This window comes from Dyella solisilvae, assembly GCF_003351225.1.
GTDB classification, from domain to species: domain Bacteria; phylum Pseudomonadota; class Gammaproteobacteria; order Xanthomonadales; family Rhodanobacteraceae; genus Dyella; species Dyella solisilvae.
Map to the genome: position 1 here is coordinate 477,824 of NZ_QQSY01000003.1, position 56,070 is coordinate 533,893.

Genomic DNA, 56,070 nt, shown 5'->3' on the forward strand with positions numbered 1-56,070 from the left:
CGGCGGCCGACTTTTTCCAGCTGCACGGGCGCGAACTGCTGTGGATGGGTTTCGTGGCGCTGATCGCACGCCCGGTGCTGATCGGCCTGCACGACCTGCTGGTCAACCAGGCCATCGTGCCCAATCTGACCAACCGCATCCGCTGGCAGAATCATCGCTATGTGATCCGCCAGAGCCTGGGCTTCTTCCAGAACGACTACGCCGGGCGCATCGCCAACCGCATCATGCAGACCTCCGGCGCCTTGCGGGAGTCCGCCGTGCAGATCGTGGACGCCATCTGGTACGTGGCGATCTACACCGGCAGCGCCATCGTGATGTTCGCCAAGGCCGACTACTGGCTGGCGTTGCCGCTGGTGCTGTGGCTGGTCGCCTATGTGCTGACGCTGCGCTACTTCGTGCCGCGCACCAAGGAGCGCTCCTGGAAGCAGTCGGAGGCGCGTTCGCGGCTGATGGGGCGCATCGTCGACGGCTACAGCAACATCCTCACCCTCAAGCTGTTCGCGCATACCCATCGCGAGGAGACCTACGTCGCTGACGCGATGGGCGAGCAGATCAGCCGCATGCGTGCGATGACCCGCCTCACCACTGCGATGGACGCCACCATCACCATCCTGAATGGCTTCCTGATCGTCGGAACGTCGGCGCTCGCCGTGTGGCTGTGGAGCCAGGGCAAGGTGACCGTGGGCGCCATCGCGCTGAGCACCGGTCTGGTGATCCGCATCAACAACATGTCCGGCTGGATCATGTGGGTGATCAACGGCATCTTCGAGAACGTGGGCACCGTGCAGGATGGCATCAGCACCATCTCCCAGCCGCGTACCGTGCAGGACCACGACGGCGCCATGCCGCTGGAGGTCACCGAAGGCGCGGTGCGTTTCGAGGACATCCATTTCCACTACGGCAAGAAGGGTGGCGTGATCGCCGGCCTGCACCTGCAGGTGCGCGGTGGCGAGAAGATCGGTGTGGTCGGTCCCTCCGGCGCGGGCAAGTCCACCCTGGTGAACGTGCTGCTCCGGCTCTACGACCTCGAGGGCGGGCGCATCGTGATCGACGGGCAGGACATCGCCAACGTGACGCAGGAGAGCCTGCGCGCGCAGATCGGCGTGGTGACGCAGGACACCTCGCTGCTGCATCGCTCGATCCGCGACAACCTGCTGTACGGGCGGCCCGACGCGTCCGAGGCGCAGGTGATCGAGGCGGTGCGCAAGGCCAGGGCGGACGAGTTCATCCCGCAACTGGTGGATGGCGAGGGGCGCAGCGGCTACGACGCCCATGTGGGCGAGCGCGGCGTGAAACTCAGCGGCGGCCAGCGCCAGCGCATCGCCATCGCACGGGTGCTGCTCAAGGACGCGCCGATCCTGATCCTCGACGAGGCGACTTCCGCGCTCGATTCGGAAGCCGAAGCGGCGATCCAGGACAGCCTGGAACTGCTGATGCGCGGCAAGACGGTGATCGCCATCGCGCATCGCCTGTCCACCATCGCGCGCATGGATCGGCTGGTGGTGATGGACAAGGGCCTGATCGTGGAGACCGGCACGCATGCCGAGTTGATCGCCCGCAACGGCCTGTACGCGCGCCTGTGGCGTCGGCAGACCGGCGGCTTCGTGGCGGCCGAAGATCCCGCCGAAGACAACGCGATCGCGTAGCCCTTCAGGAGCGGTTGCCGAGCAGGTGACCTCGCCGGCTTTAGTTTTATTTGCCCCGTGCTTCACACCATCCCGGGCAGCATCAGACTCTCGTTGTTCACCGGAGCTGCCTCATGCCCACTGAGAGAGCGATGGCTCGCGCGCGCAAGCACAGGCGAGACGGCAAATCGGCCAGCACTCAGGCCGGTGTGTTCGTGCGCGGGGAGATCGAGCGCCGGGATGACGGCACGCACGCGGAGCGCCCGGCCACCGAAACCATCGCCATCGGCCTGCCCGACGCGCAACGGGCCGGCGTCGCGGCGCCGGATCGCAACGTGACCAAGCCGGCCAGTCGCAAGCGTCCGGTCACGAAGAGGAAAGCCCTGAAGGCCGCCGCTCGCCAGGCGAGCACGACGGTCGAGACACCGAAGCGGCAGCGCGCCGCATCGGCGCCGAAAGCCGCTCACGCCAAAGGCGCTGCCGCCAAGAAGGCTGCTCCCGCTCGCAGTGGAGCTAGTCGCGCCGCCGGCGCCACGCGGGCGGCCCGCATGCGGGCGATGCACTCCCGCGTTCGCGAATAACCGCCAACTGCTGGCCCCCGTGCGCGAGACTTTCCTCGCGAGGAGGGATTGCGTGGGGGAGCGGCAAGGCGCCTTTGCGCACAGCGCGCGCTCCTACAAGGGAGGCGTCCCGTACCCGGGAGAGTCAGGCGGATCGGTCTGCGATGGGCTGCCTATGTCGCCCGCCTCCGGCGCGGTATTGGTCGACGGTGCGGGTGATCTGCGACGAGGGAGCCGGTGGAAAGTCATGCTGGACAGCACACCGTCGCGCCGGATCAGGCCGTGGTACAGCGCCGCCGCCATATGCCCCAGGATGGTGAAGAACAACAGGTAGGCCAGCACGCCATGAGCGAGCCGCAGCCACGCGTACAACGCGCTGTTGGCAGGCAGGATGGGCGGCAGATGCCAGGAGCGTCCGAGCATCACCGGGAAGCCGCCTGCCGAGAGCATGGCCCATCCGATCAGCGGCATGCCGATCATCAGGGCGTATAGCAGCCAGTGCGAGGAAATCGCCAGCCACTGCATGATGGTCGGCATGTCCGACGGCAACGGCGGAGGTCGCCAGCGCAGCCGCACACCCAGCCGCAGCAGGGCGAGCAACAGGATGGTGACGCCCAGCGGCCGATGGATGGCCAACAGCCACTGGTGCCGGGTGGATACCGTGGCCACCATGCCTACGCCGACGAACAGCATGGCGAGGATCGCCAGCGCCATCAGCCAATGGAGCAAACGGGCCAGCGGATGAAAACTGTCCGGTCGGCTCATGGCTGGCGTTCCACGCGGGTCGCGCCGGGGACACCCGCGTGTTCGCTGGTACGGCGCAGATAGGAGTTGGCATACGCGGCGGAGCGGGCGGCGAGCAACGGATCGTCGGACACGACGATGCCATCCGGCAGCACGGTCGGGTCGTAGTTGATGTCGCGGCACGGACCGTTATCCTGCGGCTGCACATGCTCGATCACCAGCGTGCCGGCATCGATGATGTGTCGATCCGGTGGCCACGCGCGGGTGGCGTCGTTGGTGGGGTCGCCCGGGGCGGCCAGGGTGAGCATGAGGCGCCAGCGCAGCGGACCGTTGGCGAGCCGCTGCTGCAGATCCCCGGCGAGGACATCCGGCGCCGTGGCGGACGCCATTTCACTCGCTCCTGCGGCCGCTTCCGGTACAGCCGACCAGCGCACCGCGTGGCGCTTGCCGCCCGCATCGATCAGGTAGAACGCATCCAGCCCGTAGTAGCTCTCCGTGACGTAGCTGGAGGAGGGCGTCGTCTCCTTGGCCCAGGCACGGAAAGCGCCGGTCTCCGGATGCGCTGCGTAGAACGCGGCCAGCTTCAATGGATCGGGATGGCCGGTGGCGGGATCGGGCCGGCTGGCCACCAGCTGCTCGTAGAACGACTGCGGCGTCGCTACCGGAAACACCGGCGAGTTGTTCATGCCGGTGCGCCATTGCTGGCCGTTGGCGAGGTCAAAGCGCAGGGCCAGGCTGCGCACCGGCGTGCCGCCGTCGGGCGCGCCCGGATTGCCGCCCGGGATGGCGAAGCGGCCCACCACCGGCGTGCGTCCTGGCGCAAACACGATGGCGCGCGAATACGCCGATGCATTGCCGCTGCTGTCGAAGTAACCGGTGACGCAAATGCCCTTGGCGTGATTGCGTCGGTAGCCCGGATGCAGCCCGGCATTGCGTTGCAGGGCGTCGACGATGCGTTGCGGGGTGAGTCGATGCGGAGCCAGCCAGCCGGCGGTGTAGCCGAACAACAACAGAAGCACCGCCACCGACGCCGCAATGACGGCCCAGCGCCAGGTGCTGCGTGCGGGCGGCGTGCGTTCCGGCTCAAGCATGAGGGGCTCCCGATCTGAGGCTTGTTGGGTGACAAGCCGATTTCGCTGCGGAGGCTTACAAGGTTACGCCGATGTCGACACGGGATGAGGCTGGCGATACGACCGGCCACAGGCCCCGTGGCGACATCAGGCCATCGACCACGATGGCCGTATAAGAAAACGCTGCGCGTTGACGGCGTCGTCACATCCTGCAGTCACCAGCAACGTGACGCTTCCACCGTGGAATTCATGCTACATTTTTGAACAGTACGGGAGGGATCCCGTCGTCTTCACGGAGATGGTTCCGCGACATCCGCGCTCATGGCTTTGGGCGCAAGTCCAACCAGATATCCCGGGAGCGCAAGCGATGGCACTCACTCGCCGCGAGTTCATCAAGTTCACGGGCCTGGGCTTGGCAGCATCGAGCCTCGGCATGCTTGGTTTCGGGGCTGCAGGGGAGGCGCAAGCCGCCGCCGTGCGACCTTTCAAGCTCACCCACGCGACTGAAACGCGCAACACCTGTACGTACTGCTCGGTCGCCTGTGGCCTGCTGATCTACAGCATGGGCGACCGCGCCAAGAACGCCCACTCGAACATCATCCACATCGAAGGCGATCCGGATCATCCGGTCAATCGCGGCACGCTGTGTCCGAAGGGCGCGGCGCTGCTCGATGTGGTGCATGCGCCGACGCGACTGAAGGTTCCACGTTATCGTGCAGCGGGCGCCACCGAGTTCAAGGAAGTCTCCTGGGACTTCGCGCTCGATCGCATCGCCCGCTTGATGAAGGACGATCGCGACGAAAACTTCGTCGAGAAGAACGCCGCGGGCACGACAGTGAACCGCTGGACCAGCGTAGGCATGCTGGCCGCCTCGGCGTCTTCCAGCGAAACCTCCTACCTCACGTGGAAGGTGGTGCGCTCCCTCGGCATGGTGGTGTTCGATAACCAGGCGCGTGTCTGACACGGACCGACGGTGGCCAGTCTGGCCCCATCATTCGGTCGTGGCGCGATGACCAACACCTGGCAGGACATCAAGAACGCCAATATCGTCGTCGTGATGGGTGGCAATGCCGCCGAGGCGCATCCGTGCGGCTTCAAGTGGGTGATCGAGGCGAAGATCGAGAACGGCGCCAAGCTCGTCGTGGTTGATCCGCGCTTCACGCGCACGGCCTCGGTGGCCGACTACTACGCGCCGATCCGCCCGGGCACCGACATCGCCTTCCTCAATGGCGTGATCCGCTACCTGCTGGAGAAGGACGCCATCCAGCACGAGTACGTGCGCGCGTACACCAACGCCGGCCTGATCGTGAAGGACGGCTTCAGTTTCCAGGATGGCCTGTTCAGCGGCTTCAACGAGGAAAAGCAGAGCTACGACAAGTCGAGCTGGGATTACGAGCTGGACGACCAGGGCTTCGCCAAGTCCGATGACACCTGGCAGGATCCGCGCTGCGTGATCAACCTGCTCAAGCAGCACGTGTCGCGCTACACGCCGGAGATGGTGTCGCGGATCTGCGGCACGCCACAGGACAAATTCCTGCACGTGTGCGAGCTGATGGCGAGCACCGCCGCGCCGGACAAGGCGATGACCAGCCTGTTTGCGTTGGGCTGGACGCAGCATTCGGTGGGCTCGCAGAACATCCGCACGATGGCGATGGTGCAGCTGTTGCTGGGCAACATCGGCGTGGCCGGTGGCGGCATGAACGCCTTGCGCGGCCATTCCAATATCCAGGGGCTCACCGACGTAGGCCTGCTTTCCAACCTGATGCCGGGCTACATGACCTTGCCCCAGGACAAGGACACCAGCCTCGACGTCTACATGTCGACCAAGCTGTACAAGCCATTGCGGCCAGGGCAGACCAGTTACTGGCAGAACTACCGCAAATTCTTTGTCAGCTTCCAGAAGGCGATGTTTGGCGACGCCGCGAAGCAGGAGAACGACTGGGCCTACGACTGGCTGCCCAAGCTGGACATCCCGCTGTACGACATCATCAAGGCCTTCGACATGATGAACAACGGGCAGATGACCGGCTACATCTGCCAGGGCTTCAACCCGCTGCAGGCTTTCCCTGATCGCGGTCGGAGCCGTCGTGGTCTGAGCAAGCTGAAATTCCTCGTGACCATGGATCCGCTGGATACGGAAACCTCGCGCTTCTGGCAGGACTTCGGTCCGCAGAACCCGGCCAAGTCCGCCGAGATCCAGACCGAAGTGTTCCAGCTGCCCTGCACCTGCTTTGCCGAGGAGAACGGCTCGCTGGTCAATTCGGCACGCTGGCTGCAGTGGCATTGGAAAGCGGCTGATGGTCCGGGCGAGGCGAAGTCCGACATCTGGATCATGAGCGGCATCTTCCATCGCCTGCGCGACATGTATCGCAAGGAAGGCGGCGCGTTCCCCGATCCGCTGCTCAACGTCACGTGGAACTACACCAACCCGATCGACCCCGATCCCGAGGAGCTGGCCAAGGAAATGAACGGCCGCGCGCTCACCGATCTCACCGATGCGACCACCAGCGCGGTGACCAAGGCCGGTACCTTGCTGGATGGCTTCGCGCAGCTGCGCGACGACGGGACCACGGCCTCGGGCTGCTGGATCTTCACGGGTTGCTTCACCGAGAAGGGCAACCAGATGGCGCGTCGTGACGCCACCGATCCACGCGAGCAGGGCATTGCGCCCAACTGGGCGTGGGCGTGGCCGGCCAACCGGCGCATCCTCTACAACCGCGCCAGCGCGGATCCGGATGGCAAGCCGTGGAATCCGTCCAAGCCGGTCATTTCATGGAACGGCGCGCGCTGGGTGGGCGTCGACGTGCCCGACTACGGTCCCACGGTGAAACCCTCCGACGGTGTCGGTCCCTTCATCATGAATGCCGAAGGCCTGGGCCGTCTGTTTGCGCGCGACCAGATGGTGGACGGTCCATTCCCCGAGCACTACGAGCCGCTGGAATCGCCGGTGGAGAACGTGCTGCATCCGAAGGTGCGTTCGAATCCGGTGGCGCGCGTATTGGCCAGCGACCGTCCGACGTTCGGCGATGTGAAGAGCTTCCCGTACGTGGCCACCACCTATCGCCTCACCGAGCACTTCCACTTCTGGACCAAGCACGCGCTGATCAACGCGATCCTGCAACCGGAGGAGTTCGTGGAGATCGGCGAGGCCCTGGCGAAGGAAAAAGGCATCGAGCAGGGCGGCTGGGTGAAAGTCAAATCCAAGCGCGGCGAGGTGGTGTGCAAGGCCTATGTGACCAAGCGCATCAAGCCGCTCACGGTGGACGGTAAGCCCACCCACGTGATCGGCGTGCCACTGCACTGGGGCTTCACGGGACAGGCGAGGAAGGGCTACGGCGCCAATTCACTGACGCCGCCGGTGGGGGATGCGAACACGCAGACGCCCGAATTCAAGGCATTCCTGGTCGATGTGGAAAAGACCAGCGCACCCGTGACGGCCTGAGGGGACGGACATGTCAGATCTGCAATCGCAAGACTTCATCCGCATCTCCGCCTCGACGATGACGCCTCCCTCGGCGCGCAGTCACGAGGACCAGGTGGCCAAGCTCATCGACGTGAGCCGCTGCATCGGCTGCAAGGCATGCCAGGCAGCCTGCATGGAGTGGAACGATTTGCGCCAGGACATCGGTCACTTCGAAGGGTCGTACCAGAACCCCGACGACCTGAGCCCAAGCGTGTGGACGCTGATGAAGTTTGCCGAGTACGAGAACGAGCAAGGCAACCTCGAGTGGTTGATCCGCAAGGACGGCTGCATGCACTGCGCCGATCCGGGTTGTCTCAAGGCCTGCCCGGCGCCCGGCGCGATCGTGCAGTACGCCAACGGCATCGTCGACTTCGTCAGTGACAAGTGCATCGGTTGCGGCTACTGCGTGAAGGGTTGCCCGTTCGACATTCCGCGCATCAGCAAGGTCGACCACAAATCGTACAAATGCACGCTGTGTTCCGACCGCGTGTCGGTCGGACTGGAGCCAGCCTGCGTCAAGGCTTGTCCTACGGGCGCCATCATGTTCGGTTCCAAGGCTGATATGACGGAGTGGGCGGGCGAGCGCATCGAGGACCTGAAATCGCGGGGGTTCAGCAACGCTGGCCTCTACGATCCGCAGGCCGTGGGCGGCACCCATGTCATGTACGTGCTGCATCACGCGGACAGGCCTTCGCTGTATTCGGGGCTGCCCGACCATCCGCAGATCAGCCCGGTGGTCTCGGCATGGAAAGGCATCCTCAAGCCGCTGGCCATGATCGGCATCGCGGCCGCGGCGCTGGCCGGCATCTTCCACGGGGTTACGGAAGGCCCGAACGAGGTCACCGAAAAGGATGAGGAAGAGGGCGAGCGTGCGTTGAACGAAACGGAGAAGACGCCATGAGCCGGCCGAATACCGTCATCGTCCGCTACACCGCGGTGAATCGCGTCAATCACTGGATCACGGCGATCTGCTTCGTGCTGATGGTGTTGTCGGGACTGTCGATGTTCCACCCGATGCTGTTCTTCCTGTCCGCCTTGTTCGGCGGCGGGCAATGGACGCGCGCGGTGCACCCGTGGATCGGCATCGTGCTGCTGATCAGCTATCTCGGCCTGATCATCCAGTTCTGGCGCGAGAACCTGGTGGAGCGGGAAGACATCGAGTGGCTCAAGCAGGCGCAATTCGTCATCACCAACGAGGAAGAGAACGCGCCGGAAGTTGGCCGCAACAATGCGGGCCAGAAAATCGTGTTCTGGTCGATGACCTTCCTGATCCCGGTGTTGTTCCTGAGCGGGCTGGTGATCTGGGAAGTGTATTTTGGCGAGGCGACCTCGATACCGGTGCAGCGTGCGGCGGCGTTGATCCACAGCCTGGCCGCCGTTGCGGCGATTATCGTGTGGGTCGTCCACGTGTACGCGGCGATCTGGGTGCGCGACTCCATGCGTGCGATGACCCAGGGTTACGTGACGCCGGGCTGGGCGTGGCGCCATCATCGCAAGTGGCTCAAGGAGCTGGCGTCCGACCCGCAAAGCAAGCACCTGATCAGGAAGCGCCCGTGAGGCAATTCGAAGCTCCGCCCAGCGGCAAGTGGACCGGCCCCAACCATGCCGGCGTCAAGGCCCCGGAGCCGATCGTGCTCGCGGACCCGGCCACGCGCTTCGCCGCCACGGCGAAACGTTTGGCAAAGCTTGCCGATGGGCATCCGATGGAGGCATGGCTGCGCTTCATGGCCGCGCTGGCCGAGGCGCAGCACGCGGTGGCGACAACGCTGGCGCCGGCGTCATCACTCAATACGGCCAGCGTGGCCCAGGCCGTGAATGCGCGCCTGCCGCCGTTGGCTGCGGATGGCCATGAACGCGATCCATCCTGGCGCGAAGGACTCGCCTCGCTGCTCGATCACATCGAGCGCAGCGAACTGCCGCCGGCTGCGAGGGACGCCATCGAGCAACTGCGGCGCAGCGATGCGGCGGCGCTGGACAAGCTGGCCGACCAGTTCCTTCGCGGCGGCCTGTCCGCCGCCGATGCGGCGGCAGCGGTCTACGTGGCGGCCGCCTTGCAGGTCTACTTCACTTGTTCCGCCGCGCGATTGAAGGCCGATGACCTGCGCTTGCTGGAAGAACGCAGCCTTTGTCCCTGCTGCGGGTCGCCGTCGGTCGATGGCCTGATCACGGCCACCGGCGTCACGCCCGGCACGCGTTTTCTCTTTTGCTCGTTGTGTTCCACCGCGTGGAACCACGTACGCGCCGTATGCATCACCTGCGGCGGCACGCGAAGGTTGTCTTTGCACGGCATCGAGGGTGACATCGGCGTGATCAAGGCGGAGACCTGCGGCGACTGTCACACCTACGCCAAGTTGATCTACCAGGTGCAGGACACACAGGTCGATCCGTACGCGGATGATCTCGCCTCGCTGGGGCTGGACATCCTGGTGACCGAGGCGGGCTACGCGCGACACGCCCCGAACCCGCTGTTGTTGGTGGGCGACGACGAGGCCGTGGCCAGTTAGTCGGCTACGGCCTGGGTGATCACCGCATCCCGAGCAGCGCCGCGATCGCCCCGCCCAGCATGCCGAAGCCGACCACCGCGGCGGCAATCGCCACCAGGAGGCGCTTGGGAAAGCTGTGTCCGAGCATGGTCAGCGAGGGCAGGCTGACCGGTGGCAGCGTCATCAGCAGGGCCGCGGCGGGCCCACCGCCCAGCCCCAGCGCCAGCATCGCCTGCACGATCGGCACCTCGCCCGCCGTGGGGATCACGAACAGCATGCCGGCCAGCGCCAGGGCAGCGATCCAGAACCACTGGTTGCCGATGTCCGGCCCGATGTGCGGGAACATCCAGGCGCGCACCGCGCCGAGCAGGAGCACGATCACCACGTATTCGGGAATCAGCCGCAGCGTCATGCGGGCGAAAATCTGCGCCCAGCGCCGGCCCACCTCGGCCAACGAACGCGGCTCGGGTTCCGTTGGCAGCATCTGCGCCGGCAGCGGCCGCACGGACGCCGTCATCCGGTTGGCCAGGTGACCGAGCCCGAACACCATCGGTACGCCGAGCAACAGGCGCAGCACGGTCCAGTGCCAGCCCAGCACGAAACCGGTGAACACCAGCGTCGCGGGATTGAGCACGGTATTGCCCAGCCAGAACGCGATCGTCGCGCCGGGCGCCGCCTGGTGCTTGCGCAGGCCTATCACCACCGGCGCGGCGCAGCAGGTGCACATCATGCCCGGCACGGCCAGCAGCCCGCCGGCCAGCACGCTGCCGAAGCCGCGGCCGCCCAGCGCGCGCGCCACCCAGTCCGCCGGCAACAGCGCCTGGATGCCCGAGCCCAGCAACAATCCCAGCAGCATGGCCTGCCAGATCGCCTTGCCGTAGGCCAGCGCGTAGCCAAGCGCGGCATGCCACGATGGGGCCGGCGCCTGTGCCGCCTTGCCCATCAGGATTGAATGGCCGATCGCATGATGTGACGCCGCCATCAGGGCGCGCCCGTAGTAGGGGTACCACTTCACGTAGAACAGGCCGGCTATCGCCAGCAAGAGAAAGATCGACCACCGGAAGCTGCGTGCTGTCTGCGTTGCGACGGCCATGACTCCCTCCTCAGTGAAGCGGGGATATCAAGGCCCTACAGGGCACGCCATTCGCAGGCCAGATGCACAGCGTAAAGGCAAGGCTTGGGAAACGGCTGCCGGGCAGCCGCATGGCGCAGCATGCTACTGGGGCTGGTGAAAGCCAGTTGTGAAGATCGTGGCCTGCCTTGACCCGGTTGGGGGCGCCGCCGCAGCATAGGCGCAACCCGAGTCTTCGTCGCCGCGACCTTCGAACCATGCCCGGGTGTTCGGCGACGTCATTGGATGAGCGCGATGGCCGAACCCGAGGTTTCCTCCCTGCGCCACCTCCCTGCGGTTGCCGCCGTGCTGGCGACCGACGAAGCAGCCTTGCTGCTGGAGAGCCACGGTCGCGTCGCCACCACCGACGCGATCCGCCAGGTTATCGACGAAGCGCGCGACGCCTTGCGTGTCACGCCAGGCACAGCCCCTGATGCGAACGCGCTGGCGCAATTGGCGCGAGGGCGACTCGAGGCTCGCGCGCCCGGCCTGCGTCCGGTGTTCAACCTTACCGGCACCGTGCTGCACACCAATCTCGGCCGCGCGCTGCTGGCCGACGCGGCGATCGAGGCCGCGGTGGCGGCGATGCGTCACGCAGTAGCGCTTGAGTACGACCTCGCCAGCGGCGCCCGTGGCGAACGCGACGACCACCTGCGCCAGTTGCTGTGCGAGCTGACGGGCGCCGAAGACGCCACCGTGGTCAACAACAACGCCGCGGCCGTGCTGTTGTGCCTCAACACTTTCGCACTGGGGCGCGAGGCGGTGGTGTCGCGCGGCGAACTGATCGAGATCGGCGGCGCGTTCCGCATGCCGGACATCATGGCCCGGGCCGGCGCGCGCATGGTCGAGGTGGGCACCACCAACCGCACCCATCCGGCGGACTATCGCGATGCGCTCAACGCCGACACCGGTCTGGTGCTCAAGGTGCATACCTCGAACTACCGCATCCAGGGTTTCACTGCGGAAGTCGATGCACGCGAACTGTCGGTGATCGCCGCCGCCGCCGGCTTGCCGCTGCTCAATGACCTGGGTTCCGGCAGCCTGATCGACCTGTCCCGCTTCGGGCTCGCCCGGGAGCCGACCGTACGCGACGCCGTGGTGGAGGGTGCGCAATTGGTGACATTTTCCGGTGACAAGCTGCTGGGAGGGCCGCAAGCCGGTTTCATCGTCGGCGACCGTGCGCTCATAGCGCAGCTCAACCGCAATCCGCTCAAGCGCGCGTTGCGCGTGGACAAGCTGCGTCTGGCCGCGATCGAGGCCACGTTGCAGCTGTATCGCGACCCCGATCGACTCGCCGAGCGGTTGCCCACGCTGCGTTTCCTGGCGCGGGGCAGGGCGGATATCGAAGCGCAGGCGCATCGCCTGCAGCCTGCGGTGGCCGCACGGCTCGGTGGCGCCTTCGAAGTCGTCGTCGGTGACTGCTTCAGCCAGATGGGTTCCGGGGCGCTGCCACTGGACACGCTGGCCAGCGCCGCCTTGCTGATCCGCCCGAACGGCAGCCAGCGCGTGCTGGAACACCTCGCTGCATCGTTGCGCGCGCTTACGCGGCCGATCATCGGTCGTGTCGCCGATGGAGCCTTGCAGCTTGATCTGCGTTGCCTCGACGAAGCCGAGGAGGCGGCGTTGCTGGAGGTGCTGTCCGAACTCGACGCTGACAGCATCGCCGCGCAGGTTCCATGATCGTCGGTACGGCCGGCCATATCGACCACGGCAAGACGGCGCTGGTGAAAGCGTTGACCGGCGTCGATGCAGACCGCCTGAAGGAAGAGAAGGCGCGCGGCATCACCATCGACCTTGGCTTCGCCTATCTGCCTTTGGATGATGAGGTCGTGCTTGGCTTTGTCGATGTGCCCGGGCATGAGCGGTTCGTGCACACCATGGTCGCCGGCGCCAGCGGCATCGACCTGGCGCTGCTGGTGGTGGCCGCTGACGATGGCGTGATGCCGCAAACCGTGGAGCACCTGGCGATCCTCGATCTGCTGCGCGTGGAGCGGGGGCTGGTCGCGATCACCAAGGCGGACCTGGCGAGCCCCGAGCGCTTGGTCGAAGTCCATGCGCAGATTCGCGCGGCCGCGGCTGGCACCGTGCTTGAGGGGGCCGAGATCCTGCCGGTGTCATCGACTACCGGCCTCGGCGTCGACGCCTTGCGCGAGCGCCTCGCCATCGAAGCGCGTCGGCACATGGGGCGCACCGCCGAAGGCCGTTTTCGCCTCGCGATTGATCGTGTGTTCACCCTGGCTGGCATCGGCGTCGTGGTGACCGGCACCGTGCTGTCCGGCGCGGTGCAGACCCGGGACGCGCTGCGGCTGAGTCCATCCGGCCTCAGTGCGCGCGTGCGCTCGCTGCATGCGCAAAACCGTCCGGTCGAGCGTGGCGGCGCGGGCGACCGTTGCGCACTCAATCTCGCTGGTGATGGCATTGCCAAGGATGCGATCCATCGTGGCGACATGCTGGTCGATCCGTTCCTGCACGCGCCGACCGATCGCATCGATGCGCATCTGCAACTGTTGCCCGGCGAGCCGAAGGCGATCGGCCAATGGTTTCCCGCGCGGCTGCATCACGGCGCGGTCGAGGTCGGTGCCCGCGTCGTCCTGCTGGAAGGCGAGCAACTGCAACCCGGGCACAGCGCCGACGTCCAACTGGTGCTGAGCCGGCCGATCGCGGCGGCGGCGCTCGATCGCTTCGTGCTGCGTGATGCTTCCGCCCAGCGCACCATCGGCGGCGGGCAGTTCATCGACCTGCGTGCTCCATCGCGCCAGCGCCGCACCGCCGAGCGCGCGGCGCAACGCGCGGCGCTGGCCATTAACGATCCGCAGGCTGCCTTCGCCGCGTTGCTGGATGCGCCGCCGTTCGCGTGGGATCTGAGTGCTTTCGCACGCGACCGATCGCTATCTGCGAGCGCCTGCGAAGGCCTGCTGGCCGCGCTGTCCCCCGTGGTGTTCGACGTCGGCGAAGCGCGCATCGCCATCGGCCAGACGCACTGGCAGCGCCTTGTCACCGATCTGCAGGAACACTTGCGGGCATTCCACGAGGCCAACCCGGACCTGCAGGGCATCGGTCGGGAAAAGCTGCGACTGGCGACCCAGCCTCGACTCCCCACCTCGGCCTTTGCACTGGCCCTGCAGCATGCGGATCTGGCCGGCCGCGTGGTGCGAGATGGCGCGTTCGTGCGCCTGGCGACTCACTCCCTCCAATTCAGCGCAAAGCGCGAGGCGCAGTGGCGGGCGATCGCGCCCTTGCTCGGTGGCGACGTGCGCTTCCGCCCGCCGCGGGTGCGGGATATCGCCGAAGTCCTGAAGCGTCCGGAGCATGAGGTGCGGGAGTTGATGCGTTTCGTGGCGCGGCTGGGCCTGGTGGACGAGGTGGCGCATGACCATTTCTTCCTGCGCGCGACCACGCACGAAATGGTGTTGATCGCCGCCGATGTTGCGGCCCAATCGGCGGACGGGCGCTTCACCGCGGCCCAGTTCCGCGACCGCCTCGACAACGGTCGAAAAGTGGCCATCCAGATACTAGAATTTTTCGACCGGCAGGGCGTCACGCTGAACCATGACGCCTTGCGCCGGATCCAGGCGCGGTACCTCGACCTGTTCGGGCCCGCCCCGCTGTGACCACGTTGCGTCAAAGGGAAGAGAATCGTCTCCGGTGGGGCGTCCGGACTTCAAATCCGGGTGAGGCAGCCAGACTGTCTTGGGTGGGTTCGACTCCCACTCTCTTCCGCCACGCTGCATTTGGCGTGGTCAGACCACCTCGATGCCAGGCTCGCCGGCTGTCACCGTGCCGATGATGCTGGCGCGTGGATAGCCGGCCGCCTCGATGATCGCGCGCAGTGCTTCTGCACGTTCGGCCTTGCAGGCCACCAGCAGGCCGCCGGAGGTTTGCGGATCGGTCAGCAGCGCGCGGCGCCATTCCGGCAGGCCGGCGGGCAGGGCGACGGCGTCGCCGTAACTCTCCCAGTTTCGCTTCGAAGCCCCGGTGATGTAGCCGGCCTCGGCGAGCGCCTCGGCCTGGCTGAAGAAGGGTAGGCCGGCCTGTTCGATGCGCATGCGCAGTCGGCTAGCGCGCGCCATTTCCATCGCATGCCCGAGCAGGCCGAAGCCGGTGACATCGGTGATCGCGTGCACGTCCGCATCCTTGGCCAGCACCTGGCCGACGCGGTTGAGCTGCGTGGTCGAGGCCAGCATCTCGGCATAGGCGTCCGTAGGCAGCGCCTGCTTCTTGAACGCCGCCGAATAAATGCCGACGCCGATGCCCTTGGTCAGGATCAGCGCGTCGCCGACCTGTGCGCCACCGTTGCGACGGACGTCCGATGGCGCGCACAGACCGATCGCGGCGAGGCCATAGATCGGCTCAGCCGAATCGATGGAATGGCCACCGGCGATGGGGATGCCCGCGTCCGCGCAGATCGCCTCGCCGCCGGCCAGGATCGCTCGCACGGTCTCGACATCCAGATTGGCAAGCGGCATGCCCAGGATCGCCAGCGCCATGATCGGCTTGCCGCCCATCGCATACACATCAGACAGCGCATTCGCCGCCGCGATGCGGCCAAAGTCGTAAGGGTCGTCGACCACCGGCATGAAAAAGTCGGTCGTGGCGATCACGCAGGTGCGCTCATCCACCTGCCACACCGCGGCGTCGTCGCTGGACTCGGTACCGACCAACAGCTGGGAGAACGGCATCGCCGCCGGCTTGTCGGCAAGCAGTCGCTGCAGCACGGAAGGCGCGAGCTTGCAGCCGCAGCCGCCACCATGGGCGAGATCGGTCAAGCGGACGGAGGTCATGGGGGATCCTTCGTAAGTCCGGGGAACGACTGTCGGGCGTGGCCGAGGATAACGAAAAGCGCCGGGGCAGGAGGTCGAGGCCGGCCGGGGCGGGGGCGGAAGGCCCTCGGGGTCAGGGGTTGACTCTGGACCTTGATCAATGGTCTAGACTTTGGGGTATGGACACTTCCCACACCCCCATGAGCATCGGCGTCGTCGCGAGGCGCGTCGGCGTCGCCATCGACACCATCCGCTACTACGAGCGCGAAGGGCTGCTGCCAGAGCCACAGCGGCGCGCCTCCGGCTATCGCAGCTACGACGACGGCGTGGTGCGGCAATTGCGCTTCATCCGCCGCGCCAAAGACCTGGGCTTCACCCTCGAGGAAATCCGCGACCTGCTCGCGCTCTCCGCCGACCGCAAGCGCGGCGTGAAGGCGGTCAAGCAGCGTGCGCAAGATCGGCTGGCCGCCATTGACGAGCGCATCGCCGAGCTGACTCGCGTGCGCAACGGTCTGGAGCAACTGATCGAGGCCTGTCCGGGCCACGGTTCGCCCGAGCAGTGCCCGATCCTGCGCGCGCTCGCCGAGCCGGAGGAGCGCGCATGAACATGGAAGAGCACGGCTGTTGCGGCGGCAAGCAGGCAGCGCCCGAACCGCCGGTGAAATCCTGCTGCGGCGGCGCCCGAGCGGCGATGGAGCTCGCGGGTCATCACCACCACGACCATGGGGAACACCACGCCCCTGCGCCGGAGCTTGCCACCGACCCGGTGTGCGGCATGCGCGTGGATCCGGCCACGGCGAAGCATCGCGCCGAGCACGATGGGCAGGCGTACTTCTTCTGCGCGCAGCGCTGCAAAGAGAAGTTCCTCGCCGACCCCGCCCGTTACCTGCAGCCACCCGCGACGCCGGAGCCTGTGGTGGCGGGCGCGATCTATACCTGTCCGATGCATCCGGAAGTGCAGCAGGTCGGGCCGGGCCACTGTCCCAAGTGCGGCATGGCGCTGGAGCCGATGATGCCCAGCCTGGACGAGGACGATGGCCATGAGCTGCGCGCGATGTCGCGCCGGTTCTGGACGCTGGCGGCGCTGGCCCTGCCGGTCTTCCTGCTGGCGATGGGACCCCATCTGTTCGGCTGGCATGCGCCACGCCCGTGGGATGGCGCTGCAGCGTGGGTGGAGGCCGTGTTGGCCAGCGCGGTGGTGCTGTGGGGCGGCGCGCCGTTCTTTGCGCGAGGCTGGCAGTCGCTCAAGCCATGGTCGCCGAACATGTACAGCCTGATCGCGCTGGGTACCGGCGTGGCCTGGCTTTACAGCCTGGTGGCGTTCCTGGCGCCGGGCTGGTTTCCCGCGGGCTTCCGTGACATGCATGGCCGCGTCGGCGTGTATTTCGAATCGGCGGCGGTGATCGTCACCCTGGTGACGCTGGGCGACTTCCTGGAGTTGCGCGCGCGTCGGCGCACCGGCGCTGCGCTGAAGAGTCTGTTGGGCCTTGCGCCGAAGAACGCCCGGCGCATCGATGTCGATGGTGGCGAGCATGACGTGCCGTTGGAGGAAGTGCATCCCGGCGACACCTTGCGCGTACGTCCCGGCGAGAAGCTTCCGGTCGATGGTGTGGTGCTCGAAGGGAGCAGCCATGTGGATGAGTCCATGCTCACCGGCGAACCGCTGCCGGTGACCAAGGGCGCGGGCGATCGCATTACCGGCGGTACCGTCAACCAGGATGGCGCCTTGCTGATGCGCGCCGAAAAGGTCGGCGCGGAGACCATGCTGGCGCAGATCGTCGCCCTGGTGGCGCAGGCGCAGCGCAGCAAGGCGCCGCTGCAGCGAGTCGCCGATCGCGTCGCGGCCTGGTTCGTGCCGACGGTGGTGTCGGTATCGGTGCTGGCGTTCGCGCTGTGGGCGTGGCTCGGTCCGGATCCGCGGCTTGCCTATGCGCTGATCGCCGCGGTGTCCGTGCTGATCATCGCCTGCCCGTGCGCGCTGGGGCTCGCCACGCCGATCTCCATCATGGTGGCCAGCGGCCGCGCGGCGCAGAACGGCGTGCTGTTTCGCGATGCGGCGGCGATCGAGACCCTGCGCGGGATCGATACCCTCGTGGTGGACAAGACCGGCACGCTGACCGAAGGCAGACCCGCGCTGAAGGACGTGGTGAGCGTGGGCGCCTATCCGTTCGACCAGTTGCTGGCGATGGCCGCGGCGCTGGAGAAACCCAGCGAGCATCCGTTGGCGCGCGCCATCCTCGAGGGCGCACAGACCCGCGGCATCCGCGTGCCCGCCGTCGACGAATTCCGCTCGATCACCGGCGCCGGCGTGGAAGGCGCCGTGAACGGTCATGCCGTCGCGCTAGGCAATCGCCAGCTGCTGGCCAACATCGGCGTGACGGCCGATCCAGCGGCGCTTGATCGGGCCGAAGCGATTCGCGCCGATGGCGCCACCGTGATGTTCCTGGCGGTGGATGGCCGGCTCGAGGGCCTGCTCGCCGTGGCCGATCGCATCAAGGCGAGCACGCCCAAGGCCATTGCCGACCTGCATGCCGCCGGGTTGCGCATCGTCATGCTGACGGGTGACAACGCCACCACTGCGAAGGCCGTGGCCGATACCTTGGGTATCGACGAAGTGCACGCGGAGGTGTCGCCGGCCGAGAAGGCCGCGGCCATCCGCTCCCTGCGGGCGCAGGGCCGTCGCGTGGCGATGGCGGGCGATGGCATCAACGATGCGCCGGCGCTTGCGGTGGCCGACATCGGCATCGCCATGGGCACAGGTACCGACATTGCGATGGAGAGCGCCCAGGTGACCCTGGTGCGCGGCGAGCTCGGAGCGATCGTGCGCGCCCGCCTGCTGTCGCAGGCCACCGTGCGCAACATCCGCCAGAACCTGTTCTTCGCCTTCATCTACAACGCCGTGGGCGTGCCGCTGGCGGCGGGCGCGCTGTATCCGCTGCTCGGCATGATGCTCTCGCCCATGGTGGCGGCCCTGGCGATGAGTCTGTCCTCGGTCTCGGTGGTGGGCAATGCCTTGCGCCTGCGTCGCGCCCCACTGTGATGATTGTCACCCGCGATGGCTGACGGCCCACGCTGCCGCCGGGGCAGGGCGACGCGGATCATGACTCCCGCACCAATGGGGTGCGGGAGGGCATCACATGAACATCATCCAAGACACGCGCAGCACGCTGGAAAAGCACTTGCCGCTGCTGCTGGGGTTGCTGGTCGCGCTGCTGGCCGGCCGCGTGCTGAAGAAAATGTTCTGGACCGCGTTCGGCATGTACTGGGCGCTTCGCGCCACAGGCGTTCACCTCTGGGGATGAGGACGGGCGTCGACCTGTCGTGATCGGCGGCCACGGTCGGCATGGGTGACACACTCTTGTGTGGAACCCCCGGGCAGCCGTCATGCTTTAAGCTGTGTGCCCCCGTTCCCCGCAGGATGCCCCCATGTCCGCCAGTACCGCCCTGATCGCGCGTTACTACGACGCCTTCAATCGCGCCGACTGGGAGGCCATGCTCGACTGCCTCACCGACGACGTGGCGCACGACATCAACCAGGGCCATCGCGAAACCGGGCGCGACACCTTCCGTGGCTTCCTCGAGCGGATGAACCGTAGCTACAGCGAGCAGCTGCGCGACATCGTGCTGATGGCCAGCGACGACGATAGCCGGGTCGCCGCCGAATACGTGGTGCACGGGCAATACCTGGCTGATGACGAGGGCCTGCCGCCTGCGCGCGGCCAGCGCTATGTGCTGCCGGGCGGCGCGTTCTTCTCCTTGCGCGATGGGCGCATCGCGCGGGTCAGCAACTACTACAATCTGCAGGACTGGATCGCCCAGGTCACGGGCGGCTGAGCCATGGACGTGCGCATCATGACCAGCGTCGGCGATGCGGTGAGGCCGCACCTGGACGCACTGGCGCGCCTGCGCATCAGCGTGTTCCGCGACTACCCCTATTTGTACGACGGCGACATGGCGTATGAGCGCCGCTACCTGGAGGCCTATGCGCGCTCCAAGCGCAGCGTGTTCGTGCTTGCGCTGGACGGCGACAAGGTCGTCGGTTGTTCCACCGGCATTCCGCTGGTGGACGAGGTCGCGGCCATCCAGCAGCCGTTCGTGCAGCGCCGCATGCTGCTCAGTGAAGTGTTTTATTTCGGCGAATCCGTGCTGCTGCCCGAGTACCGGGGGCAGGGGATTGGCCATCGTTTCTTCCAGAATCGCGAGGCGCACGCGCGCCGTCTGAAGGGCTTCCGCTGGACCGCCTTCTGCGCGGTGGAGCGGGCCGCCAACGATCCGCGCCAGCCCGAAGGTTACCAACCGAAGGATGTGTTCTGGCGCAAGCGCGGCTACCAGCGCCAGGACGATATGTTCTGCGCGCTGGAATGGACCGAAGTCGACGGGTTGTCACCCTGCGAGCATCGCCTGCGATTCTGGTTGCGTCCTCTGGAAGCCTGAGTTGACCGCATGACCCGAACCCTCGACGAATGGCTCGCGTACCAGGAACGCGTCAACGTGCGCAGCATCGAGCTGGGCCTGGATCGCGTGGGCCAGGTATGGCGACAGATGGGAGCTGCCGCCCCGGCCCGCCGCGTGATCACCGTCGGCGGCACCAACGGCAAGGGCTCCACGGTGGCCATGCTGGAGGCGATGCTCGCCGCCGCCGGCTTTCGCGTGGGTTGTTACACCTCGCCCCATCTGCTGCATTACCGCGAGCGCGTACGCATCGAAGGCGCCGACGCCAGCGATGAGGCGCTGGTGGCCAGCTTCGAGCGCATCGAGGCGGCGCGCGGCGAGATTCCGCTGACTTATTTCGAATTCGGCACGCTGGCCGCGCTGGACCTGTTCGCCCGCGCCGATCTCGATGTGGCGGTGCTGGAGGTGGGACTGGGTGGCCGCCTCGACGCGGTGAACATGGTCGATGCCGACGTCGCGGTGATCACCACCGTTGACCTGGACCATATGGACTGGCTGGGACCCGATCGCGACAGCATCGGCGTCGAAAAAGCCGGCATCGCGCGCGAAGGGCACCCCGCCATCGTGGGTGAAACCGATCCGCCGGCGGGCTTGCTCGACGGCCTGGGCCGGATCGGCGCCAGCGTCGAGCGCGCAGGGATCGACTTTTTCGTCGAGCACCTGGCTGAGGGTTGGCGCTGGCGCCACCGCGACGGCACGACGCTGGTGCTTCCCAATCCGGCGCTGGCCGCGCCAGTGCAGTTCGCCAACGCCGCCACGGCGATCGCGACGGTGCACGCCCTGCAAGGCGTCGATCCGGCGCTGGCTCAGGCCGACCTGCCCGTGATGGCTGCGACGGGCGTGCGTCTGGCCCGCGTGGCGGCGCGTCTGCAGTCGCTCGGGGGCGATCCGGCTTTGATCGTCGACGTGGGCCACAACCCCCAGGCAGCGCGCGCCCTCGCCGAATGGCTGGATGCGCATCGCGGCGGGCGGGTGCACGCGGTGTATGGCGCGCTGTCGGACAAGGACGTGGGCGGCGTGATCAGGGCCTTGGGCGAGCGTATCGACCACTGGCACCTGGCGGGTCTGGAGCACGACACGCCGCGCGGGCTGTCCGCGCGTGTACTGGCGGGACAGCTTGCGCTGGCCTTGCCAAACGCACGCCATGACACCCACGGCAACGTGGGCGAGGCGCTGGCCGCTGCTCGAGCGGCGGCGCAGCCGGGCGATCGCGTGCTCGCTTTCGGTTCGTTTTTTGTCGCGGCGGCGGTGCTGGCTGAATCGTCCGGTCACGATTCGGCCTGACCGGCGACTCGGGCAGGTATAATCGCGCCGTTCTCGCACCCCCGTGCCGATTGGAGCCCGTCTTGAAAACACGTCTGCTGGGTGCTGCCGTACTCATCGCGCTGGCTGTTCTGATCGTGCCGATGCTTTTCTCCAGCAGTCCTCCGACCACCAGCGGCGACGAGACGGTGAGCCTGGCGATCCCGCCCGCTCCCGACCGTGACCTGCAGACCAAGACGATGAGCCTGACGCCGGGAGCTGCTCCCGCCAGCACCGCCGCGCCTGCGCCCAAGCCGGCCGTGCCGGCGCCGACCGCTGCGGCCGCGCCTACCGATCAGCTGGCGACCGTGAACATCGGCTCCCGCCGTCCCAAGGATGTTGAGCTCGACCCCACCGCCGGCCAGGCGCCGGAGCCGACCAGGGTCACTCGTCCCGGTTCGAGCCCTTCGCAGCCGGTGATCCCGGTGCAGGGCAAGGCCGCGGCGACCGCCGCTGTCGCCACGGCGACCGCCGCAGCCGCGAGCAAGGCCGCATCCTCGACGGCTGCGGATGCCACCACTCCGGCGCAGCCGCCGGCGACTGCGGCGCACGGCCAGTACACGCTCAATCTCAGCGCCTATGCGTCAAGCGCCAGCGCCCAGAGCCTGATCCAGCGCGTGCGCGGGCTGGGCTACCCGGCTTCTGGCCGCACCATCAACCAGGCGGGCAAGGATCTCACCCTGGTCACGGCGGGCCCGTTCGAGTCGCGCGCCGCCGCCGAAGCGGCGCGGCTGAAGATCACCCAGTCCATCCCGGGCGCTCCCGCCCATCTGGAGGGCAGCGCCAGCACGCCGACGCAGGATGATGCGCCGGTCGCCAAGCCGGCCACTGCGGTCGCCAGCGCCAGCACGGCGCCGTCGATCTCGCGCGCCGGCGCCTGGGCCGTGCAGATTGCCGCCATGGGCACCCAGGCCGACGCCAATGCGCTGCGCGACAAGCTGCGCGCCAATGGCTTCGATGGCTACGTGGACACGGTCAATGCCAACGGCAAGCAGCTGTGGCGCGTGCGCGCCGGTCCGCAGACACAACGTGCCGATGCCGTGCGCATCCGCGACCAGATCAAGAGCAAGCTGGGCGTCGACGGCAACGTCGTCTCCGCTCCCTGATCACGTACCTGAACCAGTCGAGACGATGACCCGGTGAATTGGGCCGACTACATCATTCTGGCGGTGCTTGCGCTCTCGGTCTTGATCGGGCTGTGGCGTGGCCTCATTTCAGAGGTGTTGGCGCTGGCGGTATGGGCCGCGGCGTTCTGGGTGGCCTGGACCTTTGGTCCGAGCGTGTCGGGCTACTTCGAGCACAGCATCCATCTGCCATCGGTGCGGTTGCTGGTGGGTTACGGCATCTGCTTCCTGACCGTGCTGATCGCCGGGGCGCTGGTGAGGTTCCTGGTCAGCAAGCTGGTCGAAGGTACCGGGTTGTCCGGCACCGACCGCCTGCTGGGCATGGTGTTTGGATTCGCGCGAGGCGTTTTGCTGGTGACGCTCGCGGTGTTCCTGCTCGGGTTTTCCGCGGTTACGCGAGACCCGTGGTGGCAGGAATCGGTGTTATTGCCGCAGTTCAAGGAATTGGCTGCGTGGCTGGACAAACAGGTGCCGGAGAGCGTTCGGCAGCACCTGAATCCTCCGGCCGTGCTTGACCATCTTCCCGCCTTGCCGGCGGCTGTGCCGGGCGCCACGCCAGCGCCCGAACACAGGACCCATCCTGCGGCCGCGACCACGGCCGCTCCGGCGACGACTTACTAAATTACGGGTTTTCAACCATGTGCGGAATCATCGGCATCGTCGGCACCACTGAGGTCGCCGCGTCACTCTATGACGGTTTGACCGTGTTGCAGCATCGCGGCCAGGACGCTGCCGGCATCGCCACGGTGGACGGCGCCCGGCTGCGTTTGCACAAGGGCAACGGCCTGGTGCGCGACGTGTTCAACCAGACCGCGATGAGCGGGCTGCGCGGTCGTATTGGCCTCGGCCATTGCCGTTATCCCACGGCGGGCTCCGAAGGCTCGTCCGAGGCGCAACCGTTCTACGTGAACTCGCCCTACGGCATCGCCTTTGCGCACAACGGCAATCTGGTCAACACCGAGACGCTGCGTCGCGAGGTGTTCGAGGACGATCGCCGCCACGTCAACACCGATTCCGACTCCGAAGTGCTGCTGAACGTGCTGGCGCACGAGCTGCAGATCCAGGATCGCATGGCGCTGACCCCTGACCACATCTTCAAGGCCGTCGCCGGCGTGCACCAGCGTGCGCGCGGTGGCTACGCCTGCCTGGCGCTGGTGCTGGGCTATGGCCTGCTTGCGTTCCGCGATCCGCACGGCATCCGTCCGCTGGTGCTGGGCGAGCGCGTTACCGCGGAAGGCCGCGAGTACGCGGTGGCCTCCGAGTCGGTGGCGCTGGACATCCTGGGCTTCAAGCGCCTGCGAGACGTGGAGCCGGGCGAGGCGGTGTTCATCACCGATGACGGCCAGCTCTATTCGCGCCACTGCGCCGAGGGCGCGGTGCATGCGCCGTGCATCTTCGAATACGTGTACCTGGCCCGTCCGGACTCGATGATCGAGAACGTGTCGGTGTACAAGGCGCGCCTGCGCATGGGCCAGAAGCTGGCCGAGAAGATCCTGCGCGAGCGTCCGGACCACGGCATCGACGCGGTGATCCCGATTCCCGACACTGCGCGCACCGCGGCTTCCGCGCTGGCCGAAGCGCTGGGCGTGCCGTTCCGCGAGGGCTTCGTCAAGAACCGCTATATCGGCCGCACCTTCATCATGCCGGGGCAGGGCGAGCGCGTGAAATCGGTGCGCCGCAAGCTCAATCCGGTGGAGCTGGAGTTCCGCAAGAAGAACGTGCTGCTGGTGGACGACTCCATCGTGCGTGGCACCACCTCGCGCCAGATCATCCAGATGGCCCGCGACGCCGGCGCCCGCAACGTGTTCTTCGCGTCCGCCGCGCCGCCGGTGCGCTACCCGAACGTGTACGGCATCGACATGCCGGCCGCGTCGGAGCTGGTGGCCGCCGGCCACACCGAGAAGGAAGTCGAGCAGATGCTCGGCGCCGACTGGCTGATCTACCAGGACCTCAAGGACCTGGTGTGGGCGGTGCAGGACGGCAACGAGTCGCTGAAGCACTTCGACACCTCGTGCTTCTCGGGCGAGTACGTCACCGGCCTGGACAAGCACTACCTCGAACAGATCGAGATGCTGCGCTCCGACGACGCCAAGGCCGCCCGCCGCAGCGCCTGAAGCATGTCCTCCCTCTCCCCATGGGGAGAGGGCAGGGGTGAAGGCGGGTCCCCGCGACGACTCCCATGACGAACGACCTCCACGCCGCCGCCAGGCGCTGCCTCGATGCCACCGATCCGGCGGAGAAGCTGCGCCTCACCCACGCCACGTGGCAGGCCTTTCTCGCGGGCGAACTTCGCGCGGATGCCGAGTCGCCGGCGCCCGAGCCCATCAGTGCGCCCGGCCGCCCGGGCAAGCCGCAACTGGTGCCACAGCGCCAGGTGCCGCATCGTGGACTGGGCACGCCGGACGGACGCGCCGCGTTGGTGCACGCCGTGGCGCACATCGAGTTCAACGCGATCAATCTCGCCTGGGATGCGGTGTACCGCTTCCGCGGCATGCCGCCGGACTACTACCGCGACTGGGCGAGCTGCGCCCACGACGAGGCCCGCCACTTCGCCATGCTCAGCGAGCGTCTGGCGGAGCTTGGCCACGCCTACGGCGACTTCGATGCGCACAACGGCCTGTGGGAGATGGCCGAGAAAACCGCGCACCACGACACCGCGCGCATGGCGCTGGTGCCGCGCGTGCTCGAGGCGCGCGGCCTGGACGTGACGCCCGGCATGATCGAGCGGCTGCTGTCGGTGGGCGATGAGCGCACCGTCGCCGTCCTCGAAGTGATCCTGCGCGAGGAGGTGGCCCATGTGGCCGCCGGCACGCGCTGGTTCCGCCACTGCTGCGAGCGTGACGGGATCGATCCGCGTGAGACCTTCCTCGATCTGTTGCGCGACTACATGGGCCGCAACCTGCGCGGTCCGTTCAATCGACCCGCGAGACTGCAGGCGGGCTTCGACGTGGAAGAACTTGACCGGCTGACCGAGCTGGCGCTGCAAGCCTGATTCCATTGCATGGCCACCACCTGGCCATCATCTTCCCGCGCGTAGGCTGGGCCGTCTTCTAGCGAGGAGGCCTGACCATGAAGTCACTGCCGGGAAAGCTCGTGTGGGTGGAGCACGCCAGCCCAGATCCCGCCGAGGCCAGCCGGTTCTATGGAGCGTTGTTTGGTTGGGAGGTGTCGCTGATGGATATCGGCGGCGAGACCTACCAGGTCATCATGAACGCCGGGCTGGGCATGGGTGGTTATCGCCATGCGCAGCAGGGTGAGCCATGCAACTGGGGCATCTACCTGAGTGTCGCCGACGTCGACCAAAGCTTCGCGCAGGCGTTGGTGGGCGGAGCCTCGCCATGCATGGAGCCGCGAGACTTTCCGCCCGTGGGGCGCGGCGCCACGCTGCTGGATCCAGTCGGCGCGATGTTTTCGATCTGGCGCGGCAACGCCGACGACGCCCCGGACGCCAGCGTGCCGACGGGCCACTGGTGCTGGCACGAACTGCACGCCACGGATGACGACAGGGCGCTGCAGTTCTACGAAACCTTGTTCGGACTGAGCCACGACTCGATGCCGGCGGGCGAGGGCTCCTACTACATCCTCAAGGATGGTGAAGTCGGCCGCGGTGGACTGATCCGCAATCCCGGCGGCGCAGGGCCGTCGCTGTGGTTGTCGTATGTGCTGGTGACCGATGTGGATGCCAGCGCGCGCAAGGCCGAGTCGCTCGGGGCGGAGATCTCCTCTCCGCCGGAAGATATTCCGGGGATCGGCCGCTACGCGACCGTGCGCGATCCGCAGGGCGGCCTGTTTGCGCTGTTCCTTCCCGAGCGCCAGTGACCACCATCCCGCACATCGGGCAATAAAAAAGCCGGCGCTAGGCCGGCTTCTTCATCGAATTTTGGTCGGGGTGACATGATTCGAACATGCGACTTCTACGTCCCGAACGTAGCGCTCTACCAGGCTGAGCTACACCCCGTGGGAGCCGCGTATCTTAATGACCTCCGGCCACCTTGGCAACAGGTGTGTGACAATTTTTCTGCCGTGAGATGCGCGGGCGGACACATCGCCCCGTTTGCGAAGGTCCCGGCGCAGGCTTCTGCTAATCTATAGGGCTTGGTCGGGCCTACCGCCAGCTGGCGGAGACCTGACGAATTTCTTACCGCTTAAGCAGAGGATTTCATGGCGCTTACCCCGGCCCGCACCATGCCAGGCGTGCTCGAGCTGTTGCCGCTCGACCAGATCGCGTTCCAGCGCATGCTCGACGTGATCCGCCGCAACTATGAGCGCTTTGGATTCCTGCCGGTCGAGACGCCGGTCATCGAATTCTCCGACGTGCTGTTGACCAAGACCGGCGGCGAGACCGAGCGCCAGGTGTATTTCGTGCAGTCCACCGGCGCGCTGGAGCAGGGCGAGAAGCCGGACCTGGCGCTGCGCTTTGACCTCACGGTGCCGCTGGCCCGCTACGTGGCCGAACACGAGCACGACCTGTCGTTCCCGTTCCGCCGCTACCAGATGCAGCGCGTCTACCGTGGCGAGCGCGCCCAGCGCGGCCGCTTCCGCGAGTTCTACCAGTGCGACATCGACGTCATCGGCAAGGACAACCTGTCGGTGCGCTATGACGCCGAGCTGCCCGCGGTGATCTACAGCGTGTTCCGCGAGCTGGACATCGGCCCCTTCACCATCCAGCTCAACAACCGCAAGCTGATGCGCGGCTTCTTCGAGAGCCTGGGCGTGGCCGACAGCGAGCAGCAGACCCTGGTGCTGCGCGAGGTGGACAAGCTGGACAAGCGCGGCGCCGACTATGTGCGCGACACGCTCACTGGCGAGCAGTTCGGCCTGAGCATCGAGACGGCGCAGAAAATCCTCGATTTCGTGCAGGTGCGCTCCACTTCGCTGCAGGACGCGTTCGACAAGCTCGATGCGCTTGGCGCCGGCCCGGAAGCGATGGAGCAGGGCCGCGCCGAGCTGAAGGAAGTGCTGGGCCTGATCCGCGACTTCGGCGTGCCCGAGACGCATTTCGTGCTCAACCTCTCGATTGCGCGCGGTCTCGACTACTACACCGGCACGGTCTACGAGACCACGCTGAACGACCATCCGCAGATCGGCTCGATCTGCTCGGGCGGCCGCTATGAAAACCTGGCCAGCCAGTACACCAAGTCCAAGCTGCCGGGCGTGGGCATTTCGATTGGCCTGACCCGCCTGTACTGGCAGCTGCGCGACGCCGGCCTGATCGCCACCGGGCAGAGCACGGTCGACGTGCTGGTCACGCAGATGGACGAGAAGCAGTTGCCTGCCTATCTCGCGCTGGCCAGCGAGCTGCGCGGCGCCGGCATCGCCACCGAAGTGGTGCTGGAAGGCGGCAAGCTTGGCAAGCAGTTCAAGTACGCCGACCGCGCGGGCATTCGCTTCGTGATCGTGCTGGGCGAGGACGAACTCGCCAAGGGCGTGGTCACCGTCAAGGATCTGCGCCGCGAGGACCAGTTCGAAGTGCAGCGCTCCGAACTGATCAAGGCGCTGCGGGTCGAACTGGCGCAGGCTGAAGTCGGCCGCTGAGCGCCGACTTCCTCCGATGCATCGCCGCGTCCCCACCGCGGCCTTATACAACCTGATCAGAGGCCCGTCCGGGCTGGAGCCAAGCATGACTGCAAAGACGATACTCCTGGACGGCAACAGCCTCACCCGCGAGCAGCTGGTGGCCGTGGCGCGCCAGGGCCTGCGCGTGGAGCTCGACGAGACGCAACTGCATCGCGTGCAGCGTGCCGCTGATTTTCTCGCCGAGAAAGTGAGCTGCGGCGAGCCGACCTATGGCGTCACCACCGGTTTCGGCAGCAACGCCGACAAGCTGCTGGGCGCGCATCGACTGCGCGACGAGCTGCCGGGAGGCAACCCGGGCAAGCCGGAAGGCACGCTGCTGGAAGAGCTGCAGCACAACCTGATCACCACGCATGCCGTGTGCGTGGGCAAGCCGTTCGCGACCGACGTGGTGCGCGCGATGCTGGTGATCCGCATCAACACCCTGATGCGCGGACATTCGGGCATTCGCGTCGAGACTTTGAAGGCGCTGACGGCGATGCTCAACGCTGACGTCGTGCCGGTGGTGCCTGAGAAGGGTTCGGTCGGCGCCAGTGGCGACCTTGCGCCGCTGTCGCACCTGGCCATCGTGCTGCTGGGTGGCGGCGAGGCGTTCTACCAGGGCGAGCGTCTGGCGGGCGCCGAGGCGCTCAAGCGCGCCGGGCTGACGCCGATCCGTCTGTCGTTCAAGGAAGGCCTGGCGCTCAACAACGGCACTGCGCAGATGCTCGCCACCGCGACGCTGGCGCTGGACGATCTCGAGAACCTGCTCGACGTGGCCGATCTCGCCGCCGCAATGACGCTCGACGCCTTCGCCGGCCGCAGCGGCGCGCTGCGCCCTGAGGTGCACGCGCTGCGCCCGCATCCGGGGCAGGTCGCGACCGCCGAGCACGTGCGTGTGCTGCTCGATGGCAGCACGCTGGTGGACATCCCCTATCACCTCGTGCCGCGCTTCAAGCAGTGGTCGGCCGAGGCGTGGGCGGATCCGGCCGACCAGGCGCTCACCTTCGACATCGGCTGGGACTGGGTGCCGGCCAATCAGCGCCACGGCCGCGAGGCCTTCTATGCGCGCTTCCTGCCGTTCAAGGGCGGCAAGAAGCACCAGCCGCAGGATGCCTACTGCCTGCGCTGCATGCCGCAGGTGCACGGCGCGGTGCGCGATGCGTGGGCGCAAGCCTGCCGCGTGATCGACATCGAGCTCAATGCAGTCACCGACAATCCGCTGATCTTCCCGGATGCCGAGAACGCGCAGTTCATCGAGGAACAGGTGATCTCGGCGGGCCATTTCCATGGCATGCCGCTGGCGTTGGCGATGAGTTACGTGAAGGCGGCGATTCCGGTGCTCGCCTCGATCTCCGAGCGTCGCCTCAACAAGCTGGTCGACCCGGCCACCAACGACGGCCTGCCGGCCTTCCTCACCGGCAACGAGGACGGCACCGACTCGGGCTTCATGATCGTGCAGTACACCGCCGCAGCCCTGGTCAACGACCTGGCCACGCGTGCGCATCCGGCCAGCGTGTACTCGGTGCCGACCAGCGCGAACGCGGAAGACCACGTGTCGATGGGCGCGAACGAAGCGCGTCATGTGCTGGAGATGATGGAAGACCTCGGCCACGTGATCGCGCTGGAGCTCTACACCGCCGCGCAGGCGCTGGACTTCCGCCAGACCATGCTCAACGCGGCCCGTCGCCTGGCGGCGCGCGGCGATTGGCAGACGCTGGCTGGCAAGGTGGCCAACGCACCGCGCGAAGGTCATCCGCACTACGCGCAATTTGCCGAGGAAGTGCGGGAGCTCACCTCGGCGCTGGCGAACGTGGGTGATTTCCACGCGGGCGCCGTCGTGCGCAAGGCGCATGACACGTTGCGCGAGCACATCAGTTTTATGTCGCGCGATCGCGCGATGGATGGGGATGTGCGCAAGGTGTGTGAGTTGGTGCGGCAGCGGGCGTTTGAGGCCTGATTTGGGTTTGCTCTCGCAGGGCGGGGTGGTGCGGTAGGGCCTCAACGGACGGGCCTTGCTCTTCATTCCGCTCAGGCGTTGATAAGGATCACCTCCTCAGTCCTGTTTGTCATCCCGGCGAAGTCAGAGCGAAGGGTGGAGCGTGGAGAAAGCCCGCAGGGCGGGTCCGAAGAACATCCTTGCCTCGCGCTCACACGGCCGTCATCCCAGCGAAGGCTGGGATCCAGTGACTTTGGCTCTTGGTTCTGTGCATGGCGTTCCCGCCAGCGTGCCGCCTACGCGGCGGGCGTTTCGATCGTCTGCCGACGCTCGAGTCACTTTTCTTTTGCTGGCCCAAAAGAAAAGTAACCACCGAGATGGTGGCAATGCCCAAAGAAAACGGCCTTAAAGGCTCGTAGCGATATGTGGGATACGAGCGCTGCGGAGTGGGGCCAGCCGGATCGGTGACGTGCTACCTCAGGGACAGTGGCTACCCCGCAACGCGCCACGCGCAGAGGGGGCGCAGCGCTGCGTCGCATACAAGCCCGGATGACTGCGGCAGGCCGAATTCGTCGCGTGCCACCTCACGGACAGCGGCTACACCGCGGGGCGTCGTCGTACTGAGGACTTAAGGCAGTCAGAGTTGCCGGGAGTCGTCTCGCGGCTTGCTTGCCAAGGGGCGATCGAAAGCGCGCGTAGCCTGTGCTCAGTCAACTTTCTGTTGGAAGTGGGAGATCCTTCGAAGCTTCTCGTCGGAGCGCGACCTGTGCGCGACTCATGGCCGCCGCAGTTGCCGGCCAAGCTGCCGCGCCGCCCAGCCCAGCCAGAGCAGTATCAGCACGATCAGCAGCTTCTGCATGAGGCCTTGCGGCAGTCCCCTCGCCAGTGCCAGCGACCACATCTGCACGAAGGCCAGCCACGCCAGCAGCAGGCCGCCGAAACCTCCTTCGCGCATGAGCGGATCACGTTGCCAGCGCGACGACAGCAGCAACATGCCCATCGCCAGGCAGAGGAAGGTGGTTTGCGCCGCCAGGCTGTGGATCAGTGCGGCCAGTGCTTCCCGTGGCGTGCCCTGGTAGAGCACGGTGATCGCCACCAGTGGCAGCGCCATGGCGGCGATAGCGAATAGCGCGCTGGCCAGGCCGCTACGCAGCGGCGGCGATGTGGCGCCATAGCTGGCCCATGCGAGGCCCGCCAGCGCCGTGGCCATGAGGTAGTAGGCGGCGCGCAACCACCCGCCGCCGGGGCCTCTCAGGTAGGCGCTGAGTGGCATGGCGATCGGGTCGAGGTCGCTGCGTGTCCATTGCAGCGTCAGCGCGGTAACGGCGAAATAGGCGATCGCCGCCAGCAGCAGGGCAATGGGGAGTCGCGTGGGCCATCCGGGGTTGGCGTAAGGCAAGCGGGGCTCTCCGTCGGGCGGTTACTCGGCGGCGGGCGCCGGCGCGTGGTGGTGATCGCGCAGCGGATGTTCCGGCATGAGCATGATCGCCAGCAGCGCGCACGCCACGATGCACGTGCCGACCAGGAAGGTGGTGGCGATCGCGTGCCGGTACATCATCAGCACGGCGTCCTGGATATGCGGCGCCATGGCGTGGGCCGGCGATACCTGGCCTTCGCCCGCCATCGCCACGCTTGGCGCCTGGCCGCCGTTGAGGCGGCGGAGTTGCCACCCGAGGATGGCGCCCGAGCCCGCCACGCCGATCAAGCCGCCCAGCGAGCGGAAGAAAGCCAGCGTGGCGGTGCCCACGCCCCGATGGAACGGGGGCAGGGCGTTTTGTACTGCGATCGTCATGTTAGGCATCACCAGGCCGAGGCCCAGTCCGAGCGATAGCATGGACGGCTCGATCACCAGCAGGCCTTGCGACGTCGCCGCGCTCCAGGCCAGCACGGCAAACGCGAGCGTGGCGATGGTCAGGCCAGTTACCTGCGCCGGCTTGTAGCGGCCCGAGCGCACCAGCAGGCGGCCGTTGAGCAGCGAGGAAAGCGCGATGCCGGCCATCAGCGGGCCGGTGAGCAGGCCAGAGCGCGAGGGGCTCACGCCCATCACCAGCTGGAAGAACAGCGGAAAGAACAGGCTGGCGCCCAGCAGGCCCATGAAGGTCAGGGCCAGCACCGTGCACGCGATCACGAACAGTTTGTTGTGGAACAGCTCCAGCGGCAGCACCGGCTCGGGCTCATGTTTGACGTGCCGCACGAACAGCGTGCCGGTGACGATCGCACAGGCGGCGAAGCCGGCGATCGGCAGGGAATCCCACGGCCATGACGAGCCGCCAAGGGTGAGCACCAGTAGCAGCGACACCGTCGCCGCGGTCATCAGCAGCGAACCGAGATAATCGATGCGGCGCTGGTGCAGGGGCGTGTACTGGCGCAACGAGCGGCCGATCAACACCATAGCCACCGCGCCGATCGGCAGGTTGACGTAGAAGATCCAGTGCCAGGACAGCAGGTCGGTGATGAGGCCGCCGAGGATCGGTCCCACCACGCTGCAGATGGCGAAGATCGCCGCGATCACGCCCTGCCGGCGACCGCGCTGGGTGGGCGGCACCATGTCGCCGATGATGATCTGCGCCAACGGCAGCAGGCCGCCTGCGCCGATGCCCTGGATCGCGCGGAACACGATCAGTTGCGACATGTTTTGCGCCGCGCCGCTCAGCGCCGAGCCGAGCAGGAACGTGGCGATGGCGATGTAGACCATCGGCTTGCGGCCGTACTGGTCGCTCAGCTTGCCGTACAGCGGCATGGTGGCGGTGGAGGCGAGCACGTAGGCGGTCACCACCCACGAAAGGTGGGCGATGCCGCCAAGGTCGCTGACGATGCGCGGCAGGGCGGTGGCCACGATGCTCTGGTCGACCGCGCCCAGTGCAAGCACGGTCACCAGACCAATGAAGACGCGGCGGATTTCCTCGGCGGTCGGCTGGATGTGGGGAGCGCCGGCAGCGGCGGTGGCGAGGGGAGTTGTCATGCGTCGAGTTGGTTCAGGGCGTCGATGGCGGCGCGGATCGCGTCGCGCGAGGCGGGTGGGAGTTGGCCGATGGCCTGGGCGAGGCGGTCCGTGCGCTGGCGGCGCATGGATTCCACGACGTGGCGCCCGCGCGCGGTGACCATCAGTCCGACGCGGCGCCGGTCGCCGGAGGCAGGCTCGGTGCGTCGCACCAGGCCGTCGGCTTCCAGCGTCTTGATGTGGCCACTGATGGTGGGGCTGCGCAGCCGTTCCTGTTGCGCAAGCTCGCCCACGCCGATGCCGGGGTGCTCCAGGATCGTCAGCAGCAGCAGCTTGTGCAGCGGTGAGATGGCGTCATCCTCGTTGCCGCGCCGTAGCTGGCGGATCAGCCGGTGCAGCGCCGCGCGCAATTGCTCGGCAAGGACCTGGTTGTCGTCCCCGGGGGAGGTGGAGGGTGTCATGGCGTCGCGAGACCATTAGGTAGGCTACCTATCTAATATATCCGGCGATGCCCCGGGCTGGCGAGTGCCCGGCGAAGGCAGATCGAAAAACGTTCAGCGCCCGCTGTGTCTACAGGCCGAACCAGTCGAGATGCGGTTCGTGCGGCAGGCTTCCGGGGTAGGAGAAGAAGGTGGCTGCCGCCAGGTCGAGCAGGCGTTGGTCGATGTCGTGCAAGTTGAGATCTGCTGCGCGGCTGGCGACCTGTTCGAGCACGTGGCCCAGGGCGAGGGTATAGGCGTCCTGCAGGGCCGCATTGGCGCGGTAGGCTTCGTGCCGGATGCCGGCCGCCAGCGCAATGGCGGCAACCGCCAGTTTGTGCGGACGCGGACCGGGCTTTCCTTCGAACAGCGTCGGTCGCTGCGCCCAAACTTGCGACACCAGATGCTCGGCCAGCTCCCGGGGTTGGCCTTCGAGCACGCCGTATTCGACCTGTCGCGCCAGCAGCAGCTCGATCACAGCCGCGGCCTGGGCGCGGGCGAGCCCGCTGCCTATGTCTCCGAAAAATCCCATGGATTCCCCTCGTGACTGCGATTCGGCGGTGACTTTTCTTGCATCCAGCTTGCGTGGCACGGGGGATTCTCGCAAGAAATCACTGGCTCGGGGAGGCGTAATGCACCGGCCAAAAGCCATACGTCGCCTGAACCGCTGCGACACACCGGCGTCCCGCGGCCGCTTGCTGCACTGCGGGAGATGCCCTATCATGCGCTCCATTGTATTAACGCGTTAGTACATTATGAAGCGTCGATCGATCGATCCCGAGACCCCTGCAGAGTCCGCCGAGCGCAGCCTGTGCGACGCGCTGCTGTCGCTCAAGAACGCCGATGAAATGTCGGCCTTCCTGCACGACCTGTGCACGCCGGCCGAGCTGGAGGTGATGGTCGACCGCTGGCGAGTGGTGCCGTTCCTGCTAGAGGGCGTGTCCTATCGCGAAATCCACGAGCGCACCGCGGTGAGCATCACCACGATTGGACGCGTTGCGCGCTATATCAACCAGGGCAGTGGCGGCTATGTGGCCGCCGCCGCCCGCGCCGCCCGTCGCAAGGCGACCGCAAAGAAGGCAAAAGCATGAAACCGCGCGACAGACTGCGTATCGCGATGCAGAAATCCGGCCGGCTCACCGAGCCGGCGCTCGAACTACTCAACCGCTGTGGCCTGACGTTCCGCCAGAGCCGCGACAAGCTGTTCTGCTTCGGCGAGGGCGAGCCGGTCGATCTGCTGCTGGTGCGCGACGACGACATCCCGGGCCTGATCGCCCAGGGCGTGTGCGACCTGGGCATCGTGGGGCGCAACGTGCTCAACGAGTTCCAGCTCACCGGCGGCCGCGACAGCGCCGAGCTGGCCGAGTTGCGCCCGTTGGGTTTCGGTCGCTGCCGCCTGTCCATCGCCGTGCCGCAGGAGATGGAGTACCGCGAAGCCGGGCAATTGCAGGGGCAGCGCATCGCCACCTCTTATCCCGGCCTGCTTGGCCAGTGGTTGCGCGAGCGTGGCGTCGATGCCGGCGTGGTGACCCTGGCCGGTTCGGTGGAGATCGCCCCGCGCCTGGGCACCGCCGACGCCATCTGCGACCTCGTGCAGAGCGGCGGCACGCTGGTGGCCAACCAGCTGCGCGAGGCCGAGGTGCTGCTGGAGAGCGAGGCCGTGCTCGCCGGTCCGGAGGCGCTGCCCACCGACGAGCGCGGCGACATGATCGACCTGCTGCTCAAGCGCCTTGATGGCGTCATCCAGGTGCGCGAATCCCGCCTGCTGCTGCTGCAGACCTCGCGTCACGCGCTGGACGCGGTGATCCGCCTGTTGCCGGGCGGCCCGCAGCCGACCCTGTTGCCGGTGGCCGGCCAGCCGGACCAGTTGATGCTGCAGGCCCTGTGCGCGGGCGAAGTGAGCTGGCGCCAGCTGGAAGAAATCAAGAAGGCCGGTGCGCGCGAGATGTTCGTGCTGCCGGTCGAGAAGATGCTTGCGTGATGCAGGCGGTAACCGAAGGTAGAACGGCATGAATCGCCTGGACTGGAATGCACTGGATAGCCTGGGACAGCGCGCTGCGCTGGCCCGACCGGCTCAGTCGCGAGCAGAGAGCCTGCGCAGCGGCGTCGAGCAGATCGTCGCCCGCGTGCGCGCCGACGGTGACGCGGCGCTGCGCGAGTTGAGCGCGCGCTACGACCGCTGCGCGCTCGACGCCATCGAAGTGACCGCGCAGGAGCTGCACGACGCCGAGTCCCGTCTCGATCCCGAGCTCAAGGCCGCGATCGACGAGGCCGCTGCACGCATCGAAGCCTTTCATCGCGCAGCGGCGCCGCAGCCGGTGGCGGTGGACACGGCCTCGGGCGTGCGCGTCGAGCGCATGCTGCGTCCGATCCAGCGCGTGGGCCTATATGTGCCGGCGGGCAGTGCGCCGCTGCCTTCCACCGCCCTCATGCTCGGCGTGCCGGCGCGGATCGCCGGTTGCGCGGAAGTGGTGCTGTGTTCGCCGGCTCGCGCCGATGGCCGCTGCGACGATGCGGTGCTGTATACGGCGAAGGTGACCGGGGTGCACCGGGTGTTCAAGCTCGGCGGCGCCCAGGCGATCGCCGCGATGGCGTATGGCACGGAATCGGTGCCCAAATGCGACAAGCTGTTCGGTCCGGGCAATGCCTGGGTGACCGAGGCCAAATTGCAGGTGTCCGCCGACCCGGAGGGCGCCGCGATCGACATGCCGGCCGGCCCTTCCGAAGTGCTGGTGATCGCCGATGAGGACGCCAATCCCGCCTTCGTGGCCGCCGACCTGCTGTCGCAGGCCGAGCATGGTCCGGATTCGCAGGTGATCCTGCTCAGCCCCTCGGCGGCGTTGCTCGACGCGGTCGCGGGGGAAGTGGCGCGGCAATGCGCCGAACTGCCGCGCGCCGATATCGCCGAGCAGGCGCTGTCGCAGAGTCGTCTGATTGCGGTGGCGTCGCTGGCGCAGGCGGTCGAGGTGAGCAACCGCTACGCGCCGGAACACCTGATCGTGCAGGTGGCGGATCCGCGCGCGCTGCTGTCTGGGATCGAAAGCGCGGGCTCGGTGTTCCTCGGTCCGTGGACACCGGAATCGGTGGGTGACTACTGCAGCGGCAGCAACCACGTGCTGCCGACCTACGGCTACGCCCGTAGCTACAGCGGCGTGTCGGTCGCCAGCTTCCAGAAGCAGATCACCGTGCAGGAATTGAGCGCCGACGGCCTGCGCGCCATCGGCCCGTGCACGGCGACGTTGGCGGCCGCCGAGCAGTTGGAAGCGCACCGCCGCGCCGTGGTCTTGCGCCTGGCGGCGCTGGAGGACGCGGCATGAGCGTGCTCGAGCTGGCCCGCCCCGAGATCCGTGCGATGCAGCCGTATTCCTCGGCGCGCATGGAGGCGAGCGGCGGCAAGATCATGTTGAACGCGAACGAGTCGGCCTGGGCCCCGCCGGGCGACAACGCGCTGGGCTGCAATCGTTATCCCGATCCGCAGCCGCAGGCCCTGCTGCAAGCGCTGGCGGCGCTGTACGGCGTGCGCGCCGGGCAGATCCTGGTGGGTCGCGGCAGTGACGAGGCAATCGACCTGCTGGTGCGCGCGTTCTGCCGCGCCGGGCAGGACGCCATCGCGATCCAGCCGCCCACCTTCGGCATGTACGCGGTCTGCGCGCACGTGCAGAACGCCGCTGTGGTGGAAGTGCCGCTGGCCGCGGACTTCACGCTGGATGTCGACGGCGTGCTGGCCGCCGTGACGCCGGCGGTGAAGCTGGTGTTCGTGTGCACGCCGAACAATCCCACCGGCCAGCTGGTGAGCCAGCAGCAGGTGGAGCGTCTGGCGCAGGCACTGGCGGGACGTGCGCTGCTGGTGGTGGATGAGGCGTACATCGAGTTCGCCGACGCCACGAGCATGGCCGGCTTGATCGACCGTTACGACAATCTCGCCGTGCTACGCACCTTGTCCAAGGCCTGGGCATTGGCCGGTGCGCGCATCGGCAGCCTGCTGGCGAACGAAGAGGTCATCAGCCTGCTTCGACGCATCATGGCTCCGTATCCGTTGCCGCGGCCCTGCGTGGCGTTGGCGCTGGAAGCGATGTTGCCCGCCGGGCAGGCCGAGGCATTGGCCCATGTCACGCTGGTGCGAGCCGATCGCGAGCGCATGGCGCGGGCTTTGGCCGCCTTGCCTGGCGTGCGCGAAGTGCTGCCGTCGCAGGCGAACTTCCTGGCCGTCCGTTTCGAAGACGCGGGCGCTGTCTACCAGCGCCTGCTGGGCGCCGGCATCGTGGTGCGCGACGTGCGCCGTTATCCCCAGCTGGGCGATGCCTTGCGCATCACCATTGGCACAGAAGCGGAGAACGAGCGGGTGCTCGCCGTATTGAAGAGTCCGGCCATGGATGGCCGGGGTTTTGCCGATGGATCGGCACTGGGCGAACACGCATGAGCCGCAAGATTCTTTTCATCGACCGCGACGGCTGCCTGATCGAGGAGCCGGAAGATTTCCAGATCGACAGCTACGAGAAGTTCGCCCTGTTGCCCGGCGTGATCGCCGCGCTGCAGCGCTTCGTGGCCGCCGGCTACGAGCTGGTGATGGTCACCAACCAGGACGGCCTGGGTACGTCCAGCTTCCCGGAAGAGCACTTCATCGGGCCGCACGAATTGCTGATGCGCATCCTGTCCTCGCAGGGCATCGGCGTGCGCGAGGTGCTGATCGACCGCAGTTTCCTGCATGAGCGCAAGGACACCCGCAAGCCTGGCGTGGGCATGCTGCACCACTACCTGGCCGACGACAGTTGGAGCCGTGCATCCTCGGCGATGGTCGGCGACCGCGAGACCGACCTGCAGTTCGCCACCAACATGGGCGTGCGCGGCTTGCGCGTGGGACCGCGTGGCCTGAGCTGGGCGGAGATCGCGCATCAGATGCTCGATGCGCCGCGCATGGCCACGATCGAGCGCAACACGCGCGAGACGCGGATTACCGTGAGCGTGAACCTGGACAAGGTGGCCGAGCCGCAGATCCACACCGGGCTAGGCTTCTTTGATCACATGCTGGAGCAGATCGGCAAGCACGGCGGTTTCGCGCTGGCCTTGCGTTGCGACGGCGACACCCACATCGACGAGCACCACACCATCGAAGACTGCGCGCTGGCGCTTGGTCAGGCGTTGCGCCAGGCGCTGGGCGACAAGCGCGGCATCGGCCGCTACGGTTTCACCCTGCCGATGGACGAATCGCACGCCAGCGCCGCACTCGACCTGTCGGGTCGCCCGTACTTCGTGTTCGAGGGCCAGTTTCCGCGTGAGCGCGTGGGCGAGGTGCCTACCGAACTGGTGCCGCATTTCTTCCGTTCGCTGTGCGAAACGCTGGGCGCGAATCTGCACCTGACCGTGCAAGGAGACAATGCGCACCACATGGTGGAGGCCTGCTTCAAGGTGGTGGCGCGTACGTTGCGCCAGGCGATCCGCCGCGAAGGCAGCGAATTGCCGAGCACCAAGGGAGCGCTGTAATGGGCGTGGTGCTGGTCGATGCTGGCGGCACCAATATCGGCTCGGTGCGCTACGCACTACAGCGGCTTGGCGTCGACGCGGCGTTGACCGCGGACGCAGATGCGATTCGCGCCGCCGACAAGGTGATCCTGCCTGGCGTCGGCGCGGCTGCTCCCGGCATGGCGCGACTGCGCGAGCTGGGGCTGGTTGAGCTGATGCGTTCGCTGACCCAGCCGGTGCTCGGCGTCTGCCTGGGCATGCAGTTGCTGTGCGAGCACTCGGAGGAGGGCGACACCGCCTGCCTCGGGCTGATTCCGGCAAGCGTGCGGCGTTTTACCGACCAGCCAAACCTGCGCGTGCCGCACATGGGCTGGAATCGCCTGAAGCCGCGACGCCAGCACGCGCTGCTCAAGGGGCTCAAGGATGGCGACTGGGCGTATTTCGTGCACAGCTATGCCGTGGCCAATGGCGACCACGCGCTGGCCACGACTGATTACGGCGGCGAATTCGCCTGCGTGATTGCGCGCGGCAATTTCCATGGCATGCAGTTCCATCCCGAGCGTTCGGCCAGCGTCGGCGCCCGCCTATTGAAGAACTTCCTCGAACTATGAGCTTCACTGTCATTCCCGCCATCGACCTGCGTGGCGGCCGCGTGGTGCGGCTCAAGCAGGGCGACTACGACCAGCAGACCACCTATGCGTTCGATCCGCGTGCCCTGGCGCGCGACTACGCGGATGCCGGCGCCACGTGGCTGCACCTGGTGGACCTCGACGGCGCGCGTGACGGCGGGCTGGACAACCTCGCGGTGATCCAGTCCATCGCCAGTGATGGCATGCGCGTGCAGGCCGGCGGTGGCGTGCGCGCTGAGGCCGATGTGCAACGGCTGTTTGACGCCGGCGTGTCGCGCGTGGTGCTGGGCAGCCTGGCGATCCGTGAACCCGAGCGCGTGGCCGAGTGGCTTGGCCGCTATGGCGCCGATCGCTTCACGCTGGCGCTCGACACGCTGCAGCGTGGCGGCGCCTGGACCTTGCCCAGCGCCGGCTGGACCGCTACCGAGTCACGCACGCTGGATGAACTAGCGCCGTGGTATGCGGCCCATGGCGCCCAGCATCTGCTGTGCACCGACATCCAGCGCGACGGCATGCTGGCAGGCTTCAACCTGGCGCTGTACCGCTATCTGGCCGAGCTGGCGCCGAGCCTGGCGACCCAGGCCTCCGGTGGTGTGCGTTCGCTCGAGGACATCCGCGATGCGCGCGAGGCCGGCGCCCGCGGCGTGATCCTGGGTCGCGCCCTGCTGGAAGGCCGTTTCACCGTGAAGGAGGCGCTCGCATGTTGAGTCGGCGCCTCATTCCCTGCCTGGACGTACGCGACGGCAAGGTGGTCAAGGGCGTGCGCTTCCGCGACCACGTCGTGATGGGCGAGATCGTGGACCTCGCCTTGCGCTATCGGGACGAAGGCGCGGACGAGCTGGTGTTCTACGACATCACGGCGAGCCCGGAAGGCCGCAGCGTGGACCGTAACTGGGTCGAGCGCGTGGCCCGGGAGATCGACATTCCATTCTGCGTCGCCGGCGGCATCCGCAGCGTCGAAGAGGCACGCGCCGTGCTGCATGCCGGCGCCGACAAGATTTCGGTGAACTCGCCGGCGCTCGAGCGACCCGCGCTGATCGACGAACTGGCGGCGGCCTTCGGTGTGCAATGCGTGGTGGTTGGCGTGGACAGCCTGCGCGACGTCGATGGCGAATGGCGCGTGCGCCAGTACACCGGCGACCCCTCGCGCACCCAGGCCTTGCCGCGACGCACGCTGGACTGGGTGATTGAAGCCCAGCAGCGCGGCGCCGGCGAGATCGTGCTCAACTGCATGGGCAGCGACGGCGTGCGCCAGGGCTACGATCTGGAACAACTGTCGGCGGTTCGGGCCATCTGCAATGTGCCGCTGATCGCCTCGGGCGGCGCCGGCGCGCTGGAGCATTTCCGCGATGCCTTCATCGAGGCGGACGTGGATGGCGCGTTGGCGGCGAGCGTGTTCCACTCCGGCGCGATTGCGATTCCCGCGTTGAAGCGGGAGCTGGCGGGGTGGGGCGTGACGGTGCGGGTGTAAGTAAATGCGCCTGGAGCGGCGCGGCAACACTCCAGAGCGCCGGAATGACGGGCAAGACCAAGCGCGATGAAACAACGGATTCGGTAGCCAGAGATATCAACATGACGTCCACTTCCCTCGACCCCGCACTGATCGACTGGCCCAAGGGCGACGGTCTGGTTCCCGTCATCGTGCAGCACTGGCTCACCGGCGAGGTGTTGATGCTGGGCTACATGAATGCCGAGGCGCTGGCGAAAACCCAGGAGACCAGCCAGGTCACCTTCTACAGCCGCAGCAAGCAGCGTCTGTGGACCAAGGGTGAGACCTCGGGCCACGTGCTGGCGCTCAAGTCGGTGCGCGTGGACTGTGATGCCGACACCTTGCTCGTCACGGCCGAGCCGCACGGCCCGACCTGCCACAAGGGCACCAGCAGCTGCTTCGGCAACGACGTGCAACCGTCTGCGGGTTTCCTGGCCGAGTTGGACGCGCTGGTGGCGAAGCGGCATGCCGAACGACCGGAAGGCAGCTACACCACCCGCCTGTTCGAAGGCGGCATTCGACGCATGGCGCAGAAGGTCGGAGAGGAAGGCGTGGAAACCGCGCTCGCCGCCGTGGCGCAGGACGATGAAGCCCTGCTCGGTGAATCCGCCGACCTTATCTTCCATCTGCTGGTGACCCTGCGTGCGCGAGGGCTGGGCTTGTCGGATGTGGCAGGCGTGCTGGCTGCGCGCCATGCCGATCGCACTGGCCGCTGACGCCGTGCAACGTTGCGCCAAGACGACAACATAACCGAAAGGGCATGTGCGTCGGCCACGTGCCGACGAATGGCTAGCGCGGCCTTAACGGCCACTGTGTTTGATTCTGTACCGGGCACAACGACTCGCCGGGGACTGCGCCATGCCGTCGTATCCATCTGTATCGCGCCATCGGGCGCGCCGAGGCTGCTGCGCCCTGATCGGTAGGGCTGGCTGGCGATTGCCCGACGTGAAGACCGGTTTCACCTGGATGGCGGCGCAAGAGAGTGGCGCCGGGCGGTCTGCCACGAGCAGTCCGCACGAACTCGACTCCCCGATCCGAGGAACGCGCCATGGCTGACATCGTCGTGATTGGTGGTGGCGCGGCAGGCGCAGCTGCCTTCGGTGAGCTGCTGGCCCGCTACGAGGCCGGCACCGTGCATTGGATCGTTGGCCGGCAGGCGCCGGGTCGAGGCATCGCCTACGGCACGCGCGATGATCGCCATCTGCTCAACGTGCGCGCCGCCAGCATGGGCGTGTTTGCCGAGCATGGCGAAGACTTCATCCAGCACGCCTCGCGGCAGCTCGGGCAGGTGAAGGGCACGGATTTTCTGCCCCGGCGCATCTTCGGCGACTTCATCCAGGCCCAGGTCGGGGCGCGCATCGACGCCGCGCGGCGGCTGGGTCGCAGCTTCCGCATCTATCCCGACAACGCCTGCGAGATCCTGCCGCGGGGTGAGGGCGGCTACGCCGTGCGCGTGGGCGAGCAACGCTGGCTCGACGCCGGGCAGGTGGTGTTGGCGGTCGGCGCGCTGGCGCAGCGCGCCCTGCGAACGGTATCGCCGGCGGCGCTGGACAGCGATGCCTATGAACTTGATCCATGGCGACTGGAGCGGCATGTCACGCCGCCGCGTCGCGTGATGGTGATCGGCACCGGCCTCACCGCGGTGGACACACTGCTGTCCGCGGCGGAGCGTTGGCCGCATGCGGAACTGGTGGCGGTGTCGCGTCATGGCCTGTGGCCATTCACCCATTCGCCGCTGCCATTGGCCGCCTATCCCGGACAGGAGGAACTCAATCGCCGGCTGCTCACCTGTGACGGTTCCGCATCGATGGTGCGCCTGGTGCGCGCGGCGTTCGACGAGGCGCCGGAGTCCGACTGGCGCAGCGTCATCGATGGCATGCGTCCGGTCAACGCGCTGCTGTGGCAGCGGCTGAGCCATGCGCGTCGCCGGCAGTTCCTGCGTCATGCGCGCTGGGTGTGGGAGGCGTCGCGCCATCGCATGGCGCCGGCCTCCGGTCAGGCGATCCACCAGTTGGAGGAAGAGGGCCGATTGCACGCCATCGCCGCCCGCGTGCTCGCCGTCGATGGCGACGGACCGCTGCAGGTGACCGTGCGCGAACGCGCCACCCAACTGGTGAGCACGATGCAGGCGGATCTGGTCGTGCAGGCGACCGGGCTCGACACCGCGGTGGCTTACGGCGCCCACGCGCTGCTCGCGCAGTTGCTGCGCGATGGATTGGCCGTGGCCGATCCGCTGCAGCTGGGTGTGCTGGCGAACGTCGACGACCAGTTGCTGACCGCGACGGGTGCGGCGCAACCCGGCCTGTACGCGATCGGCTCGCTGTTGCGCGGCAACCTGTGGGAGTGCACGGCCATGCCCGAGATCCGCGCGGCGGCCCATCGACTGGCGGTGCAGTTGTCGCGGGGGCAGCCATTGGCGGCAACGTGCGATGGCGTGGGTGAGCTGCCACGCAGCTGATCTGCACGAACCCTGCGTTGATTTCGCGCAGGGCCTGACCATGTGGTTATGCCATATTGCGATTTCCAAGCCACGGGCCGGGCCCCTAGTCTGATCGTCCGTTCATCCGCAGGAGGCGCCATGAGGAAGTTCGTTCCAGCCTTGCTTGCTGTCGTGGGCCTGATGCTCTCCTGCATGGCGGCGGCGAAGGACATCACGCTGCTCAACGCGTCCTACGATCCCACCCGCGAGTTGTATCGCGAGATCAACAGCGCCTTCGCGCAGCAATGGAAGAGCGCACACGGCGACAACGTTACCGTGCAGATGTCGCATGGCGGCTCTGGCAAACAGGCTCGTTCGGTGGTGGATGGCCTGCCTGCCGATGTGGTGACGCTCGCATTGGGCTACGACATCGACGCCATCGCCGACCACAATCTTTTGGCGAAGAACTGGCAGCAGCGACTGCCGGACAACGCCACGCCGTATACCTCGACCATCGTTTTTCTGGTGCGCAAGGGCAACCCCAAGGGCATCAAGGATTGGGGTGATCTGATCCGCCCCGGCGTGCAGGTGGTGACGCCCAATCCGAAATCCTCTGGTGGCGCGCGCTGGAACTTCCTCGCCGCGTGGGGTTATGCGCTCAAGCAGCCCGGCGGCAGCGAGGACAAGGCAAAGGCCTTCGTGCGCGAGCTATACAAGCACGTGCCGGTGCTCGACACCGGCGCCCGAGGCGCCACCAACACCTTTGTCCAGCGCGGCATGGGCGACGTGCTGATCGCGTGGGAGAACGAAGCCCTGCTGGCACAGCGAGTACTGGGCAAGGACCGCTTCGAGATCGTGACGCCATCGATCACCATCCTGGCCGAACCACCGGTGGCCGTGGTCGACGCCAATGCCGACAAGCACGGCACGCGCGCCGTGGCGGAGGCATACCTGCAGTTCCTCTATTCGCCGCAGGGCCAGGAGATCGCCGCGAAGAACTACTACCGTCCGCGCTCTGCGGAGGTCGCCAGTCGCTACGCCAGCCAGTTCCCGGCCACGCACACGTTCACCGTGCACGACCTGTTTGGTGAGTGGCGCCAGGCGCAGGCGAAGTTCTTCAGTGACGGCGCCATCTTCGACCAGTTGGGCCCAGGAAGCTGAGCGACATGCGCCGGCGCGTGCTCCCCGGTTTCGGCCTCAGCCTCGGCTACGCGCTGGCTTATCTGGGATTGATCGTCCTGTTGCCGTTGGCGGCGCTGGCATGGAAAGCCTCCGGCATCGGCCCCCACGGCCTGGTGCGCCTGTTGAGCGCACCGCGCACGCTTGCCGCGCTGCGCCTGAGCATCGGTGGCGCCGTGGTCGCCGCGCTGTTCAACGTGGCCATTGGCCTGCTGGTCGGCTGGGTGCTGGTGCGCTATCGCTTCCCGGGGCGGCGCCTTTTGGATGCCCTGGTGGACCTGCCGTTCGCCCTGCCGACGGCGGTGGCAGGCATCGCCCTGAGCACGCTGTACTCGCCGAACGGTTGGGTCGGCGCCTTCCTGGAGCCGTTCGGCATCAAGGTGGCCTACACCCGGCTGGGTGTGTTCGTGGCGATGGTGTTCGTGGGCTTCCCGTTCGTGGTGCGCACGCTGCAACCGGTTCTGGCCTCGCTCGAACGCGAGGTGGAGGAGGCCGCCGAGAGCCTCGGCGCCCGGCGCTGGCAGACCTTTTTCCGCGTGATCCTGCCGATGCTCGCGCCCACCCTGTTGACCGGGTTTGCCCTGGCCATGGCGCGCGCGGTGGGTGAGTACGGCTCGGTGATCTTCATCGCCGGCAATATCCCCATGCATTCGGAGATCGCGCCGCTGCTGATCGTGCAGAAGCTCGAGGAGTTCGACTATGCGGGAGCCGCTGCGCTGGGCGCCGCGATGCTGCTGCTGTCGTTCGTGCTGCTGATCCTGGTGGCGTTGCTGCAACGCTGGAGCAACCGCTGGGCGGAGGTGTCGCAATGAGCGCGCGTCCGCGTCAGCGCAAACCGGGCCTGCCGCGCCGTCTGGTGCACGTGGTGCTGATCCTGTTCGCGCTGGTGTTCCTGTTGCTGTTCCTCGTGCTGCCGCTGGCGACAGTGTTCGTGGAGGCGTTCCGCCAGGGCGTGCTGCCCTATCTGTCGGCGATTCGTGAGCCGGAGGCGCTGGCCGCGATCCGCCTGACCCTGCTGGTTGCCGTGATCGCCGTGCCGCTGAACGTGGTGTTCGGCCTCGCCGCCGCCTGGGCCATGACGCGCTTCGAGTTCCGCGGCAAAGCATTGCTCGGCGCGCTGATCGACCTGCCGTTTTCGGTGTCACCCGTGATCTCGGGCCTGGTCTACGTGCTGCTGTTCGGCGCGCAGGGCTGGTTCGGGCCCTGGCTGGACGCGCATGGCGTGAAGATCATCTTCGCCGTGCCAGGCCTGGTGCTGGCCACGGTGTTCATCACGCTGCCGTTCGTGGCGCGCGAACTGATCCCGCTGATGCAGGCGCAGGGCAGCGAGGAGGAGGAGGCCGCGCGCGTGCTTGGCGCCGGCGGTTGGCAGATGTTCTTCCGCGTCACCCTGCCCAACATCCGTTGGGCGCTGTTGTATGGCGTGCTGCTGTGCAACGCGCGCGCCATGGGGGAGTTCGGCGCGGTCTCGGTGGTGTCGGGTCATATCCGTGGCCTTACCACCACCATGCCGCTGGAAGTGGAGATGCGCTATAACGAATACGACTATGTGGGCGCCTTCGCCGTGGCCTCGTTGCTGGCCTTGCTGGCGCTGGTCACGCTGGGCGTCAAGACGCTGCTGGAGTGGCGCTACCGTGGCGAACTGGCGGCCCATGCACCGGGCGGGCATTGAGGGTTTCGCATGACGCTCGAGCTGTTTCGCCTCAATCGCCGCTTCGCCGGGTTCCACGCACTCAACGACGTGAGCCTGGCCATCGCGCCCGGCGAATTCGTCGCGCTGCTCGGGCCATCGGGTTCGGGCAAGACCACCTTGCTGCGCATCCTGGCCGGCCTGGACTATCCCGACAGCGGAGCCGCCCTGAAGGACGGCGAGGACTTCCTGGCCACGCCTGCGCGCGAACGCCGCGTCGGCATGGTGTTCCAGCACTACGCGCTGTTCCGGCACCTCACGGTGGTGGAGAACATCGCCTTCGGCCTGCGCGTGCGCCCGTGGCGCCAGCGGCCTTCCCGCGCCAAGATCCACGAGCGGGTGGACCGCCTGTTGGCGCGCGTGCAACTGGAAGGACTGGGCGGGCGCTATCCCTCGCAGCTATCCGGTGGGCAGCGGCAGCGCGTGGCGCTCGCTCGCGCGCTCGCGGTCGAACCCGATCTGCTGTTGCTGGACGAGCCGTTCGGCGCGCTCGATGCCCAGGTGCGCGTCGCGCTGCGGCGTTGGCTGCGCGAACTGCATGAAGAGCTCAGGCTCACCACGGTGTTCGTTACCCACGACCAGGAGGAGGCGCTGGAACTGGCCGACCGGGTGGTGGTGATGAATCGCGGGCGCATCGAGCAGGTTGGCTCGCCCGAGGTGATCTATCAGCAGCCGGCCACGCCGTTCGTGTGCGAATTCATCGGCAAGGTGAATCGCTTTGCCGTACGGCGCACCAGCGTGGGCTGGGCCGCGGGCGGCTGGATGCCCGAGGGTGATCCGTGGGAGGGCCGCTTCGCGGGGGCGGTGGCCTATGTGAGGCCCGAGCAACTGCGGCTGGCGGTGCCGGCGACGGAGCCTGCGTGGGAGGCGCGGCTGCGTCACATCTACCTGGCGGGGAGCATCGCGCACCTGGAGCTGCACGTGCCTTCGCTGGACCAGGTGCTGGAAGTGGATGTCGCCAGCGAGGATCTGTCGCGGCTGGGCCTGCAGCCGGGCATGGACCTGCGCCTCGCGCCGCGGAGCGCTGTGCTGTTCGCGCAGGACCCCGCCGGAGCCACGCTCGAGCACGAACGCTGGATCTGGCACGAGCGCGACCGCGTGCACGCCTGATCACCCTGGCGGCTGCCAGGTGCGTCAACTCAACGCGGCGTCAGTGCGTGCGTGGACTTGTTGGTGGCGACGGCGGGCTTGAAGGCCACCGCCGGACCCGGCGTGACGTGCTGGCGCCATTGCGCCAGCTGCGCGGCGATGCCGGCGCCGACGTCGATCTGCGGCTCGGACGCGGTGAGCTTGTCCTTTTGTTCCCACTGCGCGATTTCGCCCGAAGCCTGCCGGTAGGCTTCGATGAAGTCCGGTGTGCGGTTGAGTCCGTCGACCAGCCAGGCGCGCCCGAAGTAGGTGATGTCCGAGTCGCTGCCGCAGCCGAACGAGCTGCGGTCGGTGCGCGCCGCGGTGATCACCAGCGTGCCTTCGCCGCGCAGTTCGGGCACGAAGCCGCCCGAATAGCAGGCGTTGACCACCACCACCTTCCACTTGAACGGCCGCTTGTTGAGGATGTCGGCCAGGTCCGTCGCGCCGATCTGGTCGAGCGGCAGCGGATCCATGTCCACCAGCAGGTTGTGGTCTTCGTCGCCGTGCGTGGTCAGGTAGAGCAGCAGGATGTCCTGGTCCGGCTTCATCACGTCGGCGAGGCCATCGAGCGCTTCTTCCAGGTTGCTCCAGGTGGCCAGCGGGTGCTGCTCCAGGGTCGCCGGATTGTTCTCAAGCACCATCACGTGACTGCTGGCGCCGAAGCGGGCGGGAAACAACTTGGCGGTGTACTCGGCCTCGTTGCGGAATACGTCCTCGCCGCCGTCGGCACCGAAGGCCAGCACATAGAGATTCGGTTGTCCGGCGACGCGGGGACCGAGCCCGGCCAGCGCCTTGCGCACCATGCCGCGCTGCGCGTAGATCACCTGCTCGGGCGATGGCGCCTGATCGGGCCAGTTGTCCGATGCCGTTGTGTCCTCGTCCGTGCCTGTCGACGGCGCCGTCGCGGAAGTCGCAGGCGCGGGCCTCGCCTGTCCACTGTTGGCCAGCGGCGCGGCTGCCTGGGGCGCATGGTGCGCGATCCCAAGCATGAGCAGGACGCCGGCTGCAAAGGCGAGCAGGGCGGTGAGGGCGATACGCATGGCGAAGGCTCGCGCGGGTCAGAGGGCGATGGCGTCGAAGTCGCGATACGCCGGATGCCGGGGCGCCTCGGGCAGCTCCAGCGGCGCACGCAGCAGCCAGCCCGTGTGCAGGCCGGCGGCACGAGCCGCATCGAGCTCCTCGACGATGTCGGAGAGGAACAGGATGTGGCCGGGCTGCTCGCCGATCGCCTCGGCGATCTTCTCGTACGAGCTGCGCTCGCGCTTGGGGCCGGTCTCCGTATCGAAGTAGCCCGAGAACATCGGGGTCAGGTCGCCCGCCTCGCTGTAGCGGAAGAACAACTTTTGCGCCGGCACCGAGCCGGACGAGTAGACGTACAGGTGCAACCCGTCGCCGCGCCAGCCATGCAGGCGCGCCGACACTTCCGGATACACGTGGGCCTGGAAGTCGCCGCTCTCGTAGCCTTCCTTCCAGATCATGCCCTGCAGCGCCTTCAACGCAGTGGACTTGCGGTCCTCGTCGATCCAGCGCAGCAGCATCTCGATCACCTGCTGTCGCGGCGTCTCGACCAGACCGGCTTCCTTCGCCGCTTCGTGCAGCCAATGCTGCACCTGGGGCGTATCTCCGTGGGTTTCCACGAAGGCGGGCAGGCGTTCGCGCGCGTACGGAAACAGCACGTCCTTCACGAAGCTGATCGAGCTGGTGGTGCCCTCGATATCGGTGACGATGGCGCGAATGACAGTCATGCGGAAAGCCGGTCTACGGGGACGCCAAGCTTAACCGGGACAGAGGTTTAGGGGCGAGCGTCCGCCTCTGATGACATGACGGCGTCCACATCCCGGGACGCCGTGCAGGATCCGGCAGGTTGGGGGTGGATCAGGCCGCTGTCGCGGACCCGTGCGGCGTCATGCGCGGGAAGCGCTCGGCGATGTCTTCGCCGGTGTACTGGGCCACCCAGCCTTCCTTGTTGGTGAACAGGCGGATCGCCACGAAGTAGGGCGCCTCGCTCATGTCGAACCAGTGGCGCGTGCCGTCCGGGACGCCGATCAGGTCACCCTGTTCGCACAGGATGTCGTAGATCTTGTCGCCCAGATGCAGGGTGAACTGGCCGGCGCCCGCAACGAAGAAGCGCACCTCGTCTTCGACGTGCGTGTGCTCGCTGAGGAATTTCTGGCGCAGCGCGGCGCGATCCGGATGGTCGGGCTTGAGGCTGATCACGTCGACGGCCTGGTAGCCTTCTTCCGCCATCAGTCGATCGATGTCGGCGCGGTAGGCGGCGATCACTTCTTCCTGGCTGGCGCCCGGCGCGATCGGCTGGCTGGCTTCCCAGCGCTCGAAACGCACACCCGCCTTGGTCAGTTCGCTGGCGACGTCGGCGTGCTCGGTGTGGACGGACAGTGGCTGCTGCGGTTGGGCTTCGCTGAAAATGCGCAGGCGGCTCATGCGGAGAGTCTCCTCAGGTCGAGTTCGCAGCCGAGCAGGAATTCCAGCGCCTCCAGGTGGCGGCGCGTCTCGGCCATGTCGCGGCCCCAGGTATAGATACCGTGGCCATTGATGAGATAGGCGTGCAGGGGCTTGCCGGCGTCGAGCCACGCCTCGACCTGGGCGACCAGCTCGGGCATGTGCTGCGTGTTGGGAAACACCGGAATGGCCAGCTCGGCGTCGTGCGTGGTCTGGCCCTCAATCGCCTTCTGCAGTTCCCAGCCTTCCAGCTTCACCACACCGTCGCCGGCAAAAAGGCGCGAGGCCACGCTCTGTGTACGCGAATGCGTATGCAGCACGACGTTCATTTCAGGGAAACGGCGGTAGATCTGCGTGTGCAGTTCCGTCTCGGCGCTGGGGCGCGCGGAGGTGCCCACCGCCTTGCCCTGCATGTCGATCAGCATGATGTCGTCGCGGCCCAGCTTGCCCTTGTCACGACCGGAGACTGTGATGGCGGCGTGATCGCCGTCCAGACGCATGGAGAAGTTGCTGCTGGTGGCTGGCGTCCAGCCGGCGGCGGCGAGCTCGCGCGCGGCATCGGCGATGGCGTCGGCGCGTTCGGCGAACAGATCGGCGGATATGGAGGCGGGGAGAACCTGGCTCATGATGTATGGACGTCCAAATCAGCGCAAACTATATCACGGGGACTCGGCGTGACCGCCGAAAATGCGATCCATTCTCACGAATTACCGGCGAGGCGAGTAGCATTCGACGGAGTTTCGCCACGGGCGTGGCGGGCGAGAGCACTTTAGGGACGGAGGTTGCACGCATGTCGCACGAGAAAGATATCGAATCGCGTCGTCGTTTTCTCAAGGCCGCCGCCGGGACGGCTGCCGCCGCCGTGGTGATCGGTGGCCTGCCGCGCATGGCGCGTGCTGCCGACCTGCCGCACCTGGCTGAAACCGACGCCACCGCCAAGGCGCTGGGTTACGTCGAGGACGCCAGCAAGACCACCGACCCGAAGCGCAAGGCCGGTGACACCTGCGCAAACTGCCAGTTCTATTCCGGCGGCCCGACCGGCTTTGGTCCGTGCCAGCTGTTCCCGGGCAAGGCGGTGAGCGCGAAGGGCTGGTGCGTGTCTCACGCGCCCAAGAAAGCCTGAGCACCGCTCGCATCCGTTGTATCCGAAGGCCGGCCCAGCGCCGGCCTTCTGTTTTTGCACCATCACAACGCACTGGCTGTGCTGCGCTCCCGTAACGCCGATGCGCTGCATCGACATGACGCATCGTCTCATCGTCAAGGCACACACTCGTGCACGCCAATGCGAACGCTGATGGCGATGTTGATGCGGAGCGTGAAGTGAACTCTCAAACCGAAGAACTTCGGTGAGTAGAAGATGCTGCCCAGACGCGTCAGGCCGAGGAGCTGACCCGCCTGACGCGCCGGGCGGCAATCCGGGGCCCACTGCCAAGTGATTAACCCACGGAGCACAGATGATACTCCTGGCGGGTAGTTTTGGGGCCGGGCGGCGCCAAAATTTTATCGAAAAAGTCTCGTTAAATTCTTTTAAAACAATAACTTGCAATAAAATTCGAGACTGGCCATCACGAATGATCCGCTGCGGGCCGTCATTCAAACCGCCAGGAGGGGGAAGCCCATCCCGGCGGTTTCAGGGTCTTTTTCCACTTTTCGGGGAAATTCGGCGAAATTACGGTTTGATAGCCTGGTGCAGGCGGCTGTGGCGGATGCCATAGCCGAAGTAAATGACCAGGCCCAATACCGTCCAGATGATCATCAGCAGCCAGTTGAACCAGGACATGGCGCCCAGCAGGGCCAGGCAGCTCAGGACGCCGGCGGGGCAGATGAACCACGCCCACGGCACGCGGAAGCCGCGATGCAGATGAGGTGCGGTGTAGCGCAGGATCAGCACGCCGGCGCACACCGCCACGAAGGCGATCAGCGTGCCCATCGAGGTGAGGTCGGCCAGCAGGTCCAGCGGAAACACCGCGGCGAGGATCGCGATGCCGATGCCGGTGATCACCGTGTTGATGTGCGGCGTGCGGTGCTTGGGATGGATGCGGTTGAACACCGGCGGCAGCAGGCCGTCACGCGCCATGATCATGAAGATGCGCGGCTGCGCGATGATCATCACCAGGATCACGGATGACAGACCGATCAGCGCGCCGACCTCGACGATCCAGCGCAGCCATGCCAGCTCCGGGTGGTTCTTGACGGCGGTGACCACCGGTTCCGCGGTGCCCAGCTCGGTGTACGAGATCAGGCCGGTCAGCACCGCAGCCATGGCCAGGTACAGCACGGTACAGATCACCAGTGACACCAGCGTGCCGAAGGGAAGGTCGCGCTGCGGATTCTTGCACTCCTGCGCCGCGGTCGATGTCGCCTCGAAGCCGATGTACGCAAAGAACACCATCGCGGCGCCACGCATGATGCCGGACCAGCCGTATTTGCCGGGGCCCTGGTTTTCAGGAATGAACGGATGCCAGTTGGCCGGGTCGACATAGCGGTAACCCGCCACCACCACGATGATGATCAGGCCCACCTTGAGCGCCACCATCAACACGTTCAGGCCCGACGACTCGCGGATGCCCACGTAGCACAGCGCCGTCAGCGCCAGCACGATGGCCACGGCAGGCAGGTTCATCAGGTGCCCGGTGGTCACCAGGTGTCCATCGGTAAATGCCAGCGGCGCCTCGGTCAGCGCCTGCGGCAGGTGGATGCCGATATTGTCGAGCAGGCTGACGAAGTACCCTGTCCAACTGGCCGCCACCGCGGAGGCGGAGATGCCGTACTCCAGCACCATGTTCCAGCCGATGAACCAGGCGACCAGCTCACCGAGCGTGGCGTAGGCATAGGAATACGAGCTGCCCGAGATCGGGATCAGCGTGGCGAACTCGGCGTAGCACAGCGCGGTGAAGCCGCTGCAGATCGCCGCCAGGACGAAGGAGATCAGCACGGCCGGACCCGCGTGCTCGGCGGCCGCCTGGCCGGTGACCACGAAGATGCCGGTGCCGATCACTGCGCCGATACCCAGCGCGGTGATGCCCCAGGGGCCCAGGGTGCGGCGCAGGGTGGGGCCGTGAGCGGCGTCGTCGGCGTCGGAGAAGTCGGTCTTGCGTGCGAATAACTGTTTGAGCATGCGTCGGCCTGGTGTTGCGGGAGGCGCGGGAGTCAAAACGAGAGGGCCGGCGCTGGGCCGGCCCTTCGTGTCAGGTCAGGAGTTTTGCTTGCGCAGCTTGCTATGGGAATACCCGTAGAAGCCGTAGATGAGCATGCCGAACGTGGTCCAGCCCAGCATCAGCGGCCAATTGGCGCGGAACGACTGCCAGAACAGGTACAGACAGATCACCGAGCCCAGGATGCTGACCACCCAGATGCCAGGGACGCGGAACGTGCGCGGCAGTTCCGGGCGGGTGTAACGCAGGATCAGCACGCCGATGCACACGGTGGTGAAGGCCAGCAGGGTACCCATCGACACCAGCTCACCCAGGATGCTCACCGGGAACAGGCCGGCGAGCACCAGCGCGGACACGCCGGCGATGATGGTGGCCACGTGCGGCGTACGGTGCTTGGCGTGCACGTTCGAGATGCTCTTACCGAGCAGGCCGTCCTTCGCCATGCTGAAAAAGATGCGGGAGGTGCCCAGCAGCATCACCAGGATCACCGAACTCAGGCCGGCCAGTGCGCCGAACGAGACGATCGCCTTGAGCCAGGTGAGTTCCGGATGGATGCTCAGCGCGGTGGCCACCGGCTCGGGGGTGCCCAGCATCCGGTAGGGGGCGATGCCGGTCAGGGTCAGCGCCATGGCGATGTACAGGATGGTGCAGATGGCCAGCGAACCGAGGATGCCGATCGGCATGTCGCGCTGCGGGTTCTTGGCTTCGCCGGCAGCCGTCGACACCGCGTCAAAGCCCACGTAGGAGAAGAACACCAGCACGGCGGCGCGGAAGATGCCGCTGGTGCCGAAGCGACCCGGGCCTTCCTCCGGCGGAATGAACGGATGCCAGTTGGAGGGATCGATGTAGCGGAAGGCGAATACCAGGAACAGCAGGATCACGATCACCTTGATCGCCACGATGACCGAATTGACGAAGGTCGATTGCGTGATGCCGCGGTAGCACAGCATCGTCAGCGCGGTCACGATCAGGATGGCCGGCAGGTTGATGATGGTGTGGGTGCTGACCAGGAAGAAGTGCTGGGAGAACCTCGCGATCACATGCTGGCCTTCGGCCAGGTTCTGGATCTGGCTGCCGTCCATGAACGCGAGCGGCGCCGAGGCCAGGCTTTCCGGCAGCGTCAGCGAGAGACCGGTCCAGTGACTGATGATCGAGAGGCACTCGTTGAAGTATCCCGACCAGCCTGCCGCTACGGTGGCGACGGCGAACAGGTATTCGAGCACGAGGTTCCAGCCGATGAACCAGGCGACGATCTCACCGAGCGTGGCATAGGAATAGGCGTAGGCGCTGCCGGAAACCGGGATCATCGCGGCGAACTCGGCGTAGCAGAGGCCCGCGAACGCGCAGGCGATGCCGGCGACGATGAAGCTGATGATCAGGGCGGGGCCGGCATGTTCGGCGGCGGCCTGCCCGGTGATCACGAAGATACCTGCGCCGATCACGGCGCCGATGCCCAGCATGACCAGATGGCGGGCCGTGAGCACGCGCTTGAGGCTGGCCTCGCCTTGCAGGCTGTCGTGGGGCAGCTCGCCCGCGTCGACATGAGGCGACGCCTGGATCGGGTGCGTCGCGAACAGGTTTTTAAGCATGTGTCTCCCCTACCGCCTGTCGTGGTTCTTTCGTTTTTAAATGCGTGACACCATGACTTTCGCCATGGTCAGCGTGCCGCTACCCCAGCGACGACAGGGCACCATATCCCAGCGGGGCTTGGGGGTACAAGTTGCATTGCGGCTAGAAATCCATCGCCCGTGCCTTGTCGGCCACGCTTTGAAATAATCCGCGGATTCCCCCGCATCACTGCATGCGCCACCTACTTTCGTAACGGATTTTCCATGAGCGTATTGCTCGCGCAGTTCCAGCACTATCGCCAGCAGTGGCCCGCCGAGGGCGATGCTGGGCATTTCGTCGAAATCCTCGCCGAAGGCGAGCGCGTATTCCATCGCCACGCGCTGGAAGGGCATTTCACCGGTTCGGCCTGGCTGGTCAGCAGCGATGGCGAGCGCGTGCTGCTGACCCATCACCGCAAGCTGGGTCGTTGGCTTCAACTGGGTGGTCACGCCGATGGCGATGTCGACCTGGCCCGCGTGGCCCTGCGTGAAGCGGAGGAAGAGTCGGGTCTGGACGGTCTCAGCGTCGAGGCCGCGCCGTTCGATCTCGACCGCCACCGCATTCCCACCCGCGGCGCCGAGCCGGAGCACTGGCATTACGACGTGCGCTACGTGGTGCGTGCGGGCGCGAACGAGCAGTTCCAGGTCAGCGAGGAGTCGCACGCGCTGGCGTGGCGCACGATCCGCGAGATTGCCGAGGATCCGGCCAGCGATGCGTCATTGCGCCGGATGGCGAGCAAGTGGTTGCAAAGGTCCTAGGCCGGCGCCCGTACCCAAGAGGAGTCGATGGTCAGGCGTATTTGGCCGGCGCCGGATTGAGGTGGCCGCATTCCACGCAGGTGCGCGCGTCGATCGAGCGATAGAACCGCTCGAACACCGGCGGAAAATCGCGCTCGATGCTGTCGAGGGTGAAGTACTCCTCATACAGCTTGTGGTTGCAGCGCTGGCAGAACCACAACAGCCCATCCTTCTCGCCCGCGAGGCGACGGCGCTCGATCACCAGGCCGATTGAATCGGGCATGCGCTGGGGCGAGTGCGGCACGCAGGGCGGCAGGTAGAACACTTCGCCCGCGCGGATCGGGATGTCATGCGCCTGGCCTTCATCCTGCACCTTCAGCACCATCTCGCCTTCGAGCTGGTAGAAGAACTCCGGGCCTTCGTCGTAGTGGTAGTCCGTGCGCGCGTTGGGGCCGCCCACGATCATTACGATGAAGTCGCCGTCGACGATGCACTTGTTGCCCACGG

Annotated in this window: 53 protein-coding genes, 2 tRNA genes and 1 pseudogene (2 of these 56 only partly in view); 40 read left to right on the forward strand and 16 right to left on the reverse strand. The window is 66.8% G+C overall.

The window, feature by feature from the left end:
• Both DVT68_RS14275 and DVT68_RS14280 read left to right on the forward strand, forming a co-directional pair.
• A protein-coding gene (locus tag DVT68_RS14275; protein WP_147281741.1) for an ABC transporter ATP-binding protein crosses the window boundary here: on the forward strand, positions 1-1,646 show its 3' portion. The gene continues 211 nt to the left of window position 1, outside the view; the window shows 1,646 of its 1,857 coding nt (coding positions 212-1,857); its start codon lies off the left edge, out of view; its stop codon occupies positions 1,644-1,646.
• 131 nt (positions 1,647-1,777) lie between these two features.
• Entirely contained in the window at positions 1,778-2,206 is a 429-nt protein-coding gene (locus DVT68_RS14280) for a ku family containing domain-containing protein (protein WP_114825757.1), read from the forward strand.
• 93 nt (positions 2,207-2,299) lie between these two features.
• Here the strand turns inward: DVT68_RS14280 and DVT68_RS14285 are convergent, their stop codons facing one another.
• Positions 2,300-2,950: a cytochrome b gene (locus DVT68_RS14285; protein WP_114825758.1), complete on the reverse strand. Its 651-nt coding sequence runs from the start codon at positions 2,948-2,950 to the stop codon at positions 2,300-2,302.
• Positions 2,947-4,020: a catalase family peroxidase gene (locus tag DVT68_RS14290; RefSeq protein WP_114825759.1), complete on the reverse strand. Its 1,074-nt coding sequence runs from the start codon at positions 4,018-4,020 to the stop codon at positions 2,947-2,949. The genes DVT68_RS14285 and DVT68_RS14290 overlap by 4 nt, the downstream gene beginning before the upstream one ends.
• Positions 4,021-4,366: 346 nt before the next feature.
• Here DVT68_RS14290 and DVT68_RS20915 point away from each other — a divergent pair, with 346 nt between their 5' ends.
• From DVT68_RS20915 to fdhE, 5 genes are read left to right on the forward strand one after another with little or no spacing between them, the layout of a single operon-like run.
• Positions 4,367-4,960: a molybdopterin-dependent oxidoreductase gene (locus tag DVT68_RS20915; protein WP_114825760.1), complete on the forward strand. Its 594-nt coding sequence runs from the start codon at positions 4,367-4,369 to the stop codon at positions 4,958-4,960.
• 12 nt (positions 4,961-4,972) lie between these two features.
• Positions 4,973-7,441: a formate dehydrogenase-N subunit alpha gene (gene fdnG / locus DVT68_RS14300; protein WP_484488901.1), complete on the forward strand. Its 2,469-nt coding sequence runs from the start codon at positions 4,973-4,975 to the stop codon at positions 7,439-7,441.
• A gap of 10 nt (positions 7,442-7,451) precedes the next feature.
• Positions 7,452-8,363 carry a formate dehydrogenase subunit beta gene (fdxH, locus tag DVT68_RS14305; RefSeq protein WP_114825762.1) on the forward strand — a complete coding sequence of 304 codons (912 nt, stop codon included), beginning with the start codon at positions 7,452-7,454 and terminating at the stop codon, positions 8,361-8,363.
• Positions 8,360-9,019: a formate dehydrogenase subunit gamma gene (locus DVT68_RS14310; protein WP_114825763.1), complete on the forward strand. Its 660-nt coding sequence runs from the start codon at positions 8,360-8,362 to the stop codon at positions 9,017-9,019. The genes fdxH and DVT68_RS14310 overlap by 4 nt, the downstream gene beginning before the upstream one ends.
• Positions 9,016-9,966, forward strand: a complete 951-nt coding sequence (gene fdhE, locus DVT68_RS14315) for a formate dehydrogenase accessory protein FdhE (protein WP_114825764.1) — start codon at positions 9,016-9,018, stop codon at positions 9,964-9,966. Before DVT68_RS14310 ends, fdhE begins: the two co-directional genes overlap by 4 nt.
• A gap of 19 nt (positions 9,967-9,985) precedes the next feature.
• Here the strand turns inward: fdhE and DVT68_RS14320 are convergent, their stop codons facing one another.
• Positions 9,986-11,038 carry a permease gene (locus tag DVT68_RS14320; protein ID WP_114825765.1) on the reverse strand — a complete coding sequence of 351 codons (1,053 nt, stop codon included), beginning with the start codon at positions 11,036-11,038 and terminating at the stop codon, positions 9,986-9,988.
• 264 nt (positions 11,039-11,302) lie between these two features.
• Here DVT68_RS14320 and selA point away from each other — a divergent pair, with 264 nt between their 5' ends.
• The 3 genes from selA (at position 11,303) to DVT68_RS20465 (ending at position 14,779) form a co-directional block, all read left to right on the forward strand.
• A complete protein-coding gene (gene selA, locus DVT68_RS14325) occupies positions 11,303-12,736 on the forward strand; it encodes an L-seryl-tRNA(Sec) selenium transferase (protein WP_114825766.1) in 1,434 nt (477 codons plus the stop codon).
• Positions 12,733-14,667, forward strand: coding sequence for a selenocysteine-specific translation elongation factor (gene selB / locus DVT68_RS14330; protein ID WP_199536068.1), 1,935 nt, complete (start codon positions 12,733-12,735; stop codon positions 14,665-14,667). The genes selA and selB overlap by 4 nt, the downstream gene beginning before the upstream one ends.
• A gap of 16 nt (positions 14,668-14,683) precedes the next feature.
• Positions 14,684-14,779: transfer RNA gene (locus DVT68_RS20465), tRNA-Sec, on the forward strand.
• A 17-nt stretch (positions 14,780-14,796) separates the two neighbouring features.
• Here DVT68_RS20465 and selD read toward each other — a convergent pair.
• The gene (gene selD / locus DVT68_RS14335) at positions 14,797-15,837 is read right to left on the reverse strand and encodes a selenide, water dikinase SelD (protein ID WP_114825767.1); all 1,041 of its coding nucleotides are present in this window, start codon (positions 15,835-15,837) and stop codon (positions 14,797-14,799) included.
• A 179-nt stretch (positions 15,838-16,016) separates the two neighbouring features.
• Between selD and DVT68_RS14340 the strand changes: the two genes are divergently transcribed.
• From DVT68_RS14340 to DVT68_RS14385, 11 genes are all read left to right on the forward strand, one after another.
• Positions 16,017-16,421, forward strand: coding sequence for a heavy metal-responsive transcriptional regulator (locus DVT68_RS14340; RefSeq protein ID WP_425477508.1), 405 nt, complete (start codon positions 16,017-16,019; stop codon positions 16,419-16,421).
• Positions 16,422-16,423: 2 nt separating this feature from the next.
• Entirely contained in the window at positions 16,424-18,856 is a 2,433-nt protein-coding gene (locus DVT68_RS14345) for a heavy metal translocating P-type ATPase (protein WP_267897419.1), read from the forward strand.
• 97 nt (positions 18,857-18,953) lie between these two features.
• Positions 18,954-19,118 (forward strand): hypothetical protein, encoded by a 165-nt coding sequence (locus DVT68_RS20565; protein WP_199536069.1) that lies wholly within the window; start codon positions 18,954-18,956, stop codon positions 19,116-19,118.
• 124 nt (positions 19,119-19,242) lie between these two features.
• The gene (locus DVT68_RS14350; protein ID WP_114825769.1) at positions 19,243-19,650 is read left to right on the forward strand and encodes a ketosteroid isomerase-related protein; all 408 of its coding nucleotides are present in this window, start codon (positions 19,243-19,245) and stop codon (positions 19,648-19,650) included.
• A 3-nt stretch (positions 19,651-19,653) separates the two neighbouring features.
• On the forward strand, positions 19,654-20,250 hold the full coding sequence (locus tag DVT68_RS14355) for a GNAT family N-acetyltransferase (protein WP_114825770.1): 597 nt from the start codon (positions 19,654-19,656) through the stop codon (positions 20,248-20,250).
• Positions 20,251-20,259: 9 nt separating this feature from the next.
• Complete coding sequence (gene folC, locus DVT68_RS14360; protein WP_114825771.1) at positions 20,260-21,552, forward strand: bifunctional tetrahydrofolate synthase/dihydrofolate synthase; 1,293 nt, start codon at positions 20,260-20,262, stop codon at positions 21,550-21,552.
• Positions 21,553-21,614: 62 nt separating this feature from the next.
• On the forward strand, positions 21,615-22,676 hold the full coding sequence (locus DVT68_RS14365) for an SPOR domain-containing protein (protein WP_114825772.1): 1,062 nt from the start codon (positions 21,615-21,617) through the stop codon (positions 22,674-22,676).
• Positions 22,677-22,709: 33 nt separating this feature from the next.
• Positions 22,710-23,315 carry a CvpA family protein gene (locus DVT68_RS14370; RefSeq protein WP_114825773.1) on the forward strand — a complete coding sequence of 202 codons (606 nt, stop codon included), beginning with the start codon at positions 22,710-22,712 and terminating at the stop codon, positions 23,313-23,315.
• Positions 23,316-23,332: 17 nt separating this feature from the next.
• The gene (gene purF / locus DVT68_RS14375) at positions 23,333-24,808 is read left to right on the forward strand and encodes an amidophosphoribosyltransferase (protein ID WP_114825774.1); all 1,476 of its coding nucleotides are present in this window, start codon (positions 23,333-23,335) and stop codon (positions 24,806-24,808) included.
• A 65-nt stretch (positions 24,809-24,873) separates the two neighbouring features.
• Positions 24,874-25,686 (forward strand): ferritin-like domain-containing protein, encoded by an 813-nt coding sequence (locus DVT68_RS14380; RefSeq protein WP_114825775.1) that lies wholly within the window; start codon positions 24,874-24,876, stop codon positions 25,684-25,686.
• A gap of 77 nt (positions 25,687-25,763) precedes the next feature.
• A complete protein-coding gene (locus DVT68_RS14385; protein ID WP_114825776.1) occupies positions 25,764-26,513 on the forward strand; it encodes a VOC family protein in 750 nt (249 codons plus the stop codon).
• A gap of 62 nt (positions 26,514-26,575) precedes the next feature.
• On the opposite strand, the gene DVT68_RS14390 is transcribed toward DVT68_RS14385, so the two are convergent.
• Positions 26,576-26,652, reverse strand: a tRNA-Pro gene (locus tag DVT68_RS14390).
• A 203-nt stretch (positions 26,653-26,855) separates the two neighbouring features.
• On the opposite strand from DVT68_RS14390, the gene hisS reads away from it, so the two are divergent.
• Complete coding sequence (gene hisS / locus DVT68_RS14395; protein WP_114825777.1) at positions 26,856-28,229, forward strand: histidine--tRNA ligase; 1,374 nt, start codon at positions 26,856-26,858, stop codon at positions 28,227-28,229.
• Between the two features lie 85 nt (positions 28,230-28,314).
• Positions 28,315-30,207, forward strand: coding sequence for an HAL/PAL/TAL family ammonia-lyase (locus DVT68_RS14400; protein ID WP_114825778.1), 1,893 nt, complete (start codon positions 28,315-28,317; stop codon positions 30,205-30,207).
• Between the two features lie 754 nt (positions 30,208-30,961).
• Here DVT68_RS14400 and DVT68_RS14405 read toward each other — a convergent pair.
• The 4 genes from DVT68_RS14405 to DVT68_RS14420 form a co-directional block, all read right to left on the reverse strand.
• Positions 30,962-31,585, reverse strand: a complete 624-nt coding sequence (locus tag DVT68_RS14405; protein ID WP_114825779.1) for a DUF998 domain-containing protein — start codon at positions 31,583-31,585, stop codon at positions 30,962-30,964.
• Between the two features lie 21 nt (positions 31,586-31,606).
• Positions 31,607-33,148, reverse strand: coding sequence for an MDR family MFS transporter (locus DVT68_RS14410; protein ID WP_114825780.1), 1,542 nt, complete (start codon positions 33,146-33,148; stop codon positions 31,607-31,609).
• Positions 33,145-33,588: a MarR family winged helix-turn-helix transcriptional regulator gene (locus DVT68_RS14415; protein ID WP_114825781.1), complete on the reverse strand. Its 444-nt coding sequence runs from the start codon at positions 33,586-33,588 to the stop codon at positions 33,145-33,147. The genes DVT68_RS14410 and DVT68_RS14415 overlap by 4 nt, the downstream gene beginning before the upstream one ends.
• A gap of 109 nt (positions 33,589-33,697) precedes the next feature.
• Positions 33,698-34,138, reverse strand: a complete 441-nt coding sequence (locus DVT68_RS14420; protein WP_114825782.1) for a hypothetical protein — start codon at positions 34,136-34,138, stop codon at positions 33,698-33,700.
• Positions 34,139-34,361: 223 nt separating this feature from the next.
• On the opposite strand from DVT68_RS14420, the gene DVT68_RS14425 reads away from it, so the two are divergent.
• From DVT68_RS14425 to DVT68_RS20880, 15 genes and pseudogenes are all read left to right on the forward strand, one after another.
• Positions 34,362-34,697 (forward strand): YerC/YecD family TrpR-related protein, encoded by a 336-nt coding sequence (locus DVT68_RS14425; protein ID WP_114825783.1) that lies wholly within the window; start codon positions 34,362-34,364, stop codon positions 34,695-34,697.
• Entirely contained in the window at positions 34,694-35,587 is an 894-nt protein-coding gene (hisG, locus tag DVT68_RS14430) for an ATP phosphoribosyltransferase (protein WP_114825784.1), read from the forward strand. The genes DVT68_RS14425 and hisG overlap by 4 nt, the downstream gene beginning before the upstream one ends.
• 28 nt (positions 35,588-35,615) lie before the next feature.
• Complete coding sequence (hisD, locus tag DVT68_RS14435) at positions 35,616-36,923, forward strand: histidinol dehydrogenase (RefSeq protein WP_114825785.1); 1,308 nt, start codon at positions 35,616-35,618, stop codon at positions 36,921-36,923.
• Positions 36,920-38,026: a histidinol-phosphate transaminase gene (gene hisC, locus DVT68_RS14440; RefSeq protein ID WP_114825786.1), complete on the forward strand. Its 1,107-nt coding sequence runs from the start codon at positions 36,920-36,922 to the stop codon at positions 38,024-38,026. The genes hisD and hisC overlap by 4 nt, the downstream gene beginning before the upstream one ends.
• Positions 38,023-39,087 (forward strand): bifunctional histidinol-phosphatase/imidazoleglycerol-phosphate dehydratase HisB, encoded by a 1,065-nt coding sequence (hisB, locus tag DVT68_RS14445; RefSeq protein ID WP_114825787.1) that lies wholly within the window; start codon positions 38,023-38,025, stop codon positions 39,085-39,087. Before hisC ends, hisB begins: the two co-directional genes overlap by 4 nt.
• Positions 39,087-39,677 carry an imidazole glycerol phosphate synthase subunit HisH gene (hisH, locus tag DVT68_RS14450; protein WP_114825788.1) on the forward strand — a complete coding sequence of 197 codons (591 nt, stop codon included), beginning with the start codon at positions 39,087-39,089 and terminating at the stop codon, positions 39,675-39,677. The genes hisB and hisH overlap by 1 nt, the downstream gene beginning before the upstream one ends.
• Entirely contained in the window at positions 39,674-40,402 is a 729-nt protein-coding gene (gene hisA / locus DVT68_RS14455; RefSeq protein WP_114825789.1) for a 1-(5-phosphoribosyl)-5-[(5-phosphoribosylamino)methylideneamino]imidazole-4-carboxamide isomerase, read from the forward strand. The genes hisH and hisA overlap by 4 nt, the downstream gene beginning before the upstream one ends.
• Complete coding sequence (gene hisF / locus DVT68_RS14460; RefSeq protein WP_114825790.1) at positions 40,396-41,166, forward strand: imidazole glycerol phosphate synthase subunit HisF; 771 nt, start codon at positions 40,396-40,398, stop codon at positions 41,164-41,166. Before hisA ends, hisF begins: the two co-directional genes overlap by 7 nt.
• 101 nt (positions 41,167-41,267) lie before the next feature.
• Positions 41,268-41,900 carry a bifunctional phosphoribosyl-AMP cyclohydrolase/phosphoribosyl-ATP diphosphatase HisIE gene (gene hisIE, locus DVT68_RS14465; RefSeq protein ID WP_114825859.1) on the forward strand — a complete coding sequence of 211 codons (633 nt, stop codon included), beginning with the start codon at positions 41,268-41,270 and terminating at the stop codon, positions 41,898-41,900.
• 332 nt (positions 41,901-42,232) lie between these two features.
• On the forward strand, positions 42,233-43,642 hold the full coding sequence (locus tag DVT68_RS14470; RefSeq protein WP_114825791.1) for an FAD/NAD(P)-binding protein: 1,410 nt from the start codon (positions 42,233-42,235) through the stop codon (positions 43,640-43,642).
• A gap of 120 nt (positions 43,643-43,762) precedes the next feature.
• Positions 43,763-44,764 carry a sulfate ABC transporter substrate-binding protein gene (locus DVT68_RS14475; protein ID WP_114825792.1) on the forward strand — a complete coding sequence of 334 codons (1,002 nt, stop codon included), beginning with the start codon at positions 43,763-43,765 and terminating at the stop codon, positions 44,762-44,764.
• 5 nt (positions 44,765-44,769) lie between these two features.
• Positions 44,770-45,594: a sulfate ABC transporter permease subunit CysT gene (gene cysT / locus DVT68_RS14480; RefSeq protein WP_114825793.1), complete on the forward strand. Its 825-nt coding sequence runs from the start codon at positions 44,770-44,772 to the stop codon at positions 45,592-45,594.
• Entirely contained in the window at positions 45,591-46,454 is an 864-nt protein-coding gene (gene cysW / locus DVT68_RS14485) for a sulfate ABC transporter permease subunit CysW (RefSeq protein ID WP_114825794.1), read from the forward strand. The genes cysT and cysW overlap by 4 nt, the downstream gene beginning before the upstream one ends.
• A gap of 9 nt (positions 46,455-46,463) precedes the next feature.
• A pseudogene (locus DVT68_RS20875) lies at positions 46,464-47,177 on the forward strand (sulfate/molybdate ABC transporter ATP-binding protein); the annotation flags it as partial.
• A gap of 57 nt (positions 47,178-47,234) precedes the next feature.
• The gene (locus DVT68_RS20880; protein ID WP_425477511.1) at positions 47,235-47,582 is read left to right on the forward strand and encodes a TOBE-like domain-containing protein; all 348 of its coding nucleotides are present in this window, start codon (positions 47,235-47,237) and stop codon (positions 47,580-47,582) included.
• A 29-nt stretch (positions 47,583-47,611) separates the two neighbouring features.
• Here DVT68_RS20880 and DVT68_RS14495 read toward each other — a convergent pair whose 3' ends face one another.
• The 4 genes from DVT68_RS14495 to DVT68_RS14510 form a co-directional block, all read right to left on the reverse strand.
• Complete coding sequence (locus DVT68_RS14495; protein ID WP_114825796.1) at positions 47,612-48,643, reverse strand: C13 family peptidase; 1,032 nt, start codon at positions 48,641-48,643, stop codon at positions 47,612-47,614.
• Positions 48,644-48,661: 18 nt separating this feature from the next.
• Positions 48,662-49,348, reverse strand: a complete 687-nt coding sequence (mtnC, locus tag DVT68_RS14500; protein WP_114825797.1) for an acireductone synthase — start codon at positions 49,346-49,348, stop codon at positions 48,662-48,664.
• A 130-nt stretch (positions 49,349-49,478) separates the two neighbouring features.
• Positions 49,479-50,045 (reverse strand): 1,2-dihydroxy-3-keto-5-methylthiopentene dioxygenase, encoded by a 567-nt coding sequence (locus tag DVT68_RS14505; RefSeq protein WP_114825798.1) that lies wholly within the window; start codon positions 50,043-50,045, stop codon positions 49,479-49,481.
• Positions 50,042-50,689 (reverse strand): methylthioribulose 1-phosphate dehydratase, encoded by a 648-nt coding sequence (locus DVT68_RS14510; RefSeq protein ID WP_114825799.1) that lies wholly within the window; start codon positions 50,687-50,689, stop codon positions 50,042-50,044. The genes DVT68_RS14505 and DVT68_RS14510 overlap by 4 nt, the downstream gene beginning before the upstream one ends.
• 164 nt (positions 50,690-50,853) lie before the next feature.
• Here DVT68_RS14510 and DVT68_RS14515 point away from each other — a divergent pair, with 164 nt between their 5' ends.
• A complete protein-coding gene (locus tag DVT68_RS14515; protein ID WP_114825800.1) occupies positions 50,854-51,186 on the forward strand; it encodes a high-potential iron-sulfur protein in 333 nt (110 codons plus the stop codon).
• Between the two features lie 546 nt (positions 51,187-51,732).
• Here DVT68_RS14515 and DVT68_RS14525 read toward each other — a convergent pair.
• Both DVT68_RS14525 and DVT68_RS14530 read right to left on the reverse strand, forming a co-directional pair.
• Positions 51,733-53,181: an amino acid permease gene (locus DVT68_RS14525; RefSeq protein WP_114825802.1), complete on the reverse strand. Its 1,449-nt coding sequence runs from the start codon at positions 53,179-53,181 to the stop codon at positions 51,733-51,735.
• A gap of 75 nt (positions 53,182-53,256) precedes the next feature.
• A complete protein-coding gene (locus DVT68_RS14530) occupies positions 53,257-54,807 on the reverse strand; it encodes an APC family permease (RefSeq protein WP_114825803.1) in 1,551 nt (516 codons plus the stop codon).
• A gap of 243 nt (positions 54,808-55,050) precedes the next feature.
• Between DVT68_RS14530 and DVT68_RS14535 the strand changes: the two genes are divergently transcribed.
• Entirely contained in the window at positions 55,051-55,584 is a 534-nt protein-coding gene (locus DVT68_RS14535) for an NUDIX hydrolase (RefSeq protein WP_114825804.1), read from the forward strand.
• Between the two features lie 31 nt (positions 55,585-55,615).
• On the opposite strand, the gene DVT68_RS14540 is transcribed toward DVT68_RS14535, so the two are convergent.
• Positions 55,616-56,070 carry the 3' portion of a 3-hydroxyanthranilate 3,4-dioxygenase gene (locus DVT68_RS14540; protein ID WP_114825805.1) on the reverse strand. 67 nt of this gene lie beyond the right edge of the window, so the window shows 455 of its 522 coding nt (coding positions 68-522); its start codon lies off the right edge, out of view; it ends in the stop codon at positions 55,616-55,618.

Bases quoted from the DNA above. Each gene is read 5' to 3' on its own strand.
- DVT68_RS14280 (WP_114825757.1), top strand. From the start codon at position 1,778: ATGGCTCGCGCGCGCAAGCACAGGCGAGACGGCAAATCGGCCAGCACT.
- DVT68_RS14285 (WP_114825758.1), bottom strand. From the start codon at position 2,950: ATGAGCCGACCGGACAGTTTTCATCCGCTGGCCCGTTTGCTCCATTGG.
- DVT68_RS14290 (WP_114825759.1), bottom strand. From the start codon at position 4,020: ATGCTTGAGCCGGAACGCACGCCGCCCGCACGCAGCACCTGGCGCTGG.
- DVT68_RS20915 (WP_114825760.1), top strand. From the start codon at position 4,367: ATGGCACTCACTCGCCGCGAGTTCATCAAGTTCACGGGCCTGGGCTTG.
- fdxH (WP_114825762.1), top strand. From the start codon at position 7,452: ATGTCAGATCTGCAATCGCAAGACTTCATCCGCATCTCCGCCTCGACG.
- DVT68_RS14310 (WP_114825763.1), top strand. From the start codon at position 8,360: ATGAGCCGGCCGAATACCGTCATCGTCCGCTACACCGCGGTGAATCGC.
- DVT68_RS14320 (WP_114825765.1), bottom strand. From the start codon at position 11,038: ATGGCCGTCGCAACGCAGACAGCACGCAGCTTCCGGTGGTCGATCTTT.
- selA (WP_114825766.1), top strand. From the start codon at position 11,303: ATGAGCGCGATGGCCGAACCCGAGGTTTCCTCCCTGCGCCACCTCCCT.
- selB (WP_199536068.1), top strand. From the start codon at position 12,733: ATGATCGTCGGTACGGCCGGCCATATCGACCACGGCAAGACGGCGCTG.
- selD (WP_114825767.1), bottom strand. From the start codon at position 15,837: ATGACCTCCGTCCGCTTGACCGATCTCGCCCATGGTGGCGGCTGCGGC.
- DVT68_RS14340 (WP_425477508.1), top strand. From the start codon at position 16,017: ATGAGCATCGGCGTCGTCGCGAGGCGCGTCGGCGTCGCCATCGACACC.
- DVT68_RS14345 (WP_267897419.1), top strand. From the start codon at position 16,424: ATGGAAGAGCACGGCTGTTGCGGCGGCAAGCAGGCAGCGCCCGAACCG.
- DVT68_RS20565 (WP_199536069.1), top strand. From the start codon at position 18,954: ATGAACATCATCCAAGACACGCGCAGCACGCTGGAAAAGCACTTGCCG.
- DVT68_RS14350 (WP_114825769.1), top strand. From the start codon at position 19,243: ATGTCCGCCAGTACCGCCCTGATCGCGCGTTACTACGACGCCTTCAAT.
- DVT68_RS14355 (WP_114825770.1), top strand. From the start codon at position 19,654: ATGGACGTGCGCATCATGACCAGCGTCGGCGATGCGGTGAGGCCGCAC.
- folC (WP_114825771.1), top strand. From the start codon at position 20,260: ATGACCCGAACCCTCGACGAATGGCTCGCGTACCAGGAACGCGTCAAC.
- purF (WP_114825774.1), top strand. From the start codon at position 23,333: ATGTGCGGAATCATCGGCATCGTCGGCACCACTGAGGTCGCCGCGTCA.
- DVT68_RS14380 (WP_114825775.1), top strand. From the start codon at position 24,874: ATGACGAACGACCTCCACGCCGCCGCCAGGCGCTGCCTCGATGCCACC.
- DVT68_RS14385 (WP_114825776.1), top strand. From the start codon at position 25,764: ATGAAGTCACTGCCGGGAAAGCTCGTGTGGGTGGAGCACGCCAGCCCA.
- hisS (WP_114825777.1), top strand. From the start codon at position 26,856: ATGGCGCTTACCCCGGCCCGCACCATGCCAGGCGTGCTCGAGCTGTTG.
- DVT68_RS14400 (WP_114825778.1), top strand. From the start codon at position 28,315: ATGACTGCAAAGACGATACTCCTGGACGGCAACAGCCTCACCCGCGAG.
- DVT68_RS14410 (WP_114825780.1), bottom strand. From the start codon at position 33,148: ATGACAACTCCCCTCGCCACCGCCGCTGCCGGCGCTCCCCACATCCAG.
- DVT68_RS14415 (WP_114825781.1), bottom strand. From the start codon at position 33,588: ATGACACCCTCCACCTCCCCCGGGGACGACAACCAGGTCCTTGCCGAG.
- DVT68_RS14420 (WP_114825782.1), bottom strand. From the start codon at position 34,138: ATGGGATTTTTCGGAGACATAGGCAGCGGGCTCGCCCGCGCCCAGGCC.
- DVT68_RS14425 (WP_114825783.1), top strand. From the start codon at position 34,362: ATGAAGCGTCGATCGATCGATCCCGAGACCCCTGCAGAGTCCGCCGAG.
- hisG (WP_114825784.1), top strand. From the start codon at position 34,694: ATGAAACCGCGCGACAGACTGCGTATCGCGATGCAGAAATCCGGCCGG.
- hisD (WP_114825785.1), top strand. From the start codon at position 35,616: ATGAATCGCCTGGACTGGAATGCACTGGATAGCCTGGGACAGCGCGCT.
- hisC (WP_114825786.1), top strand. From the start codon at position 36,920: ATGAGCGTGCTCGAGCTGGCCCGCCCCGAGATCCGTGCGATGCAGCCG.
- hisB (WP_114825787.1), top strand. From the start codon at position 38,023: ATGAGCCGCAAGATTCTTTTCATCGACCGCGACGGCTGCCTGATCGAG.
- hisH (WP_114825788.1), top strand. From the start codon at position 39,087: ATGGGCGTGGTGCTGGTCGATGCTGGCGGCACCAATATCGGCTCGGTG.
- hisA (WP_114825789.1), top strand. From the start codon at position 39,674: ATGAGCTTCACTGTCATTCCCGCCATCGACCTGCGTGGCGGCCGCGTG.
- hisF (WP_114825790.1), top strand. From the start codon at position 40,396: ATGTTGAGTCGGCGCCTCATTCCCTGCCTGGACGTACGCGACGGCAAG.
- hisIE (WP_114825859.1), top strand. From the start codon at position 41,268: ATGACGTCCACTTCCCTCGACCCCGCACTGATCGACTGGCCCAAGGGC.
- DVT68_RS14470 (WP_114825791.1), top strand. From the start codon at position 42,233: ATGGCTGACATCGTCGTGATTGGTGGTGGCGCGGCAGGCGCAGCTGCC.
- DVT68_RS14475 (WP_114825792.1), top strand. From the start codon at position 43,763: ATGAGGAAGTTCGTTCCAGCCTTGCTTGCTGTCGTGGGCCTGATGCTC.
- cysT (WP_114825793.1), top strand. From the start codon at position 44,770: ATGCGCCGGCGCGTGCTCCCCGGTTTCGGCCTCAGCCTCGGCTACGCG.
- cysW (WP_114825794.1), top strand. From the start codon at position 45,591: ATGAGCGCGCGTCCGCGTCAGCGCAAACCGGGCCTGCCGCGCCGTCTG.
- DVT68_RS20880 (WP_425477511.1), top strand. From the start codon at position 47,235: ATGCCCGAGGGTGATCCGTGGGAGGGCCGCTTCGCGGGGGCGGTGGCC.
- DVT68_RS14495 (WP_114825796.1), bottom strand. From the start codon at position 48,643: ATGCGTATCGCCCTCACCGCCCTGCTCGCCTTTGCAGCCGGCGTCCTG.
- mtnC (WP_114825797.1), bottom strand. From the start codon at position 49,348: ATGACTGTCATTCGCGCCATCGTCACCGATATCGAGGGCACCACCAGC.
- DVT68_RS14505 (WP_114825798.1), bottom strand. From the start codon at position 50,045: ATGAGCCGCCTGCGCATTTTCAGCGAAGCCCAACCGCAGCAGCCACTG.
- DVT68_RS14510 (WP_114825799.1), bottom strand. From the start codon at position 50,689: ATGAGCCAGGTTCTCCCCGCCTCCATATCCGCCGATCTGTTCGCCGAA.
- DVT68_RS14515 (WP_114825800.1), top strand. From the start codon at position 50,854: ATGTCGCACGAGAAAGATATCGAATCGCGTCGTCGTTTTCTCAAGGCC.
- DVT68_RS14525 (WP_114825802.1), bottom strand. From the start codon at position 53,181: ATGCTCAAACAGTTATTCGCACGCAAGACCGACTTCTCCGACGCCGAC.
- DVT68_RS14530 (WP_114825803.1), bottom strand. From the start codon at position 54,807: ATGCTTAAAAACCTGTTCGCGACGCACCCGATCCAGGCGTCGCCTCAT.
- DVT68_RS14535 (WP_114825804.1), top strand. From the start codon at position 55,051: ATGAGCGTATTGCTCGCGCAGTTCCAGCACTATCGCCAGCAGTGGCCC.